At 67.3% G+C, this 57,524-nt stretch carries 47 protein-coding genes (1 of these 47 running past the window's edge); 28 read left to right on the forward strand and 19 right to left on the reverse strand.

Features of this window, described 5'->3' with window-relative positions:
• Positions 1-280: 280 nt before the first annotated feature.
• The 4 genes from HMPREF3121_RS06195 to HMPREF3121_RS06210 are packed head-to-tail and all read left to right on the forward strand — an operon-like array spanning position 281 to position 3,585.
• Positions 281-1,495 (forward strand): alkane 1-monooxygenase, encoded by a 1,215-nt coding sequence (locus tag HMPREF3121_RS06195; protein ID WP_070521217.1) that lies wholly within the window; start codon positions 281-283, stop codon positions 1,493-1,495.
• 53 nt (positions 1,496-1,548) lie between these two features.
• Positions 1,549-1,725, forward strand: a complete 177-nt coding sequence (locus tag HMPREF3121_RS06200; protein ID WP_070521080.1) for a rubredoxin — start codon at positions 1,549-1,551, stop codon at positions 1,723-1,725.
• The gene (locus tag HMPREF3121_RS06205; RefSeq protein ID WP_070521082.1) at positions 1,722-2,855 is read left to right on the forward strand and encodes an FAD-dependent oxidoreductase; all 1,134 of its coding nucleotides are present in this window, start codon (positions 1,722-1,724) and stop codon (positions 2,853-2,855) included. Before HMPREF3121_RS06200 ends, HMPREF3121_RS06205 begins: the two co-directional genes overlap by 4 nt.
• Positions 2,856-2,874: 19 nt before the next feature.
• Positions 2,875-3,585, forward strand: coding sequence for a TetR/AcrR family transcriptional regulator (locus HMPREF3121_RS06210; RefSeq protein ID WP_070521084.1), 711 nt, complete (start codon positions 2,875-2,877; stop codon positions 3,583-3,585).
• A gap of 278 nt (positions 3,586-3,863) precedes the next feature.
• On the opposite strand, the gene HMPREF3121_RS06215 is transcribed toward HMPREF3121_RS06210, so the two are convergent.
• Both HMPREF3121_RS06215 and HMPREF3121_RS06220 read right to left on the reverse strand, forming a co-directional pair.
• The gene (locus tag HMPREF3121_RS06215; protein WP_070521086.1) at positions 3,864-4,610 is read right to left on the reverse strand and encodes a DsbA family oxidoreductase; all 747 of its coding nucleotides are present in this window, start codon (positions 4,608-4,610) and stop codon (positions 3,864-3,866) included.
• Positions 4,611-4,731: 121 nt separating this feature from the next.
• Positions 4,732-5,739: a bile acid:sodium symporter family protein gene (locus HMPREF3121_RS06220; RefSeq protein WP_070521220.1), complete on the reverse strand. Its 1,008-nt coding sequence runs from the start codon at positions 5,737-5,739 to the stop codon at positions 4,732-4,734.
• Between the two features lie 100 nt (positions 5,740-5,839).
• Here HMPREF3121_RS06220 and HMPREF3121_RS06225 point away from each other — a divergent pair, with 100 nt between their 5' ends.
• The 5 genes from HMPREF3121_RS06225 to HMPREF3121_RS06245 all read left to right on the forward strand — a co-directional run bounded on the left by HMPREF3121_RS06225 (position 5,840) and on the right by HMPREF3121_RS06245 (position 13,321).
• Positions 5,840-6,331 carry an HD domain-containing protein gene (locus HMPREF3121_RS06225; RefSeq protein WP_070521088.1) on the forward strand — a complete coding sequence of 164 codons (492 nt, stop codon included), beginning with the start codon at positions 5,840-5,842 and terminating at the stop codon, positions 6,329-6,331.
• 93 nt (positions 6,332-6,424) lie between these two features.
• Positions 6,425-7,966 carry a DUF3375 domain-containing protein gene (locus HMPREF3121_RS06230; protein ID WP_070521090.1) on the forward strand — a complete coding sequence of 514 codons (1,542 nt, stop codon included), beginning with the start codon at positions 6,425-6,427 and terminating at the stop codon, positions 7,964-7,966.
• Entirely contained in the window at positions 7,963-8,694 is a 732-nt protein-coding gene (locus HMPREF3121_RS06235; RefSeq protein ID WP_070521092.1) for a DUF4194 domain-containing protein, read from the forward strand. Before HMPREF3121_RS06230 ends, HMPREF3121_RS06235 begins: the two co-directional genes overlap by 4 nt.
• Entirely contained in the window at positions 8,691-12,047 is a 3,357-nt protein-coding gene (locus HMPREF3121_RS06240; RefSeq protein ID WP_070521095.1) for an ATP-binding protein, read from the forward strand. The genes HMPREF3121_RS06235 and HMPREF3121_RS06240 overlap by 4 nt, the downstream gene beginning before the upstream one ends.
• The gene (locus tag HMPREF3121_RS06245) at positions 12,047-13,321 is read left to right on the forward strand and encodes a Wadjet anti-phage system protein JetD domain-containing protein (protein WP_070521097.1); all 1,275 of its coding nucleotides are present in this window, start codon (positions 12,047-12,049) and stop codon (positions 13,319-13,321) included. The genes HMPREF3121_RS06240 and HMPREF3121_RS06245 overlap by 1 nt, the downstream gene beginning before the upstream one ends.
• 3 nt (positions 13,322-13,324) lie before the next feature.
• On the opposite strand, the gene HMPREF3121_RS06250 is transcribed toward HMPREF3121_RS06245, so the two are convergent.
• On the reverse strand, positions 13,325-14,938 hold the full coding sequence (locus HMPREF3121_RS06250; protein WP_083291350.1) for a SulP family inorganic anion transporter: 1,614 nt from the start codon (positions 14,936-14,938) through the stop codon (positions 13,325-13,327).
• Between the two features lie 191 nt (positions 14,939-15,129).
• On the opposite strand from HMPREF3121_RS06250, the gene HMPREF3121_RS06255 reads away from it, so the two are divergent.
• The 3 genes from HMPREF3121_RS06255 (at position 15,130) to HMPREF3121_RS12710 (ending at position 17,404) form a co-directional block, all read left to right on the forward strand.
• Positions 15,130-15,543 carry a MerR family transcriptional regulator gene (locus HMPREF3121_RS06255; protein WP_239252271.1) on the forward strand — a complete coding sequence of 138 codons (414 nt, stop codon included), beginning with the start codon at positions 15,130-15,132 and terminating at the stop codon, positions 15,541-15,543.
• Positions 15,544-15,602: 59 nt separating this feature from the next.
• Positions 15,603-15,935 (forward strand): cupin domain-containing protein, encoded by a 333-nt coding sequence (locus tag HMPREF3121_RS06260; protein ID WP_070521100.1) that lies wholly within the window; start codon positions 15,603-15,605, stop codon positions 15,933-15,935.
• A gap of 239 nt (positions 15,936-16,174) precedes the next feature.
• The gene (locus HMPREF3121_RS12710; RefSeq protein ID WP_083291352.1) at positions 16,175-17,404 is read left to right on the forward strand and encodes a methyltransferase domain-containing protein; all 1,230 of its coding nucleotides are present in this window, start codon (positions 16,175-16,177) and stop codon (positions 17,402-17,404) included.
• Here HMPREF3121_RS12710 and HMPREF3121_RS06270 read toward each other — a convergent pair.
• On the reverse strand, positions 17,397-17,789 hold the full coding sequence (locus HMPREF3121_RS06270; RefSeq protein ID WP_070521104.1) for a hypothetical protein: 393 nt from the start codon (positions 17,787-17,789) through the stop codon (positions 17,397-17,399). The genes HMPREF3121_RS12710 and HMPREF3121_RS06270 overlap by 8 nt on opposite strands.
• Positions 17,790-18,099: 310 nt before the next feature.
• Here HMPREF3121_RS06270 and HMPREF3121_RS06275 point away from each other — a divergent pair, with 310 nt between their 5' ends.
• The 4 genes from HMPREF3121_RS06275 (at position 18,100) to HMPREF3121_RS06290 (ending at position 24,286) form a co-directional block, all read left to right on the forward strand.
• Positions 18,100-19,734, forward strand: coding sequence for a protein adenylyltransferase SelO (locus tag HMPREF3121_RS06275; RefSeq protein WP_083291354.1), 1,635 nt, complete (start codon positions 18,100-18,102; stop codon positions 19,732-19,734).
• An 83-nt stretch (positions 19,735-19,817) separates the two neighbouring features.
• Entirely contained in the window at positions 19,818-20,327 is a 510-nt protein-coding gene (locus tag HMPREF3121_RS06280) for a helix-turn-helix domain-containing protein (RefSeq protein WP_070521107.1), read from the forward strand.
• Positions 20,328-21,078: 751 nt separating this feature from the next.
• Positions 21,079-22,698, forward strand: a complete 1,620-nt coding sequence (locus HMPREF3121_RS06285) for a Re/Si-specific NAD(P)(+) transhydrogenase subunit alpha (RefSeq protein WP_070521109.1) — start codon at positions 21,079-21,081, stop codon at positions 22,696-22,698.
• 4 nt (positions 22,699-22,702) lie between these two features.
• A complete protein-coding gene (locus HMPREF3121_RS06290; protein WP_083291356.1) occupies positions 22,703-24,286 on the forward strand; it encodes an NAD(P)(+) transhydrogenase (Re/Si-specific) subunit beta in 1,584 nt (527 codons plus the stop codon).
• Positions 24,287-24,476: 190 nt separating this feature from the next.
• Here the strand turns inward: HMPREF3121_RS06290 and HMPREF3121_RS06295 are convergent, their stop codons facing one another.
• Complete coding sequence (locus tag HMPREF3121_RS06295) at positions 24,477-24,692, reverse strand: hypothetical protein (protein WP_141743006.1); 216 nt, start codon at positions 24,690-24,692, stop codon at positions 24,477-24,479.
• A gap of 69 nt (positions 24,693-24,761) precedes the next feature.
• Positions 24,762-26,351 (reverse strand): glycerol-3-phosphate dehydrogenase/oxidase, encoded by a 1,590-nt coding sequence (locus HMPREF3121_RS06300; RefSeq protein WP_070521232.1) that lies wholly within the window; start codon positions 26,349-26,351, stop codon positions 24,762-24,764.
• A gap of 162 nt (positions 26,352-26,513) precedes the next feature.
• On the opposite strand from HMPREF3121_RS06300, the gene HMPREF3121_RS06305 reads away from it, so the two are divergent.
• A complete protein-coding gene (locus HMPREF3121_RS06305) occupies positions 26,514-28,139 on the forward strand; it encodes an FAD-binding oxidoreductase (RefSeq protein ID WP_244979553.1) in 1,626 nt (541 codons plus the stop codon).
• 143 nt (positions 28,140-28,282) lie between these two features.
• Positions 28,283-29,527, forward strand: a complete 1,245-nt coding sequence (locus tag HMPREF3121_RS06310; RefSeq protein ID WP_083291358.1) for a CapA family protein — start codon at positions 28,283-28,285, stop codon at positions 29,525-29,527.
• Positions 29,528-29,543: 16 nt separating this feature from the next.
• Here the strand turns inward: HMPREF3121_RS06310 and HMPREF3121_RS06315 are convergent, their stop codons facing one another.
• Positions 29,544-30,326 carry a hypothetical protein gene (locus HMPREF3121_RS06315; protein WP_141743007.1) on the reverse strand — a complete coding sequence of 261 codons (783 nt, stop codon included), beginning with the start codon at positions 30,324-30,326 and terminating at the stop codon, positions 29,544-29,546.
• Positions 30,327-30,607: 281 nt separating this feature from the next.
• On the opposite strand from HMPREF3121_RS06315, the gene HMPREF3121_RS06320 reads away from it, so the two are divergent.
• Entirely contained in the window at positions 30,608-31,129 is a 522-nt protein-coding gene (locus tag HMPREF3121_RS06320; RefSeq protein ID WP_070521120.1) for a hypothetical protein, read from the forward strand.
• Positions 31,130-31,195: 66 nt separating this feature from the next.
• Here HMPREF3121_RS06320 and HMPREF3121_RS06325 read toward each other — a convergent pair whose 3' ends face one another.
• Positions 31,196-32,491, reverse strand: coding sequence for an O-acetylhomoserine aminocarboxypropyltransferase/cysteine synthase family protein (locus HMPREF3121_RS06325; RefSeq protein WP_210387253.1), 1,296 nt, complete (start codon positions 32,489-32,491; stop codon positions 31,196-31,198).
• Positions 32,492-32,673: 182 nt separating this feature from the next.
• On the opposite strand from HMPREF3121_RS06325, the gene HMPREF3121_RS06330 reads away from it, so the two are divergent.
• A complete protein-coding gene (locus HMPREF3121_RS06330) occupies positions 32,674-33,726 on the forward strand; it encodes an RluA family pseudouridine synthase (protein ID WP_246580176.1) in 1,053 nt (350 codons plus the stop codon).
• A 41-nt stretch (positions 33,727-33,767) separates the two neighbouring features.
• Here the strand turns inward: HMPREF3121_RS06330 and HMPREF3121_RS06335 are convergent, their stop codons facing one another.
• From HMPREF3121_RS06335 to HMPREF3121_RS06345, 3 genes are read right to left on the reverse strand one after another with little or no spacing between them, the layout of a single operon-like run.
• A complete protein-coding gene (locus HMPREF3121_RS06335; RefSeq protein WP_070521123.1) occupies positions 33,768-34,559 on the reverse strand; it encodes an ABC transporter ATP-binding protein in 792 nt (263 codons plus the stop codon).
• Positions 34,559-35,548 carry an ABC transporter permease gene (locus HMPREF3121_RS06340; RefSeq protein ID WP_083291362.1) on the reverse strand — a complete coding sequence of 330 codons (990 nt, stop codon included), beginning with the start codon at positions 35,546-35,548 and terminating at the stop codon, positions 34,559-34,561. Before HMPREF3121_RS06340 ends, HMPREF3121_RS06335 begins: the two co-directional genes overlap by 1 nt.
• Entirely contained in the window at positions 35,545-36,519 is a 975-nt protein-coding gene (locus HMPREF3121_RS06345) for an ABC transporter substrate-binding protein (RefSeq protein ID WP_070521126.1), read from the reverse strand. The genes HMPREF3121_RS06340 and HMPREF3121_RS06345 overlap by 4 nt, the downstream gene beginning before the upstream one ends.
• 226 nt (positions 36,520-36,745) lie before the next feature.
• Here HMPREF3121_RS06345 and HMPREF3121_RS06350 point away from each other — a divergent pair, with 226 nt between their 5' ends.
• Together HMPREF3121_RS06350 and HMPREF3121_RS06355 are read left to right on the forward strand one after the other, a co-directional pair.
• Positions 36,746-38,569 (forward strand): hypothetical protein, encoded by a 1,824-nt coding sequence (locus HMPREF3121_RS06350; RefSeq protein WP_141743008.1) that lies wholly within the window; start codon positions 36,746-36,748, stop codon positions 38,567-38,569.
• Positions 38,570-38,712: 143 nt separating this feature from the next.
• Positions 38,713-40,326 carry a cation:proton antiporter family protein gene (locus HMPREF3121_RS06355; protein WP_070521132.1) on the forward strand — a complete coding sequence of 538 codons (1,614 nt, stop codon included), beginning with the start codon at positions 38,713-38,715 and terminating at the stop codon, positions 40,324-40,326.
• A gap of 250 nt (positions 40,327-40,576) precedes the next feature.
• On the opposite strand, the gene HMPREF3121_RS06360 is transcribed toward HMPREF3121_RS06355, so the two are convergent.
• From HMPREF3121_RS06360 to HMPREF3121_RS06380, 5 genes are all read right to left on the reverse strand, one after another.
• Positions 40,577-42,271: an NAD(P)-binding protein gene (locus HMPREF3121_RS06360; RefSeq protein ID WP_083291364.1), complete on the reverse strand. Its 1,695-nt coding sequence runs from the start codon at positions 42,269-42,271 to the stop codon at positions 40,577-40,579.
• Positions 42,268-43,362 (reverse strand): thiamine pyrophosphate-dependent enzyme, encoded by a 1,095-nt coding sequence (locus HMPREF3121_RS06365; RefSeq protein WP_070521135.1) that lies wholly within the window; start codon positions 43,360-43,362, stop codon positions 42,268-42,270. Before HMPREF3121_RS06365 ends, HMPREF3121_RS06360 begins: the two co-directional genes overlap by 4 nt.
• Positions 43,363-43,479: 117 nt before the next feature.
• The gene (locus HMPREF3121_RS06370; RefSeq protein ID WP_070521137.1) at positions 43,480-44,748 is read right to left on the reverse strand and encodes a thiamine pyrophosphate-binding protein; all 1,269 of its coding nucleotides are present in this window, start codon (positions 44,746-44,748) and stop codon (positions 43,480-43,482) included.
• The gene (locus HMPREF3121_RS06375; RefSeq protein WP_070521140.1) at positions 44,741-45,331 is read right to left on the reverse strand and encodes a 2-oxoacid:acceptor oxidoreductase family protein; all 591 of its coding nucleotides are present in this window, start codon (positions 45,329-45,331) and stop codon (positions 44,741-44,743) included. The genes HMPREF3121_RS06370 and HMPREF3121_RS06375 overlap by 8 nt, the downstream gene beginning before the upstream one ends.
• Before the next feature lie 172 nt (positions 45,332-45,503).
• A complete protein-coding gene (locus HMPREF3121_RS06380) occupies positions 45,504-46,271 on the reverse strand; it encodes a hypothetical protein (RefSeq protein WP_070521143.1) in 768 nt (255 codons plus the stop codon).
• Between the two features lie 49 nt (positions 46,272-46,320).
• On the opposite strand from HMPREF3121_RS06380, the gene HMPREF3121_RS06385 reads away from it, so the two are divergent.
• Together HMPREF3121_RS06385 and HMPREF3121_RS06390 are read left to right on the forward strand one after the other, a co-directional pair.
• Entirely contained in the window at positions 46,321-48,108 is a 1,788-nt protein-coding gene (locus HMPREF3121_RS06385) for a hypothetical protein (protein WP_070521146.1), read from the forward strand.
• A gap of 111 nt (positions 48,109-48,219) precedes the next feature.
• Positions 48,220-48,990, forward strand: a complete 771-nt coding sequence (locus tag HMPREF3121_RS06390; RefSeq protein ID WP_070521148.1) for a hypothetical protein — start codon at positions 48,220-48,222, stop codon at positions 48,988-48,990.
• Positions 48,991-49,009: 19 nt separating this feature from the next.
• Here the strand turns inward: HMPREF3121_RS06390 and HMPREF3121_RS06395 are convergent, their stop codons facing one another.
• The 3 genes from HMPREF3121_RS06395 to HMPREF3121_RS06405 all read right to left on the reverse strand — a co-directional run bounded on the left by HMPREF3121_RS06395 (position 49,010) and on the right by HMPREF3121_RS06405 (position 52,145).
• The gene (locus HMPREF3121_RS06395) at positions 49,010-49,525 is read right to left on the reverse strand and encodes a hypothetical protein (protein ID WP_070521151.1); all 516 of its coding nucleotides are present in this window, start codon (positions 49,523-49,525) and stop codon (positions 49,010-49,012) included.
• A gap of 57 nt (positions 49,526-49,582) precedes the next feature.
• Positions 49,583-50,881 carry an MFS transporter gene (locus HMPREF3121_RS06400; RefSeq protein WP_083291366.1) on the reverse strand — a complete coding sequence of 433 codons (1,299 nt, stop codon included), beginning with the start codon at positions 50,879-50,881 and terminating at the stop codon, positions 49,583-49,585.
• Between the two features lie 118 nt (positions 50,882-50,999).
• Positions 51,000-52,145: an RNase H family protein gene (locus tag HMPREF3121_RS06405; protein WP_168161377.1), complete on the reverse strand. Its 1,146-nt coding sequence runs from the start codon at positions 52,143-52,145 to the stop codon at positions 51,000-51,002.
• Between the two features lie 360 nt (positions 52,146-52,505).
• On the opposite strand from HMPREF3121_RS06405, the gene HMPREF3121_RS06410 reads away from it, so the two are divergent.
• From HMPREF3121_RS06410 to HMPREF3121_RS12610, 4 genes are all read left to right on the forward strand, one after another.
• Positions 52,506-53,213, forward strand: coding sequence for a DUF4352 domain-containing protein (locus tag HMPREF3121_RS06410; RefSeq protein ID WP_083291370.1), 708 nt, complete (start codon positions 52,506-52,508; stop codon positions 53,211-53,213).
• Positions 53,214-53,399: 186 nt separating this feature from the next.
• Entirely contained in the window at positions 53,400-54,362 is a 963-nt protein-coding gene (locus tag HMPREF3121_RS06415) for a GIY-YIG nuclease family protein (RefSeq protein WP_070521158.1), read from the forward strand.
• Positions 54,363-54,539: 177 nt separating this feature from the next.
• On the forward strand, positions 54,540-56,507 hold the full coding sequence (locus HMPREF3121_RS06420; RefSeq protein ID WP_070521160.1) for a type I restriction-modification system subunit M: 1,968 nt from the start codon (positions 54,540-54,542) through the stop codon (positions 56,505-56,507).
• A protein-coding gene (locus HMPREF3121_RS12610; protein ID WP_070521162.1) for a restriction endonuclease subunit S crosses the window boundary here: on the forward strand, positions 56,507-57,524 show its 5' portion. 95 nt of this gene lie beyond the right edge of the window; only the first 1,018 of its 1,113 coding nucleotides appear in the window; the start codon lies at positions 56,507-56,509; the stop codon falls past the right edge of the window. Before HMPREF3121_RS06420 ends, HMPREF3121_RS12610 begins: the two co-directional genes overlap by 1 nt.

Below are 57,524 nucleotides of genomic sequence, written 5' to 3' on the forward strand. Positions count from 1 at the left end.
CGTGCGAAGTCGAGTCGACTTCGCATGCCGTTTTTTGCTTCCACCTGCATGTTCAGGGGCGACTCCTACTTCTTCAGAGCTAACGGCGTTTCGCCGGCAATTCGAAAAAACCGTTGACTTTGTGATCGAAAGCACACATTATGTCGCTATGAGACACCCCGTCTCATAGCGGTCACCGCCGGTATCCGGCCGAGTGCCCGTCGGAGCCATTGAAGGCAGGAGAGAAACCATGACGCACAACCCCGATGTGGTCCGCCGTCGGCGGACCCGCACCGAGGCGATGGGCCTGCGCCGTGTCGCGGCCGACCCCGACGCCGAAGTCATCGTCGACCCGTATTCCTGGACCGACCCGAAGCGCTACCTGTGGCTGCTCGGGCTCATCCCCGCGGCAGCCGTGCTCCTCGCCTGGGGCCTTCGCTCGTTGCTGGGAATCTGGTTCAGCGGCTGGGCCATCGATTGGGTCTGGTGGGGCGGGCCGATCGTCGTCTTCATCGTCATCCCGCTGCTGGACTACTTCATCGGCAACGACGGCTCGAATCCGCCTGATGAAGTCATGGCCAGGCTCGAAGCCGACAAGTACTACCAGTGGACCCTATACGCCTACATTCCGCTGCAGTACGGTTCGCTCATCGCCGCCGCCTACCTGTGGGGTCGCGGCGACCTGAGCATCTTCGACTCCATCGGCCTGGCCATGACCGCCGGAGTCGCCTCCGGCATCGGCATCAACACCGCCCACGAGCTGGGGCACAAGAAGGACCAGCTGGAACGCTGGCTGTCGAAGATCACCCTCGCCCCGACCTGGTACGGCCACTTCTACGTCGAGCACAACCGCGGCCACCACGTCCGCGTCGCCACACCCGAGGACCCGGCGTCGGCGCGCTGGGGCGAGCCGATCTACCTGTTCGTCTTCCGCAGCTTCTGGGGCAGCCTGATCCACTCGATCGAGCTGGAGAAGAAGCGCGCCGCCCGCAAGAAGCGCGGCTTCTGGCACCCGGACAACGACGTCCTCAACGCCTGGGCGATGTCGCTGGTCCTCTACGCGGCGCTGACCGCGGCGTTCGGCTGGATCGTGCTGCCGTACCTCATCCTCCAGGGCGCGACCGGCATCCTCTACCTGGAGTCGGTCAACTACATCGAGCACTACGGTCTGCTGCGCAAGAAGCTCGACAACGGCCGCTACGAGCGCTGCCAGCCGCGCCACTCGTGGAACGCGGACCACATCGTCACGAACGTGTTCCTGTACCACCTGCAGCGCCACTCCGACCACCACGCCAACCCGACGCGCCGCTACCAGACGCTGCGTTCCTTCGACGAGGCCGGCAACCTTCCGTCCGGTTACGCCGCGATGATCGCCGTCGCCATGATCCCGCCGTTCTGGCATGCGGTCATGGACGATCGCGTCATCGCCCACGCCGAGGGCGAAATCGAGCGCATCAACGTCCGCCCGTCGAAGCTGCCGCAGCTGAAGAAGGCCCTGGCCGCCCACGCCGGGTAGCCCCTCTTCCCCACCATTCATCCTCCCCTCCCGATCACCGAAGGAGAACACCCATGGAGTACAAGGTCTACGAATGTCTGCAGTGCGGTTTCGTCTACGACGAGGCCGAGGGTTGGCCCGAGGAAGGTTTCGCCCCGGGCACCCGGTGGGACGACATCCCCGATGATTGGTCCTGCCCCGACTGCGGTGCGGCGAAGGCCGACTTCGAGATGGTCGAGGTCTCTCAGTGACCCACGCCCACGTCGTCGGAGGTGGCCCGGCGGGCTGGGCCGCCGCCCGGCATCTCGCCCGCGCGGGCTGGTCCGTGGACCTTCACGCCGGTGAGCCGCATCATCCATACAACCGGGTGGAGGTGTCGAAGTCCCTGTTGGCCGGCACCGCCGAGGTTGCCGACCATGGGTTGGGGGCCGTACCCGACGGGGTGACGGTGCATGTCGGAGGCCGGATTGTCGTCAAGCGCGGAAAACTCGTCCGGGACTCCGACGGTGCCGAGCTGACCGGCCCCGTGGTCCTCGCCACCGGGGCCGTGCCCCGCTCCATTGCCTCGCTTGACGACGCCCACCTCCTGCGCACCGCCGACGACGCGGTGCGACTGCGGGAGTCGATTCGCGACGGCGACCGCGTGGAGGTCATCGGTGCCGGAGTGCTCGGGATGGAGACGGCGAGTTCCCTGATCGACGCCGGCCACCGGGTGCGCGTGCATGACCTGGCCCCGGAGATCATGGGCCGGATGCTGCCCGTCGACGCGGCGCGCTGGTTGCGCGGCGTCCACGAACGGAGGGGCGTGGAGTTCGCCCTGGGCGGGGCGGCCGAGCCCGATGGGGACGCCGTGGCGGTCGTCGCGATCGGCGTGCGACCGGACACGGAGCTGGCGGAGCAGCTGGGCCTCGACGTCGACGACGGCATCGTGGTCGACCACCTGGGCCGGACCTCCCGAACCGGACTGTATGCCGCCGGCGATTGTTCGACGCTGCGCATCGGCGAGCGCCGTCGCCGCGACGAGGATCTCGCGTCGGCCCGTGCCTCGGGGGTCCGGGCGGCGACGGGCGTGCTGGTCGATGCGGGCGACGTCGACGCGCCCGATCCGATTGATCCGGCACCGCCCCGACGCTGGAGCGTCCAGGCGGGTCTGCGGATCACCACGGTCGGCGACGTCGTCGATGCGGTCGCACCCGGCGCCGGCGTGCAGCGCGAGACCGGCGACCATGGCCAACTGATCGTGGTCGCCGACGACGTCGACGCCGGCACGTACGAGGCGGTCGTGGTTCGCGACGGCATCGTCGTCGGCGCGGCATCCGTCGCGAAGCGCCCCAACCCGAGGGGAGTCGTCGCGCAGGTCGGTCGCCCCTGGCAAGAGTGACCCCACTACCCTGGCGAGGGTGAAGGACGAATCCGAAAAGGTCGACGACGGCCCGGTCGAACCCCGGCGAGAGCCCGGGAAGCCGGGCCGTCGCCGTCGCCTTTCGGCCAGTCGCCGGCGCGAGGACATCCTCGACGCCGCGGCCTCCCTGTATTCCGGCGGGCAGCCGGACGACTACACGATCGACGACGTGGCCAAGAAGGCCGGCGTGTCGCGGGCGACGTTCTACCGCCTGTTCAGCGGCCTCGACGATCTGCGGATGGCGATCATCGGCCGCATCGCCGCGGCATTTCAGAAACGGATGTTCTCCGGTTTCGGGTCGGACAACCAGTGGGAGGAACTCGTCGTGGGCATCCGCGAGTTCCTGCGCATCTGCGACGCGGTCCGCTCCGAAGTGATCGCCCTGCTCGACGGGCATGGACGGGGTTCCATCGCCGAGGGGATGCGCGACGCCATCGCCACGGAAATCGCGCGCCGCGTCCACCCGGTCGAGGAGACTGCCCTGGGGCGGGCGGCCCTGCGGACGTGGGTGGCCGCCGCCGAATACCAGGTCCGCGAATGGCTGCAGGCCCGCGCGGCGGACAAAGACGCCGCCGAACCGGTCGACGCCGTCGCCGAGCGCATGGCGGCGCTGCTGCCGGCGGTCGTCGGGGCCTTCGCGGACACCGCCGACGACGCTTTTCTCGACGAGGTCGCCAGAGTGCTCGCCGAAGGCCGGGGCTCCGCCTAGAAGTCCACCACGGCAGAAGACACCCGACGCCTACTGCGGCAGGCCCCGGCGCCCGAGGCCGCTTGCGACGGGTGCGCGGCCACGTCATGGCTTTCCCGCTTTCCGACGGTTCATCTTTGAGCCGTCACCGCCTTTCGATGGCTCAACTGTTGCAGTTATGGCCCTCAAGTGCAACGAAACGCCATCGATGTTGCACTTATGCCCATTAAGTGCAACGCACCGGCGATGTGGTGACGGTTATGCGGAAAGCTCGCCCACCCCGGAGTGCCCCGTGCGATCTACGTCGAGCAGGAACCGTCCGTGCAATCGGGCCCCTCGGCACCGCCGCCGTCACCGGCCCCGCCATCGGATGCGGTGGCATCGGCCGTCGTCACGCCTTTGCCGGATTCCTCCCACGCGGTGTCCAGCGCCTGCCGGAACACGTCGACGGGCTGGGCACCGTTGACGGCGAACTTGCCGTCGAAGACGAAGAAGGGCACGCCGGAAATGCCCAGCCCCTGGGCCATCGTCATGTCGTGGCGGACGTCGAGGGCGTACTCGTCGGAGGCCAGCATCCCGTCTACGGCATCGCCGGACAGCCCGATCGACTCGCCGATCTCGCGGAGCACGCCGTGGTCGGACACGAGGCGACCGTCGGTGAAGTAGGCCTTCTTCAGCGCCTCATCGGCCTCGTCGTCGAGGTCGTGATCCGAGGCCATCGCGGCCAGGCGGTGGGCGTCGAAGGTGTTGCCGGACCTGGCGTCGCGCCAGTTGAACTCCAGACCGACGGAGGCGAACGTCGCGGCCATCTGATCCTGGGACTCCACCGCGGCCTCCAGCGGCATGCCGTACTTACGGGCGATCATCTCCGGGATCGTCTCGGAGGACTCGGCCTCCGCATTCGGGTCGAGCTGGAACGCCCGCCACAGGACCTCCACCTCGGCGTCGGGGTGCTCGGCGCGGAAACCCTGGAGGGCCTTCTCCAGGTGCCGCTTGCCGATCCAGCAGAACGGGCAGACGACGTCGGACCAGATATCGATGCGCATGACTGGTGCAACCGTCTCGGCCGCCCCGACATTCCCGGGCGGGGTGAACCGACTGCGCCGCGCCCTCCGCTCCCCGCCGTCGGCCGGCGTGCGACCGACGTCCGGTCGGCGTGCGGACGCTCTACGTACGGTCGGCCGATGTGCGGTCGGCCAGCCTGCGCGCACCGGCGGCGAAGATGGCGCCGGCGACGTTGTGCCACACGGCGGCGATGGCACCCGGGATGGCGGCCTCGGCCGAGAAGAACGTGCCGGACATGCCCGACGCCAGGCCGGCGGACTGGGTGGCCACTTCGATGGCGGTGGTGCGGCAGGCCTCCGGCGGGAACGAGAACACCTTCGCGGCGAGGTATCCGAAGATGTAGCCGAACAGGTTGTGCAGGATCACCGCGGCGATGACGAGCAGGCCCACGGTCTTGAGGGTCTCGGCGGATTTGGCCACGGCCGGGAACACCACGGCGCCGATGCCCAGGATCGACAGCCACGGCAGGATCGGCAGGATCTTGTCGATGATCTTGTCGAACAGCACGCGGATGACCAGGCCGCCGACGACGGGGATGAGCACGGTCTTGGCCAGGGTCCAGGCGATGCCGCCGCCGTCGACGGGGGTTTCCTCGCCGGCGAGCAGCAGCATGATGATCGGGGTGACGATCGGCGACAGCAGCGTCGACACAGAGGTCATGGCCACGGACAGGGCGACGTCGCCCTTGGCCAGGTACGCCACGACGTTGGAGGCGGTGCCGCCGGGCACGGAGCCGAGCATGAGCAGGCCGATGGCGAGCATCGGGTTGAGGCCGAGCATCTTCGCCACCGCGACGGCGGCCAGCGGCATGATCACGAACTGGGCGACGACGCCGATGGCGATGGGCCCGGGGCGGCGGGCGACGAGCTTGAGGTCCGGGATCGTCAGCGTCAGGCCCATGCAGAACATGATCACCATCAGGGCGTAGGTGATGTAGTCGCCGATGGGCACGAACGGTTCGGGGACGAAGTAGGCGATGACGGCGCCGACGAGGATGAACGCGGGGAAGGCGACGACCGCGATTGCGGCGGAGCGTTCCTCGGCCTTGTTCTCGACGTGCACCGGAGCGTCATCGTTCGCCCGGCCGTGCGGTGGGGTGTGGTTCATCATCGTCATGCGTCCACCTTATGGGACGTTCGTCCCGCATACTGAAACGTGCAGGTGGTCGCGGACGGTCTCCCGGTCCGCCGCCGCACATACCCTTTGAGACATGACGAACTTCGCCACCCACCCCGACGCCACGATCCGCGCCGCCCACGCACTGGCCGCACGCGCCCACGCCGACGACGTCCGCCCCGGCCCCGGCGGCGCCGACGAGCCCTACCTGCGCCACGTCGAGCGCGTCGCGGAGATGGTCGAGGCGGTCGGCGGCACCCCGGACATGATTGCCGCGGCGCTGCTTCACGACGTCGCCGAGGATCACCCCGAAACCTGGGAATCCGAGCGAGCCGGACTGCCGGCGGACGTCGTCAAGCATGTCGAGGCACTGACGAAGCGGGACGGCGAGGACTACGCGGACTTCGTGGACCGGGCGGCGGCCGATGAACGATCCCGGGCGATCAAGCTCGCCGACGTGCGCGACAACCACGGCGGCCTGGGCAATTTGCCAACCGACACCGACGCCGAACGCGCCCGCGTCGACAAGCTGCGAGCCCGGTACTCCGCCGCGCTGGAACGATTGGAGCGGGACAGCGGCGAATGAGCGGCGGGACCCGGGCAGCGGGTGTTCGAACACTTGGACCGATCACCGTCATTCCGCGGACCTGCGATCCGGATGGTCTGCCATAGTTAACGTATGGCGGTGATCGGCAGTGCTGCGGCGCGTTCCCTTGAGCTGAGGCGGCTCGTGGATGACTCGCGCGTGTTCAGCCTGCTCCGAAGCCATCATGCACCGGTGATCATCGCCGTCATCTCGGAATACTTCCCCGTCGGCACCCAACCCCGCGCAGCCGGTGAGGTGTACGAAGCCCTGTCCGACGACCTCGCGCGGTTGCGGTCACGGGGCATCGACATGCCGCGCAGCGCCCAACAGTATTGCGGTGACTGGGTCGGTTCCGGCTGGCTGATCCGCCGACCGGGCAGCACCTCAACAGGTGAGACTCTCGAACCGAGCGAGGAAGCGCTCATCGCCGTCGACATGGCGTCACGGCTGACGGCGCCACGCCCGGCGGCTACGGCGTCGCGAATCACGTCGTTGACGGAACGGATCCAGTCATTGGCGCGCGACACCGATCCGGATGCTCAGAGCCGCCTGGAAAGTCTGTACGCGCAAAGGGCCGAATTGGAGGCGCGGATCGAAGACGTCGCCGCCGGAGAGTTCACGCTGCCGAGCACGGAGGAGATCTCCGAGCGCATATCCGACATCCTCGACTCGGCCGCCGCCGTGCCCGCGGATTTCGCCAGGGTCCGACAGGATCTCGAGGACTTGAACAGGACTTTGCGGCGGCAGCTGTTGGACCCCGAGGGAACCCGGGGCGATGTTCTGGAGGACATTTTCCGCGGCGTCGACTTGATCGGGGAATCCGAGGCAGGCAGGAGCTTTTCGGGCTTCTATGCGATGCTGCTGGATCCCGAACGCTCCGAATACGTGGATGCGTGGATTCGCCAGGTGCTTGACCGGGACTCATCGAACTCCCTGTCGCCGGAGGTCAAACGCCGGTTGCGACGCCTGTTCCGGGACATGGAGATATCCGGCGCCGAGGTCAGCCAAGTGTTGACGGGATTGTCGCGGTCCCTGCGCCACTATGTCACCTCCGACGAGTTCGCGGAGGACAGGCGAATGCTCGAGCTGCTCCGGCAAGCTCGTGGGGCGGCGGCGGATGCAGCGGAAAAGGGTCAGGCGAAGCCGTTGACCAACTTGTCTACTGCGGTGGAACTGATCGGCATGTCGATCGATTCGGTTTCGCGATTGCGGCTCCGGAATCCCGGTGAGGAGCGGGTCGCCGTGGTTCTGGAGGATTCCCCCACCGCGACCGTGGACACCGCCGAACTTCTCAATAAGGTCCGGGCTAGCGAAATCGACTTCGAAGAACTGCGCAACAACGTCTTGGCGAGCATCAATCGCCACGGAACGCCGACCATCGGCACCGTCCTCGCCGATCACCCAGCGACCCAAGGCCTCGCCAGTATCGTGGGCCTTTTGCACATGGCCATGCGCCACGGCTACCCGGCCGTGGCACTAGACACCAAAACGGAGGTCGATACCGCCGCTGGTGTGGCCCGGGAAATCGTCACCTGGAACGGTGAAGGCGACGAAGGCAAAGCCCGGATTCCCCGGTGGTTTTTCGACGAACGCAGCTTCCACAATCATGGTTCCGAAGGAAGGTCAACGTCATGACCGAACCCGCACACGCGCGGATCGCAGATCCGACGGCAGCCCAAGCGGAGACCCCACTTGGCCCCGACCAGCTCTGGCGAACCGACACGGGCACGTTGTCGGCCGCGTCGCGTCGGGCACTGGTCCGTTTGCTGCAGGGACCACTGGTCAGAGCTGATAAGCAGCCCGAAGTGTGGAAGGCGATTCTCAGCGACGAAACCGAGCTGCGTTCGCGCCTATCGGACGTGTTCCTGGATCTTGTTCTTGACGAAACATCAGGGATCGCCTTCACCCGGATGGTCGACGCCGACGAGAGCGTATCGGTACCAAAGGTGCTTCGCACGGTGCCGCTCAATCACATCGACACGGTCGTCTTGCTGCATCTGCGCACCGAGCTGGCCATGGCGCAACCGGGTGAACGCGTGATCGTGGACAAGGACGAGGTCTTCGACGCTCTCGAGGTGTACCGCGTGGGCAGCGACCGGGACGAAGGGACGTACCGGACCCGATTCGACGCTTCATTCAAACGAATCGGCGGATACAACCTCATCTCGGCGACCGAAACGGAAGGGCGATTCGAGGTGTCCCCCGTACTCAAATCAATCTTCGACCCCGACATCGTCGCCGGCATCCGCGACGAGTACCTGGCCATGTCCGGTGGATCTGGTTCATCCGACGGCGATGGGGCCGGCGGCGATCCGATCGACGTCGACGCCGCGTTCGAGGACCGGGAAGGAACGGAAGAGTGACCACGGCAATCCACCCCGGCCAGTTCCGGCTCAGCCGCGTGCAGCTGATCAACTGGGGCACGTTCGGCGGGTACGTCGACGTCGACGTGCCCCGGCAGGGTTTCCTGATCACGGGCGGTTCGGGCTCCGGAAAATCGACGCTCATCGACGCCATCTCCACCGTCCTGGTCCCACCGCAGAACGTGCACTTCAACGCCGCGGCCCAGCAAACGTCGTCGGGTCGGGGCGGCCGCAGCCTGGTGTCCTACATCCGCGGTGCGTGGCGGCGCGGCACCGACGAAAGCGGTGACATCACCCAGAGTTACCTGCGCCCGAAGGCCACCTGCACCGGCATCTGCCTGACCTATTCCGACGGCGACGACTCCGGCGCCTCCGGCGCCGCCACCGAGGTGTCGCTCGCCGCCCTGTATTACCTCAAGGCCGGTGACAACTCGCAGACCGGCGTCCGCCGTCTCTTCGGCGTCCTCGACGGGCCGGTCGAGCTACGGGACATGTACCCGTACCTGACCTCGGGCATCGATGTCCGCGGCCTGAAGAAGAAGTGGAGCAACGGCAGCTTCACCGACAAGCACACCGTTTTCTCGGGTCGATTCCGCAAGAAACTCGGCATCGCCAACGAGGAGGCGCAGCTGCTGCTCCACCGGACGTTGTCGGCGAAGTCCCTGGGCAGCCTCGATCAGCTTTTCCGCGATTACATGCTGGAAGAGCCGCTGACCTTCAGTTTCGCCGACACCGCCGTCGAGCAATTCGGGGAGCTGCGCGAGGCCTACGACAAAGTCCAGGACATCCGCGCCCAGATCTCCGCATTGGAACCGCTGCCCAAACACGCGGCAGCCCGTCGCGAAGCACTGGTTGGCACCCGTGACGCCGAGCTGATGAGCAACGCCCTGCCCCGCGTGCAAAACCGGATCCACGCTGAACTGCTGCGCGAAGACATCGCGGCGGCGGAAGCGCGCTTGGCTTCGCTGCGGGCTGCGCTGTCGGATCGGGAGTCGGCGAAGAAGCGGGCGGTCGCGGCGCTAAAGGACACCGAACTCCGCCTCGCGCAAATCGACGGCGGCCGGCATGAGTCGCTCATCGCGGAGCTCGGCGACATCCGGGACAACATCGAACGCCGCCGCGCCAAGCTGGAGGGGCTGACCTCTTCCATTCATTCCCTCGGCGGCCAAGCTCCCGCGTCGAACGCGGACTTCAACGACCTGCTCGCGGATGCCGCGCGCCGTCTCGCGGATTTTGACGCGGAGTTCGCGGCCCTGCAAGCGACCGGATATGACCTGAGCACCGACCGGAGGGACGCGCGATCGGCCGTCGCAAAGCTTTCGGAGGAACTGGCGGCCCTGCAAAAACAATCGAACAACATCGGCATGCGTCACATCGCGGTGCGGGAGCGTCTCTGCCGCGAGTTGGGCGCCTCCACGGGTGAGCTGCCGTTCATCGGCGAGTTGCTGCAGGTCCGCGCCACCGAAGCTGAATGGCGGCCCGCGATCGAACGGCTGCTCGGGGGATTCGCCCAGACGCTCGTCGTCCCGGAGTCGCTCAAAGACCGGGCATCGGCATGGATCAACGACAACAACCTGCAGGTCCGTCTAGTCTACCGGGTGGTTCCGCTGGGAGCCGCACCCCGGGTCAAGCGAGTGTCGGCGCGGGCACTTCCCCGCAAACTCGACATCGCCGACGGCCCATACCGGGAATGGGTCACGGCTCAGCTCCACGAGCGCTTCAACTACGAGTGCGTGGATTCGCCACGCGACATGTTCGACCACGACCGGGCCCTGACGCGGCAGGGTTTGGCCAAGCACTCGAAGGACCGGTTCGAAAAGGACGACCGCTCCCCTCTGGGCAACACGCGCAACTACAGGCTCGGTTGGTCGAACGACGAAAAAGTCGAGGCCTTGCGCGCCGATTTGGCCACGGCGAAGAAGGTGCTCCGCACTCGCGAGGAGGTACTGCGCACCCATGACTCGAAGGTGAAGCGACTGCAGGATGATCGCCAGTGCGCCGCCGAGATCCGTGCCGTGGAGTGGTCGGACATCGACGTCGCCGGCGCGGAGAAGGCCGCCGACGACATGGCCGCGCGCATCGCAAGTTGGTCGACAGACAACCCCGACATCGCGAAGATCCAAGTCGAGTACAACCGGGCCAGCCTGCTGGAGAAAAGCGCCAACGAGGAGTACCTCACCGCCCGCGATGCCGTGACGACGGCGGCGAACAGGCACTCCGACATGACGGAGCAGCTGGAACAGCTCGAACGAGAGCAGTCCGACGCCGATGCCCCCGACGACGCCGACGCAGCCCGCGGTGACGCGCTCGTCGAGGAGCTGTTCTCTTCCCTGACCCGCCGCCCCACCGCCGCGGGAATGGAACGGCTCGGGCAGGAGGCCCTCCGCAGCATCCACGAGCTGCAGCACCAGCACCAGCGGAAACTCCAATCCGCCGACAATGCCATCACCAGGGTGCTCGGGGCGTACATCACGCAATGGCCCTCGGAGCGGTCGGATCTCCGAGCGGAGCCGTCGTTCGTCGGGGACGGCGTCAAGCGTCTGGAGACCCTCCGCTCGGACGGTCTCGCCCGTTTCCACAACCGGTTCATGGAACTGATGAACGACCTGTCCGGGCGAAACCTCGGGCAACTGTCGGCCGAGCTTCGTCGCGCCAGGTCGGACATCGAGGACCGCATCCGGCCCGTCAACGATTCGTTGGCCAAGTCGGAGTTCAACCAGGGGCGGTGGCTCCGTATCGACGTGCACGACGCGACGGGCGAGACGGTGCAGAGCTTCCTGAAGGAGCTGGAAGCTGCGGTATCGGGTTCGCTCGCCACCACCCGCGCGGATGGGACCGATGCAGGTGTCGCCGAAGAGCGCTTCGAAAAGATGGCGGCACTGCTCGACCGGCTCGGGTCCGCGGATTCGGCGGACCTGCGCTGGCGCCGGCAGGTGCTGGATACCCGCAAGCACGTCAGCTTCATCGGCGTGGAGTACAACGCCGTCGGCGACGTGGTGGACACGCACCGCGATTCGGCGAGCTTGTCCGGCGGCCAGGCCCAGAAGCTGGTGTTCTTCTGTCTCGCGGCGGCGCTGCGCTACCAGCTCGCCGAACCCGACCAGCCGGTGCCCACCTACGGCAGCGTCATCCTCGACGAAGCCTTCGACCGCGCCGACCCCGAGTACACCAGACGTGCGATGGACGTGTTCACGAGCTTCGGATTCCACATGATTCTGGCCACCCCGTTGAAGCTGATCCAGACGTTGCACCCGTACGTGGGCGGCACGCTCGTCGTCGCATACCAAGAATCGGTGGACGACCGCGGACGCGACGTCGCGTCGACGCACGTGTCGGAAGTGGAGATTTTCTGATGGCCCGCTCGGTACCCGTGGCTCCGTCCGACATCGCGGCTCGCTTGTCCCGCAAGGTGGACCAGCACGCGGGAGCGTGGCTTTTCGACGACCCGTCGGCGTCCGCCGCAGGCGTGTCCGTGCCATTGCATCCGCCGAAGATCCCATCCTCGAGCGCCGACGCGGAAGCCGGGGCCGCGTTCATCCGGTCCTGGCAGGAAACGGAGCTGACGTGGCGGAAGTCCGGGCTCGCCGCGGACGTTGATTGGCGCGAGCGGAATTGGCGCAGTTGGGGCGTACAGACCGTGCCCGAGCGGGTGCAGATCACCGGAGCCGATGCCATATGCGTGGCCGCGGGGCGGGGTTCCGAGTGGCGACGATGGGTTCGCCGCCGCGACGCGCTCATATCGGCCATCATCGGGTCACGGGGGCCTGGCGAGGTCTCCGAGAATTCGCTCAGGTCGGCGATATCGGCGACCTGGAAGCGCTGGGCTCCCCTGGCGGACGGCGAAATTGCCAAGCTGGGCGCCGTCGTCGCATGGTTCCTGGGAAATCCGGACTCTGGCTTGCTGCCACGGGCCGTGGCGGTCCGGGGCGTGGACGGGAAATGGCTGGAACAGCACAATTTCGTGGTCCGGCGGTTGGTGTCGGGAGCACGCGGCGACGAATCCGCAAGCGTCGGCGACCTCGGGTTGGGTCGGCGGCCCGCGACGATCCGCCTCCGGCTGCTCGATCCGGGACTCGGCCCCGGTTGGCCGTCGACGGATGTGGCGGCACCGATCACCGACATCGCCGAATTGTGGTCTGCGGCGGACCGGGGGAACGTCGGCGTCGTCAAGCAAGAACCGGAACGGCCGCGTACCGCGATCATCGTGGAGAACCTGGAGACGTTCCTGTCCCTGCCCCCGGGAGAATTCGGCCCCGGCGCAGTAGCGGTGTGGGGCGCGGGCTACGGGGCCACCGAGCTGGCGCGGCTGCGGTGGCTGCGCGAATGCAGGGTGCTCTATTGGGGCGATCTGGATGCCCACGGATTCGGGATCCTCAATGGGCTGCGGGGTTCCGACGGGAACCTCGATGTGAGGTCCGTGCTCATGGATCGGGCGACTTTCGAGGCATACGCCGACCTTGCCGTGCCGGACCCGACGGCGACGCGAGCCTCTTTCGTGCATCTCACGGCCGCAGAAGCCGACGCGTTGGACGCCCTGGTCGTCGCCGGGGATCAACGGCTGGAACAGGAACGGATCCCCTTGTCGGAGGCCCTTCGAGCCTTAATCGCCGCCATCCCCGGCGATTGACCGCTAGTCCCCCAGCTTCCCGGACAGCCGCTCGAGCCGGTCGAGGCTCGGCCCGTCGAGGCCGACGACGGTGAGCTCCTTGCCCTTGGCCTCGTACTTGGTGCGGATCGCGTCGAGAGTGGCGACGGTCGAGGAATCCCACACATCGGCGTCGGTGAGGTCGAGGATGACGTGGTCGGGGTCGTCGGAGTAGTCGAACTGGTACACCAGGTCGTTGCTGGACGCGAAGAACAATTCACCGCGGACCTTGTAGCGGCGGACGTCGATGTTGCCGTCACCGTTGACATCGGCTTCGTGGACCTTCTCCACGCTGACCATGTGCGCCACGCGGCGGGCGAACATGATCATCGCGGCGACGACGCCGAGGATGACGCCGATGGCCAGGTTGTGCGTGACGACGGTCGACGCGACGGTGACCACCATGACGATCGTCTCGCTCAGCGGCATGATCCGCAGCGTGCGGGGGTGGATCGAATGCCAGTCCATCGTGCCGACGGAGACCATCACCATCACCGCGACCAGGGCGGCCATGGGGATCAGGCCGACGATGTCGCCCAGCGACACGACAAGGATGAGCAGGAACACGCCGGCGAGCAGGGTCGACAGGCGGGTGCGGGCGCCGGCCTCGCGGACGCCGATCATCGTCTGGCCGATCATGGCGCAGCCGCCCATGCCGCCGAAGAATCCGGTGATGGCGTTGGCGACGCCCTGGCCCCAACCCTCGCGGGTCTTGTCGGAGTGAACCTCGGTGATGTCGTCGACGAGTTTGGCGGTCATCAGCGATTCCATCAGCCCGACCAGGGCCATTGCGAAGGCGTACGGAGTGATGATCGTCAGGGTGTCCAGGGTCAGCGGAACGTTCGGGATGAGCAGCTCGGGCCACGATTCCGGCAGCTCGCCTTGATCGGCGACGTCGGGGACGTTCCAGCCGGCGGCGACGACGACGATGGAGATCGCCAGGATGGCGATCAACGGCGCCGGCACAACGGTGGTGACGCGCGGGAAGAACACCATGATGGCGATTCCGACGGCGACGAGCGGGTACACCAGCCACGGCACTCCAACCAGATGCGGGATCTGCGCCATGAAAATGAGGATGGCCAGCGCGTTGACGAAACCGACCATCACCTGCCGCGGAATAAACCGCATAAGCTTGGCCACGCCCAGCAGGCTGAGCACGATCTGGATGATGCCGGCGAGAATGACGGTGGCCAGGAAGTACTCGACGCCGTGTTCGGCGACGACGGGCGCGATGACCAGTGCCACGGCGCCGGTGGCGGCGGAGATCATCGCCGGGCGGCCGCCGGTGAACGCGATGGTCACGGCCATGGTGAACGACGCGAACAGGCCCATGCGCGGGTCAACGCCCGCGAGGATGGAGAATGAGATCGCCTCCGGGATCAGCGCCAACGCCACGACGAGGCCCGCGAGGACCTCCTTGCGCAGCCGGGTCGGCGACCGGAACGCGAACTTGAACGAGTCCACGACCCCCACGGGCGCGTCCGGCTCGGGCCGGCGGTCCGTGCGGTCCGCATGGTCGGCGCGGGGTGTGGCGTCGTTCGGGGTTTCCTGCTTGGCGACGTCGCGGCGTGCGGGGTCGTCGGCGCTGTTCGTCATTGATGGCCTTTCGGGACGGGAAATGGGGTCGGTCCGCCGCGGCAAACCCTCCCCCAACGTGAGAATCGAACCTACCGTAACGGTAGAGTTCGCCGGCGACCAATCGGAGGGCCATTCAGTGCGGTCGGGCAACCCGGGCCGCTGGGTAGCATCGTGGGCGACGTCGGATGAAGTCGGATGAAGGAGGAACGATGCGCGATGTCGGCGACGGCACACCGCTGATGAAGATCGGCGAGGTCGCCGAGCGCACCTCCCTGTCCATCCGCAGTCTCCGCCACTACGACGAGATGGGCCTGGCCAGCCCGTCGGCTTATTCGCCGGGCGGCTTCCGCCTGTACACGGAGGCCGACGTGGAGCGTTTGTTGACGATCCGCCGCATGAAGCCGCTCGGTTTCCCGTTGGAGCGGATGCGCGAGTTCGCCCGTGCGGTGGATGCGCTTCACGACGATCCCGCCGATGCCGAGGCCGCCGCCGTCGTCGATTCCGTTCGCGTCGAAACCGCCGAACGCCTGCGCAAGCTGCGCAAGCACCTGGCCTACGCCGAGGAGTTCGCCGACATCGTCGACGAGGTCAACACCCGGTTCACGGCACCTCCTGCGCCGTAATGGCCGGCCATGACCACACGGGGCGACGCTGGGCAGTCGTTGTCCGGCGAGCTCTTCGAATGAATCCGAATGACAAGGAGTTCAGCGTGCCGGCGGAGATCCGCATAATCCGCGCCGCCGGCACCGAGTCGCCCCTCTCCCCCGGCATGGCACAGCGGACCAGCGCCGGCCTCGGGATCCGCCACTCCGAACTCAACGCCTCCGGTTACCTCGACGGCAAAAAGTTGCGGACCATTCAAGCATGGTTGCCGCCGGACGACCTCGGCGCCGCCCCCTCCCACGACGAGGTCGACCTCAACGATGCCCTCGCCGAGGGCACGCTCGTTCCGGTCGTGTCGGGCACGCCGGGCCTTGCACCGCTGAGCATCCGCACCACCGGCGCCACAAAATGACACCGGATGAAAGCGTCGACCACACGCCGCAGGGCAGGTAGCGCGTCCTTTTTCGGACCGGCCGGGTCGTCGCAAAGTTGCTTTGCGACGGCCCGGTTCGGCGTGTGCGGGCAACCCCCTCGACAATCCAGCCAGGCTAGCCTAGGCTAATTACTTAAAGCGGTATTTTCCATTCGACATAACGGGTCGATGCTGCCGCCGACACCGCAGGCCCGGCCACACGACGAGGGAGACCCACCATGACTGCACGCGACAGAGATTTCGACCAGCTCCAGGGCCACTGGTTGCTGGCCCGACTTGGCAAAAAGGTCCTTCGGCCCGGCGGCCGAAAGATGACGGAGTGGATTCTCGACCGGGCTCGCCTCACCGACGCCCGCGTCGTGGAACTCGCACCGGGACTGGGGATTACGGCGACGGAAATCCTGAATCGCGCACCGGGGGATTACGTCGGCATCGACGAAGACCCCGACGCCGCAAAGACGACCGGCAAGGTCGTTGGCGACAGGGGCCGGGTCATCGAAGGCAAAGCCCAGGAAACGGGGCTCGAGGATAACTCGGCGGACGCCGTCGTGGGCGAGGCGATGCTCACCATGCAGGGCGACAAGGGCAAGGCGGCGATTCTCGACGAGGTTCGTCGGATTCTCGTTCCCGGCGGTCGCTACGCGATCCACGAACTGGCGTTGACCCCCGACGATCTGGACGCGGCGACGAAGGATGAGATCCGCATCGCGATGTCCAAGGCCATCCGGGTCAACGCCCGACCACTCACCGTCGCGGAGTGGCGAAACCTCCTCGAAGAACACGGATTCGAGGTCGAGCGCATCCGCACTGCGGAGATGGGACTGCTCAAACCCTCCCAGATGCTCAAAGACGAAGGGATCTTCGGAGTTGCCCGCATCGCAGGCAACCTGATCAAGCATCCTGCAGCGCGTAAGCGTGTTCTCGGCATGCGCAGCGTTTTCGTCGAGAACGACGATGTCCTCGCCTCGATCGGCATCGTGGCCCGCTTGCGCGACACCGCCGACGCCGCCGATGCGACGGCCGCCGATTCCAACGCTCCCGCACCCGGGAGCGAAGCATCGTCCGGCGCCCGGCACCGGCCCAAGATCGAGTTCCTCGACGACGACCAGCAAGCTGAATTGACCGCCGATCCGGAGGCTCTGAGCTTTCATGACGTCGTCGCCGCCGCCCCGCCCGCCAAGGACGGCGACGGCCCGTCGGTGAAACGGCTACAGACGGCCGAAGGGGTAAACATCATCGCCATGCGTTTCCGTTCCGGCCAGACCTTGCCCGATCATCGTGCCGCACACCCGATCATGGTGCAATGCCTCGAGGGCCAGGTGCGCTTCACCGTCGGCGACCGCTCCGAAGTCCTGACACCGGGATTCGTCGCCCACCTGCCGGCCATGGTCCCGCACCGGGTCGACGCGGACGAGGACTCCGTGTTCTTGCTGGCGATGCTCACGTAGCCCCGGCCCCGTTTTCGCGGTTGCGGAAATCCACGTACTCCCGGCTGCCCACCTCGTCCGATTCCCCCTCGTCGACGGCCAATGCAACATAGTCCCGCAGCCGCTCTTCGGCGCCCTTGAGCTCGGCCAGGAATTCATCGAACCTCGTCTCCGACACCCCATCGACCATCGGCAGGTCGGGAACTCCCTCCATGGTCGCGAGCACATTGGCGGTGTCGCCCCACATTTCTTCGACATACGACCGGGCGATCTCACCGTCCTCGGCGAAATCGTCGACAAGCCCGACACGCGCCGCCACCAGCGTCTCCGCTTCCGAAAGGCGCGCCCGGTCGACATGCGGCCCGCAGCCGACGAAGTAACCGACCGTCGGGGAATCCTGCGTCAACGACCCCGCCCTGCTCGGCGACCACCCCGAACGCGACCTGCAGGTGCAGCTCCATGTTCCGGGTGTCGTCATCGGCATCCGCCCATGCGAACAGCCGCTTGACCTGCTGCATCATATGAAGGTCCATGGACGGCCCCTCGCTTTCGTTCTCCGGCTCAGCACCGACACCACGGCCGATTCCGCGGTTGCGCCCGGAGCCTATGCGACGCGCCGGACCGCTCCTACCCTTGCTCAAACGGTCGTTCGAGAAGCCCGTCGACGTGCCCGCCGCGCACCGCACATCACCCCTCGTCGCCCGTAGACTCGACCCATGCCTCAGACGAACGAGCCGACCACCGCCGCCACCCCGCCCGTCCGCCTGACAACCGACTTCGCCGACACGATGCCGGAGATGGCCATCGCCTGGGCTGCACAGGAGTCCCCCGCACCGGAGATCGTCGTGCTCAACGATGACCTGGCCCGCGAACTGGGCCTCGACGCGGAATGGCTGCGCACCCCCGCAGGCGTCGAATTTCTGCTGGGCCGCACCGGCGTCGCCGACGGCGACGCAACCGCCGACGGCACCACGCCCAACTCGACGGCCGGCAACTCCCCCACCTCGGCCCCCTACTCCCCTTCCGCGCCGTACCGCCCGGTCGCGCAGGCGTACTCGGGCCACCAATTCGGTCATTTCGTCCCCATCCTCGGCGACGGCCGCGCGCTGCTGCTTGGCGAGATCACCGACCGCAACGGCAATCTCCGCGACATTCACCTGAAGGGCTCCGGCCCGACGCCCTTCGCCCGGCGCGGCGACGGACTGGCCGCACTGGGCCCGATGCTGCGCGAATACCTGGTCGCCGAGGCGATGCACGCACTGGGCATTCCCACGACCCGGGCGCTGGCGGTCATCGCAACGGGTGGCCGCGTCCAGCGGGAACGGGTACTTCCGGGCGCAGTGCTGGTGCGCGTCGCGTCGAGCCACCTGCGGGTCGGCTCTTTCCAGTTCGCGCGAGCCCACGGCGGCGACGACGTCGTCAAGCGTCTCGTCGACCATGCCGCCGTCCGCCACTACCCCCACCTGCTCGATCTGCCGGAGGCCGACCGTCCGCTCGCCTTGTTCGATGCCGTCGCCGACGCCCAGGCCGACCTCGTCGCGGCATGGCTGGGCGCTGGCTTCGTGCACGGGGTGATGAACACCGACAACGTCACCATCTCCGGCGAGACCATCGACTACGGGCCCTGCGCCTTCCTCGACGCCCACGATCCGCGCGCGGTGTTCAGCTCCATCGACGGTCAGGGCATCTACGCCTTCGGGGCTCAACCCCGCGTGCTCGAATGGGATTTGGCGCGGTTCACCGAAACCCTCGCCCCGCTTTACGACGCCGACCCCGACCGCGCACTGGCCCTCGCCCGCGAACACCTGGCCGGGTTCAGGGGGCTGATGGACGGCCGCATCCGCGATGTATGGCGGGCGAAATTGGGGCTGGCCGATGGAGCCGACCGGGCCGACGCCGTGGCCGTCGACGCCGTCGTCGAGGAATGGCTGGCAATGCTTGGCGACGACGCACCCGACCACACGCTCGTCCACCGCGCGCTGACGCTCGTCGCCGCAGCCGACGGGCGGGACGGCGACTCCCCCGACACCGTCGAGGACGCGCTGCTCGCCCACTTCTCCGACTACGACCGCGCACGGGAATGGCTCGCCGCATGGCGCGAACTCTCGCCCGACGCCGAGTCGATGCGACGGTCGAACCCGATCTACATCCCCCGCAACCACCTGGTCGAAGAAGCGCTGGCCGCCGCAGGGGCCGCCGACGCCACCCAACCCCGCGACATGGGCCCCTTTCACGCGCTGCTCGCGCGCATCACCGCCCCCTACGTCACCAGCGACAATCCCGACGACGAACGCTACGAACGCCCCGCGCCCGCAGAGTTCGGCGACTACACGACGTACTGCGGGACGTAGCTGCAAGGTGTTTCATCCCCTACCCGACTGCGCCAAGCTGGGGCCAAATTCGAACGAAACGAACGCCGGGAAGAGGATTCGCCATGACCATTGCAAATAACACCTTTTTCCCGACCAACGATGAAGCCATCGCACCGGTTGTCGACTTCGTCGACGCGTTCCAGCGCAAGCACTCACGAGAACCCGATGCCCAGTGCTTCCTCTCCGGGCCGGGAAAGAACGAGCACGTCGCACTACCGCGGGACCTGTACGAAATCCTCGCGCAAGCGGCACGTGCCCTCATGAGCGGGCAAGCGGTGATCATTCACCCCAACAACACCACCATCACCACTCAAGAGGCCGCTGACCTGCTCGGAGTGTCGCGCCCCACCGTGGTCCGGCTCATCGATGCCGGAAAGCTGCCGGCAGAAAAGATCAACCGCCATCGTCGACTTCTCCTCGGCGACGTCCTGGAGTACCACCGCGAACTCCAGGAGAAGCAGCGAAGGTTCATCGCCGACACCACCGACGATGGCCCAGCGCCGTCCGCCGAGGATTTCCGCACCGTTCGCCGGAAGCTCGCTCGGGCACGGGAGAATCGGTCCCTCGACTGAGGAACGCGCCGGCGCGATCGTCACCGACAACATCAAGGATTTCCCGGGGGATCTCCTTCCGCCCAATATCGACGTCATCACACCGGCCGCGTTCATCGCGGACTCCGTCGGAATCGACTGCTCCGTGGCACGCGCAGCCCTCATCGAAATGTTGAACCGACGACGGAATCCCCCGATGTCCTTCCACGCGCTTCTCGCGACACTCGAGGAGCGCTACCAGCTTCATGAAGCCTGCGAACTACTTCGATCCGCCGACGCCGAGACCTGACCCCTCGGAGTAGATGGCGCGCCGAAGCGCAACCGGAACACCACCCCCGGCTACTACACCCGCTCCCGGAGACGAAGCGGGAACGGCAGCCCCCCTGCGCGCCGGACGGCCCATCGCCCCACCCCACCGCCGTTATCCACCCCTCACGGCGGCACGCGGGCACGGCGACGTCGCCAAGCAATCGAATGATTCCAGAACCATTTTCGGCGAAACCCGCACGGAACATACGGTCTTCATCTTTTAATAAACAGACCGAAGAAGGCGGAGCATCTGCCATCGGCGCCCGGACCACCCGCACCGGCACGGCCCCGACGCCCCACGCACACACCGCAGACGGCGGCGGGAACGGCCCTCGGACGCCATGATGCCCACCGGCCACACACGATATTACACCCAAAACGAAGCATGCGTCACCCCCGCTTCCCACATCGTGTCCCGCCGACCGCCCGAATTCATGTCCCGCAAGCCATCCAGGAGTCCACAATGCGAATCGGAATCCCCATTGAACCGGATGCCCGGCAGCCGCTCGTCGCGGCGACGCCGGACACGGTCGCCAAGCTGATCAAGCTCGGCTACGACGTCGACGTCCAGGCCGGGGCCGGCGACGACGCCGCCTACCCCGACGATCTCTACGAGGCCGCCGGCGCCCGACTCGTCGGCGAGGACGTGTGGCGAGCGGACATCATCACCACCCTCGACACCCCGCCCGCCGAATACCGCGCGCTGATGAAGCCCGGCGCGATGCTCATCTCGCGCCTCGCCCCGGGCCGCAACCCCGACCTCGTCGAAGAGCTCGCCGCCTCGCACGTCACCGCCCTGGCCATGGACGCCGTGCCGCGCCTGTCGCGCGCCCAGTCCATGGACGTGCTGTCGTCGATGGCCAACATCGCCGGCTACCGCGCCGTCGTCGAGGCAGCCAACGCCTTCGGCCGCCTGTTCACCGGCCAGGTCACCGCCGCGGGCAAGGTCCCGCCGGCCACCGTCTACGTCATCGGCGCCGGCGTTGGCGGCCTCGCCGCGATCGGCACCGCCAACTCCATGGGCGCCATCGTCAAGGCCACCGACCTGCGTCCCGAAGCCGGCGAGCAGGTCGAATCCATGGGCGCGGAGTTCATCCCGATTCCCGTCGCCTCCGAGAAGTCCTCCGACGGCTACGCCAAGGAGATGACCGACGACCAGGCCACCGCCGCCGCGAAGCTCTACGCCGAGCAGTCGGCCGCCGCCGACATCGTCATCACCACGGCGAACATCCCCGGCCGCAAGTCACCGCTGCTGCTCACCGCCGACGACGTCCGCGCCATGCGCCCGGGCAGCGTCATCGTCGACATGGCCGCGGCCAACGGCGGCAACTGCGAGCTCACCGTGCCCGGCGAAGTCACCGTCACCGACAACGGCGTCACCATCATCGGCCACACCGACCTCGCCGGCCGCCTGCCCGGCCAGGCGTCGCAGCTCTACGGCCAGAACATCGTCAACCTGTTCAAGCTGATCACCCCGGAAAAGGACGGCGCCCCGGTCCTCGACCTCGACGACGAGATCGTCCGCGGCATCACCGTCACCCTCAACGGCACCTGCGCCAGCAAGGGCGGCGACACCGGCAACGTGGAAGCCGGGACCACCGGCGCCGCCACCGACACCTCGATCCTGTGGCCCCCGCCGCCGGTTCAGGTCTCCGCCACCCCGGCAGCCGCCGCGCAGGAGAAGCTCGCCGCCGAGGCCACCGCCGAAGCCCCCGAGAAGGTCGCCTTCATGGGCGGCGCCGGGGCGAAGATCGGCCTCGCCTTGGTCGTCGCCCTCGGCGTCCTGGTCATCCTGGCCAGCCCCGCCAGCGTCAGCGCCAACTACATGGTGCTCACCCTGGCGATCGTCCTCGGCTTCTACGTCATCTCCTCGGTCACCCCGCGCCTGCACACGCCGCTGATGTCCGAGACCAACGCCATCTCCGGCATCGTGCTCGTCGGCGCGATCCTGGTGGTCGGTTCGAGCAACGTCATCGTCAGTTCCCTGGCCTTCCTGGCCATCATGCTGTCGTCGATCAACATCTTCGGCGGCTTCACCATCACCGACCGCATGCTCGGCATGTTCCGCAAGGAGGAGGCGTAAAACCATGGCCACCATCACCGACATCACCACCGTGGCCGCCGACGCGGCCGCAACCGGCGGCACCGACGCGCTGCTGGACTGGACCAACCGTCTGTCCACCCTCGGCTACATCGCCGCGGCGCTGCTGTTCATCCTGTCCCTGGCCGCGCTGTCCAAGCCGGAGACCGCCCGCCGCGGCAACACGCTGGGAATGACCGGCATGGCCGTCGCCGTGATCCTCGCCATCGTGCAGGCCGTCGCGACCTCCATCCGCGACACCGAGGGCGACTACCAGCGTCCGCTGACCATCGTCATCCTCATCGGCCTGGCCATGGCGCTGGGCGGCATGTTCGGCACCTGGCGCGCCCGTTCCGTCGAGATGACCGGCCTGCCGCAGCTGATCGCCTACTTCAACGGCTTCGTCGGCCTGGCCGCCGTGTTCATCGGCTACAACTCCTTCATCACCGAAGACGAGCTCACCGGCAACGCCATGGCGTTCCACTTGGGCGAGGTCTACCTGGGCGTCTTCATCGGCGCGGTGACCTTCTCCGGTTCCATCGTCGCCGGCTTGAAGCTGGCCGAAAAGATCAAGGGCGCTCCGGTGCTGCTGCCGGCGCGCAACGTGCTCAACGTCCTGATCCTGCTGATCTCCGTGGCACTGATGGTCACGTTCATCATCGTCGGCGAGGGCTCCCCCGCCTGGATCGCGCTGGGCGTCATGACCGCCCTGGCCCTGTTCCTGGGCTGGCACCTGGTCATCGCCATCGGCGGCGGCGACATGCCCGTCGTCGTGTCGATCATGAACTCCTACTCCGGCTGGGCCGCGGCGTTCACCGGCCTGATGCTGTCCAACCCGCTGCTGATCATCACCGGCGCCCTGGTCGGCTCGTCGGGCGCGTACCTGAGCTACATCATGTGCCAGGCGATGAACCGCTCCTTCCTCAACGTCCTGCTGGGCGGCTTCGGCACCGACGCCAGTGCAGTCGCCGGCGGCGGCGAGGCCGGCACCCACACCGAGGTGTCCGTGTCCGAGGCCGCGGAGCTGCTGAAGATGGCCAACACGGTCATGATCACCCCGGGCTACGGCATGGCCGTCTCCCAGGCGCAGTACCCGGTGGCGGAGCTGACCCGCACCCTGCGCGAAGCGGGCAAGGAAGTCACCTTCGGCATCCACCCGGTCGCCGGCCGCCTGCCGGGCCACATGAACGTGCTCCTCGCCGAGGCGAAGGTCCCCTACGACCTGGTCCTGGAGATGGACGAGGTCAACGACGACTTCGGCGACGTCGACGTCGTGCTGGTCATCGGCGCCAACGACACGGTCAACCCGATCGCCAAGGAACCCGGTTCCCCCATCGCCGGCATGCCGGTGTTGCAGGTCTGGGAGGCCGAGAAGGTCATCGTGTTCAAGCGTTCCATGGGCTCCGGTTACGCGGGCGTGCAAAACCCGCTGTTCTTCAACGACAACACGGACATGCTGCTTGGCGACGCCAAGTCGTCGGTGGAGAGCATCATCTCCGAGCTGAAGTCCACTCCGGCGGGTGACGCCGCGGGATCCGCCCGCGACGCCTCCGGCGCTCAGCAAGTGCCGGCGTCCGTGCACCGCAAGTAACGCACGACGACGGCGGGACACCCGCGCACTCCGGGACACCGCATACTCCGGGACACCGCGAATTCCGGGAAAGAAGCCCGGGCGCCTCATCGGCGTCCGGGCTTCGGCGTTGTCGCAGGTTCGAGATTTCGGCGTTCCCGGCGCGTCCGGACAGGCGGACCTCCCCCTACCCCCCTTCCCGACTGAGGCGTTACTTCGCGCCCGGGACGCCCGCGGCGATGTTCGCGGCGCGCAGACCGTTGTCGCGGGTCAGGGGCGACATTCGTTCCGCCGGAGTGGGCCGGACCTCATGCTTCCGCGAGACCTCCTGCTTCCGCGAGGACATCAGCGTGCGGATGATCCGCGCCGCCACCGCGGGCTTTTCGACGAGCAGCCAATTTATCGCCCGGTTCCGCAGGTCGTTCACCGCCGCCGCGATCTTTCCCCGTCGACCGCGTCCCGTCGTGGTGTCGGCCCGTTTCCGTCCGGCCATCACTCACCCATCCCCCGTCACGGCGATGCCATGCAGCGCGAGGACTTCACGGGCGAACGGCGCCGCGGCGACGCGGTCGGCGGCGACCAGGCCGATGCGGGTGCGGCGGTCGAGGATGTCGCCGACGTTCATCGCGCCCTCATGGGTGACGGCGTATTCGAATTCCGCGCGGGTGACGTCGAGACCGGCGACCTTCCCCGACGGGTCCGGCACCGTCGCGACGGCGACGACCTTCGGGGCCTCGTGACCGTATCGGGCGACGAGCGATTCCGGCAGCGCGGCCAACTCCGCCTCGCGCACGCCCCAACTGCCGCGATGGCCCGGCGCGCCGACCAACGGCAGCTCCATCGTCCGACATTCCCCTGCGTGCATCCCCCGGTCGGCGACGACGACGTCGACGGTCTCCTGGGCCATGAGCCGGTATTCGGTGAATTTGCCGCCGACGATGGAGATCAGCCCGTCGCCGGACGTCACCGTCGCATGCCGGCGCGACAGGTCAGCCGTCGATCCGGCGTCGTCGCCGTCGGGCACCAGCAGCGGCCGCAGTCCGGTGAACGCGCCGCGCACGTCGGCCCGCGTCACCTTGGTCTCCAGGGCACGGTTGATGTTGTCCAGCAGGAATTCGACGTCGGACTCCGGCGTCGGCGGGACGTCCGGCACCTCGCCCGGGGTGTCCTCATCGGTCAGACCCAGGTACACGCGTCCCAACTGCGCGGGCAGGAGGAACAGATAGCGGCTGATCGATCCGGGCAGCGGCACGGTCAGCGATCCGGTGGGGTTGCCGAAGGTCTCCGCATCGAAGACCAGGTGCGTGCCGCGCGAGGGCCGGATGCGGATGTCGTCGTCGAGGCTCCCGGCCCACACGCCCGTGGCGTTGACCACCGCGCGAGCCGACAGCCGGAACCGGTCGCCGGCCAATTCGTCGACGAGCATCGCCCCGCTCCCGGTGGCGTCGACGGCGCGGCACCGGGTGATCACGCGGGCGCCGTTGTCCGCCGCAGTCCGGGCGATGGCGGTGACCATGCGGGCGTCGTCGATGATCTGCCCGTCGTAGTTCACCCACGCTCCCCGCAGGCCGTCGCGAAGCACCGTGGGCACCATCTCCAGCGTCGCCGCCCGGCCCCGGTAGCGCGAGCGCGGCAGCACCGTCGACGGCGTGCGGGCGGTCATCCTCAGCAGGTCTCCCGCGGCGTAGCCGAGCCGCACGGCCGCCTTCTGCAAGAGGGTGGTGTCGTCGGCAAGCGGCGTGACCTGCGGCAGCGCGCGGATCAAGTGCGGTGCGATGTGGCGCATCAGGCGGCCGCGCTCCACCGCCGAGTCACGGGCGATGCCGAACTCCATCTTGGTCAGGTACCGCAGGCCCCCGTGGGCGAGTTTGGAGGACCAGCGCGACGTGCCGAATCCAAGGTCGTGCTTTTCGACGAGAACGACGTCCAGGCCACGGGTCGCCGCGTCGAGTGCGACGCCGACGCCGGTGATGCCGCCTCCGACGACGATGAGATCGACGGGCCCATCCGCGGCCTTCAGCTCCCCCAGCCAAGCGGCGCGGCGCGCGGCGTCGAGGGCGGTGCCATCGTCGTGCACGGCGTCCATCGGCTCCACGATCCCTTCGTTGCGCCGGGGCCCGCGCCCCATCGCGTCACCTCCCCAGAATGGCCATTTCATTGACCTTTTGTCAACGTTTGTCACGACGGTGTCTCGTATGATTCGCCCGCCGCATTCCGGCGCACGGGGCATGTGCGTAACATTCCGGCCATGAGCAGCCGGGAAAGCATCGGAGTCCCCCGCCCGCCGATGGAGTTCAACCTCTGGGGCACCGCGGACGAGGCCAAGCCGCTGTCTCGTGGCGTGCGCACGCTGCTCACCAAGGCCTTCGGCGTCGACAAGCCCCTGCCCCGCATTCCCGAAGGCGACGTCGCCATCACCGAATCACGGCTGGCCCCCGATGACATCGCCGCGCTGGCGGACATCGTCGGCGCAGACCGGGTAACCACGGACTTCACCCAGAAGCTGCGGCGCGCCCGCGGCAAGTCCTACCCCGACCTCATCGGCTGGCGCCTCGGCGGAACCCATGACGTGCCCGATGCCGTCGTCGCCCCCGCCACCGACGACGAGGTGCTGGACATCCTGCGCTGGTGCAGCCGCGAAAAGGTCGCGGTGGTGCCCTTCGGCGGTGGCACCAGCGTGGTCGGCGGCGTCGACCCCGTGCGCGGGACGATGCGGGCGGTGATCAGCCTGGACCTCGTGCTTTTCGACGACGTCACCGACGTCGACGCCGAATCCGGCCTGGCCACCCTCGGTGCGGGATTGACCGGTCCGGCCGCCGAGTTTCTCCTGGCCGACCACGGCCTGCAGCTCGGCCACTACCCGCAGTCCTTCCCCTACGCCACCATCGGCGGTTACGCGGCGACGAGGTCGTCGGGGCAGTCGTCGGCGGGCTACGGGCGGTTCGACGACATGGTGCGGTCGTTCACCGTCGTCACGCCCTCCGGGATCCTCGAAGTCGGGGCGGCATCGCCGGCCACCGCCGCGGGACCGGACCTGCGCGAGCTGTTCCTCGGCTCGGAGGGAATCTTCGGCGTCATCACCCGCGTCCGTCTGCGCGTCCACCCGATCCCCGAGGTCAAGCGCTACGAGGCGTTTTCCTTCCCCTCCTTCGACGCCGGCGTCGCCGGTGTGCGCGCGGTGACGCAGGCCGGCGCCGGGCCCACCGTGATCAGGCTTTCCGACGAAATCGAATCCAGCCTGAACCTCACTTCCGACGAGGCGATCGGCGATGCGTCGCAGGCGCCGGAAGGCTGCCTGTGCTTGACGATGTTCGAGGGCACCGCCGACCACGCCGCCTCGCGCCACGCGGAAACGAGGGCGCTGCTCATCGCCGCCGGAGGCACCCCCGTGGGAGAGGCGCCCGTGCGTTCGTGGGAGCAGGGGCGCTTCGGCACGCCCGTGCTGCGCGATGCGCTGCTGGACAACGGCGCCCTGTGCGAGACGCTGGAAACCGCCACCGACTGGTCCAACGTCGCCCGCCTGAAGAAGGCCGTCACCCGCGCCCTGGCGGACGCGCTGCGGGAAACGGGCACGATGACGCTGACCATGTGCCACGTCTCCCACGTCTACCGCGACGGCTGCTCGCTGTATTTCACCGTCCTCGCCGCCCGGGGCGACGACCCCGACGCGCAGTGGCGGGCCGCCAAAGACGCCGCATGCCGCGCGATCGTCGCCAACGGCGGGACCATCACGCACCACCATTCGGTCGGCGTGGACCACGCGCCCTATCTGCGCGACGAGATCGGAGACCTCGGCATCGCGGTATTGCGAGCGGCGAAACGCGAACTCGACCCCGCCGGGATCATGAACCCCGGCAAACTGCTGGAGGCGTAGCGACGCGCGGCACCGTGGAGGCTCGGCAAGGCGCAGCACCGGCCACTAACGGGGTAGCACCCCCGATACGCTGGACTTTCGGGGGTACCCGGGCATCCCGCCAGAAGTTGCGCACCCTTAAGGTTTCATAAGATCATCGAACAATGCGTTCCGCCCTCATCTCCCCCATCTCCCAGAAGACCCGGGTGTCCGGTCGCTCCGCGTGGCGCCGCGCCCGCACCGTCATCGCCGCAGGTTCCGTCGGTCTGCTCGCCGCGCTGAGCGCCTGCTCCACCGGTGGCGACACCGACCCCAACGCCGACACCAAGGTCGACGCCACCGCCGACGGCGCGCCGCTGCCCGCCGAAGTCACCGTGAACCTCACCGGCGACCTGCTGTGGCACCCGGCCGTCTACGAGTCCGGCATGATGCCCGACGGTTCGTACGATTACAGCCAGACCTTCGCGGGCGTGCGCCCCGAGGTCGAGGCCGCCGACCTGGCCATCTGTCACGAAGAGGTGCCGTTCGCCCCGTACGAGGGGCCGTTCTCCGGCTACCCGAGCTTCGCGGCTCCGCCGCAGATCGCCGCGCAGGTCAAGGAGACCGGCTGGGACATGTGCACCACCGCGTCGAACCACTCCATCGACGCCGGCACCGAGGGGCTCGTGCACACCCTCAACGTGATGGATGAGGCGGGCATCGTGCACGCCGGGTCCGCCCGCAGCCAGGAGGAGTTCGACGCCCCGCGCATGTTCGAAACCGCCGAGGGCGTGAAGATCGCCGTCGTCGCCGGCACCTACGGCCTCAACGGCCTGATCCCCGAGTTCGATTACCTGGTCCCGGACCTGGATCCGGACACCTTGCTCAAGCGCGCCAGGGACGCCCGCGAGGCCGGCGCCGACATCGTCATGGTGGCCATGCACGCCGGTGACGAAGGCGTCACCGAGCCGAACGCCCAGCAGCAGGAGCTGGCGGAGCTCCTCACCCAGTCCGATGACGTCGACATCGTCTACGGCCACCACGCGCATGCGGTGCAGCCGATCGAGAAGGTCAACGGCAAGTGGGTGATCTACGGCCTGGGCAATCTGGTCGCCCAGCAGCTGTCGACGAACATCCCGGCGTTCGAGGGCCTGATGGTCGACGTCACTTTCGTGCCGAAGGAGGGCGCCAACTCGGCGACCGAGGGCCCGGCATGGGAGGTCGGCACGGTCACGTTCACCCCGACGGTCATCTCTCCCCCGGGCATCCACCCGGTGACGGTGACCCCGATTTCGCGGGCCATCGAGAACACGCGCGCCGAGTTCGGCGAGGACGCCGACATCTCCGGGCTCGAGGCCGCCCGCGAGCGCACCCTCGCCGCCGTGTACTCGCGCGGCGCCGAGGGCGAGGCCGACCTGGTCGAGGGCTGATCTCCTGGGGCGCGGTCTACAGCGGGGCCCGGACCTCGATGCCCCGGCCCTCATGCCCGCAGACGGTCTTCGCCTGCAGCTCCTCGGCCCGGGCGACGGTCGGCGAGCTGCAGCTCCACCCGTCGAAGTCGACGATCATGGCGTTGCCGGTGCCTTCCGACGGCATACGCTCGTCGTACTCGTCGAGCACCTCCATCGCTTCCTTGCAGGTGATTTCGCCCTTGACGACGTCGGCGAGGCGGTGGCCCTCCATCGCGCCGCACAGCGTCGGGGCCTGCACCAGGACGTCGGTGCCGATCGTGTACCCGGTGCCCGGCTGGCCTTCGGCGCTGGCCTGGAGCTCGGCGGGGTCGAGGATGGGCCCCTCGGTGGTGATGTCGCGGTCGGAGCCCTCGATCTGGAACGCGGCCCCGTCGGAGACGCACGCCAGCGTCGAGTCGTCGGGCTTGGCGCACTTGACCACGCCGAAGTTCACCCACTGGCCGGTTTCCAGCTCGGTCTTCGCCGGCGGCACCCCCTCGGCGATGACGTAGGCGACGCCGGCCGCGCCGATCGCGACCGCCCCGGGTCGCCCGGACAACGGCGGCATGTCCACGTCGGGCACGTCATCGGCGGCGGTGCCGATGCATGTGACCAGCGGCGCGTTGACGAAGCACTCCCCCGTCGTCCCGTCGACGACGTACGTCAGCGACTGGAAGCTGTGCTCGCGGAACATGCCCGGATCGACCTGCTGCAGCGAGTCGAAGTCGACGTCGATGGCCTGGTCGTGTTCATCCCCGGCGGTTTCCGTCACGGTCACCGTCGACTGCCTTTCGCTTTGCGACGATCCCGCCTCAGGCGACGGAGCAGCCGCCTCGCCGGTGCCGCCGGTCCCGCATGAGGCGAGGAAAAGGCCGGCGGTGCCGAGCAACGCGACGATGGACGAACGGAGTGGGCGCAATGTCGTTTTCATGTCAATAGTTTGACACGATGACGGCGCGGTGGCTGGTCAGAGGCGTTTTCGGGGGTGCATAATCAAACGATGACCGGCACCGGCCGTCGGCACGCACGGTCGCCCCTCAGCTACGTCGGAAGGCACCCATGAACAAGAAGCTCCCCCTCGGTCTGCTCGCCGCGGCGTTGTTGGCCCTCCCGGCCTGTTCCAGCGACGGCGCGCCGGCGGAGACCGTCACCGAAACCACCATCATCGAAAGCCCCGACAAGCCGAACCCGACGCGCGGCGATTCCTCCGACGACGAGCAGCCGGCTTCTTCTTCCGCCGCCGCCACGTCCACCACCACGACCCGGGCCGGGCACATGGGCTACACGGGCGCGCCGACCGGTGACCCGACGCCGATCAACAAGACCATCGCCCGCTGCGCGAAGTCCTCGGAAGGCCTCTACGAGCAGGGCACCACCTGGTTCACCGACGGCACGTCCGGGTGGACGCAGTACTGCTCCGACAATTTCCACGACGGCCCGCCGCCGACGTACGAGCCGCGCGAGCCGTACACGCCGCCCGCCGAGAACACCCCGTCACCGTGGGTGCAGGGGCAGATCGACTGGGCGAACTGCCTGGAGTCGGGCAAGTCCGAGGAGCAGTGCCGGGCGGAACTCAACTAACCGTCACCGCCCGTCGGCGCCGCTCGTCGTCAAGCATGAAGCTCGACGCACGGATGGCGCCGTGCCCTACTCCGCGGCCTTCGCCAGCGCCTGCTCGATGTCGGCGATGAGGTCGTCGGCGTTTTCCAGGCCGACGGAAATGCGCACCAGGCCCGGGGTGATGCCGACGGATTCGAGCTGATCGTCGGGCACCTGGCGGTGGGTGGTCGACGCCGGGTGCAGCACGCAGGAGCGGGCGTCGGCGACGTGGACCTGGCGGGAGATGACTTCGAGGGCGTCCATGAACTTCACGCCGGCTTCGCGGCCGCCCTTGACGTCGATGGTGAGCACGCCGGACGCTCCGTCCAGGTACTTTTCGGCCAGGTCGTGGTACGGCGACGACGGCAGGCCCGGGTAGCGGACTTCGTTGAGGACGTCGTCGCGGGTGAGCAGGTGCTCGGCGACCTTCCGGGCGTTTTCGCAGTGGCGGCGCATGCGCACGTCCAGGCTTTCGAGGGACACGTTGAGCATGAACGCCGAGTGTGCGGCCGGGTAGGCGCCGAAGTCGCGCTGCAGCTGCATGCGGGCCTTGATCACGAAGGGTGCGGCGGCGTAGTCCCTGGTGTAGACGACGCCGTGGTACGACTCGTCGGGCTCGGTGAAGTCCGGGAATTTGCCGTTGGCGTAGTCGAAGGTGCCGGCGTCGACGATCATGCCGCCGACCTGCACGGCGTGGCCGTCGAGGTACTTCGACGTCGAGTGCACGACGACGTCGGCGCCCCATTCGATCGGCTTGCACAGCACGGGGGTGGCGAAGGTGGAGTCGACGATGAGCGGCACGCCCTGGCCGTGGGCGATGCGGGCGAACTTTTCCACGTCGAGGACGCTCATGGCGGGGTTGGCGATGATCTCGCCGAACAGGGCCTTGGTGTTGGGTTTGAAGGCCGCGGCGATTTCCTCTTCGGAGGCGTCCTGGTCGACGTAGATGACCTCGATGCCGAAGCGCTTGAGGGTGGTGGAGAACAGGTTCGAGGTGCCGCCGTAGATCTCGGAGGATGCGACGAAGGAGTCGCCGGCGGAGCACAGGTTCATGATCGCCATGGCGGTGGCGGCTTGGCCGGAGGTGGTGGCCATTGCGGCGACGCCGCCTTCGAGGTCGGCGATCTTGGCTTCGACGGCCATGACGGTCGGGTTGGCGAAGCGCGAGTAGATCAGGGCGTGGGTGGGTTCGTCGAAGACGGCGGCGATGTCGTCGGAGGAGTCGAAGGTGTAGGTGGTCGACTGGACGATCGGCACCTGGCGGGGGTCCTTGTTGCCCGGCACGTATCCGGAGTGGATGAGTTTGGTTTCGTCGTGCAGTTTCTTCGCGTCCTGCTCGGTCATCGGGGTGCCTTTCGGTTGAGGTTTTCGGAAGATAGCGTTTTCCATTCAATCACCATTTCCGCTTGACGACGCTCATCTCCCGGCATCGGGCGAATTGGCCCGGTTCGCGCACGTCCCGTTATGGTCGGGGTTTCTGGCGGGGGTGTTTTTCCGGCCCCTCATCGACGGCTTTTCGTGGAGTGGTGAGCACAATCGGCGGTAATTCGGGGCAGCGGCGTAGCCGGCACGGGCGGGGATCGCCGAAGCGCGGTGGCCGGGGGCGTGGGTCCTCGGCGGGCGGGTTTGCCCGCCGCAATGAACCGGCCGGGCGCACGTTCGAGGCACGGACGATCACCATCCCCGAGGCCCACGATGGCCGCCGCCTGGACAAGTACATCCGCTCCCAGCTCAAGGGGGTGCCGGCGACCCTGCTGTTCCGCCTGATGCGGGAGGGCAAAATCCGCGTCAACGGCGCGAAGGTCAAACAGAATCACCGCGTCCGGGGCGGCGACGAATTGACGTTGCCGGACATCGTCGTGGCGGATTCCCCGGCGCCCGTGCGGGTTCCGGCCGGACTCGTCGCCGCCGTCGAAGGCGCGATCGTCCACGAAGACGGTGAACTCATCGTCGTCGACAAGCCCGCGGGTCTTGCCGTGCATCGGGGCACGGACGTGCCGGCCGGGGTCATCGAGGCCCTGCGGCAGTCGCGGCCCGACCTGCCCGACCTGGAGCTGGCCCACCGCCTGGACCGCGAGACCTCCGGCCTGGTGATGGTCGCCAAAACCCCGCCGATGCTGCGGTACCTGCAGGAGCTGCTCCGCGACCGGGAGCACGAGATCGACCGGCGGTATCTCGCCGTCGTCGAGGGCGCCTGGCCCGATCAACTGACCGTCAGCACCACGGCTCTGCGCCGCACGAAGCAGGCGACCATCGCGGTGCCGGACGGGCGCGGCGGGCAGCGAGCCGAAACCCGGTTCCGCATCGTGGAGCGCCGCGGCCGGCGGGCCACAGTCGTCGAAGCGCGGCTGATCACCGGCCGCAAGCACCAGATCCGCGTGCACTGCGCCGACGCCGGGCACCCCATCGGCGGCGATTCCCGATACGGTTCGCCCGGCTTCAACCGGCTAGTTCGCGACAAGGGCATCCGGTCGATGATGCTCCACGCCCATTCGCTGTCCGTCCCGCTTCCCGACGGCGACGTCCTCCACGTCACCGTCCCGCCGCCGGCGGAGTGGGAGCGGTTCCAGGCGGCGTGACCCCGCGGTTTGAGGGGATGAGGTTGGGGTGCGGTTCTCCTCTACCCCAGGAACGCCTTGTCGGAGAGCGTGGCGCCCTTGATCTTCACGAACTCCTGCAGCAGATCATGCACGGTCAACTTCGCCTTCGTCTCGGCCGAAGCCTCGTAGACGATGCGCCCCTCGTGCATCATGACCAGCCGGTTGCCCAGCCGGATCGCCTGCTCCATGTTGTGGGTGACCATCAGCGTGGTCAGCCCGCCCTCCTCGACGATCTGATGCGTCAGCTCCGTGACCAAGGCCGCTCGCTGCGGATCCAGGGCCGCGGTGTGCTCATCGAGAAGCATGATCTTCGGATGCGTGAACCCGGCCATCAACAGCGACAACGCCTGCCGCTGACCACCTGAAAGCAACCCGACCTTCGTGGTCAGGCGATCTTCCAGGCCCAACTGCAGGGAGCGCAGCTGCTCGACGAAGATCTCGCGACGCGCCTTGGTCAGTCCCATGCCCAACCCCCGGCGCTTGCCGCGCAGGTACGCCAGCGACAGGTTCTCCTCGATGGTCAGGCTCGGCGCCGTGCCGGCCAGCGGATCCTGGAACACCCGGCCGATGTACTTGGCGCGCTTGTAATCCGGCATCCCGGCCACCGACACGCCGTCGATGGCGATCTCGCCGGAATCGATGCCCAGCCGCCCCGACACCGTGTTGAGCAGCGTCGACTTGCCCGCGCCGTTGGAGCCGATGATGGTGACGAAATCACCCTCCGCCAACTCCAGCGACACGTCGACCAACGCGCGACGCTCATTGGCCGTGTTCGGGAAAAACGTCTTGGAGACGTTGCCGATCTTCAGCATCACGCCTTCACCTTCCCCTCGTCCGAACCGGCGGCGGCAGCCGGGGCCGCGGCCGCGAGATCATTCCCGCCGGCACCACCGGAGGCCGAGCGACGGCCACCGCGGCCGCCGCGGTTGACGCGCGTTCCGGCCAAGGCGCCGCCGAAGATCCCGCGCCACCGCGGCAGCAGCAGCGCCAGCACCACCAGCGCGGCGGTGATGAACTTCATGTCATTCGGGTTCAGGCCGACCTCGAGTGCGGCGAAGATGATCAGTCGGTACACCACCGCACCGACCACCACGGCCACCACCGACAACCACAGGAACCGCTCGCCGAGCAGCGCCTGGCCCATGATCACCGACGCCAGGCCGATGAGGATCAGACCCACGCCCATCGAGTTGTCGGCGAAACCCTGGTACTGCGCGAACACCGCACCGGCCGCACCGACCAGGCCGTTGGACAGCGCCAGGGTGAACATCTTCGTGCCGTCGGTGGACACGCCGAAGGAACGGATCATCGGACCATTGTCGCCGGTGGCGCGCACCGCCAGGCCGTAATCCGTGTTGAGGAACCACACGATCAGCAACGCGACCACGGCGACGATGACGGCGAAAATGCCCACCGACGCCCACGTGCCCATCAGACGGGCGTCGCGAAGCGGAGTGAAGATGGTGTCCGCGCGCAACAACGGCACGTTCGACGACCCCATGATCCGCAAATTGACCGACCACAGGCCGATCTGCGTCAGGATGCCCGCCAACAGACCGTCGATGCGGCCCTTGGTGTGCAGCAGGCCGGTGACCAGACCCGCGGCGAAGCCCGTCGCAAAGCCCGCGACGATGGCCAGGAAAGGATTCCAACCGGCGAGGATCGCGACGGCCGCGGTGGCGCCGCCGGTGGTGAAGGAACCGTCGACCGTCAGGTCCGCGAAGTTGAGGACGCGGAACGTGAGGAACACGCCCAGCGCCATCACCCCGTAGATGAGGCCGAATTCGACGGCGGAAATCATACGGTTTCGGCCTCGTTCAGGATCGACTCGGGGATTTCGACGCCCTGGCGCTGCGCGGCGTCCTCGTTGACCACGTACTTGTACTCGTTGGCCTTCTCCACCGGCATGGTGGCCGGGTCCTCGCCATCGCGCAGGATGCGCAGCGCCATCTCACCGGTCTGGCGGCCCAGCTCCTCGTAGTTGATGCCCAGGGCGATGGCGGCGCCGCCCTCGACGGTGCCCTCCTCCGCCGCGATGACCGGGGTCTCGGTGGCCTCGGCGGCCTGGACCAGCGACGCGATGCCCGAGACGACCAGGTTGTCGGTGGGCACGTAGAACGCGTCGACGTCGCCGATGGCCTGGACCGCCTGCGGAATCTCGGTGACGTTGGTGACGGTCTGGGTCACGATCTCCAGCCCCAGCGGCTCGGCGACCTTCTTGGCCTCTTCGACCTGCACCTTCGAGTTGACCTCGCCGGAGGCGTAGACGATGCCGATCTTCTTCGCGTCCGGCAGCAACTCCTGGATCATCTCGAACTGCTGGTCGATCGGCGCGATGTCGGAGGTGCCGGTGACGTTGGCACCCGGCGCGTCGAGCGAGTCGACCAGTTCCGCCTCGACCGGGTCGGTGACGGCGGTGAACAGCACCGGGGTGTCCTGCACGTTCTGGGCGGTGGCCTGCGCGGCCGGGGTGGCCACCGACAGGACCAGATCCAGGTTCTTCGACGCGAACTGCTGGGCGATGGTCAGGGCCGTGGACTGCTCGCCGTTGGCGTTCTGCTCGTCGTATTCGACCTCCACGCCCGCGTCCTCGAACGCTTCCTTGAAGCCCTCCGTGGCGGAGTCGAGGGCCGGGTGCTGGACCAGCTGGTTGATGCCGATCTTGTAGGTCTCGTCACCCGAGGCGCCGTTGTCGTCGGACGAGCAACCGGTCAGGGCGAGGATGCCGGCGGAGATGGCCGCGGCGATCTTCGTCTTGCGGGACGTGAACATGGGGGTCCTCCTTTTGTTCCTTAAGGGACAGTAAAAACTTATCCGCAGGACCCTGAATCCTGAAGAAGGATGCCGATTCGGGTTGGTTTTCGCCTGCTGCGGGTGCACCCGACCGCCCTCGAACGCCCGTTTTTCGCGGGGATCGCCGATCCGCGGCTTCCGTTATTCTTTTCGCCGCGGCCGACCACCGGCCGACGACCGACGAACGACCGAGGGGATGCGACGCATGGCCGAGCAGTATCGCGCTCAATGGAACCACTCCGACGAGGACGTGACGCGGCGCGTGGCCGCCGCCGCCGCCGACTGGATCCGCGGCAAGTACGGGCAGGAGCTTCCCGCCGACGGTGAGCCCTACACGCGGGAGTTCATGGCCCCCGGTCACGGTGCCGATGCGAAGGGCACGGAGTGTTTCACCATGCTCGACGTCACCGCCCCGGTCGCGCGTGACGACGACGGCGGTGACGACGACGCAAGCGGTGAGGGCGGGTCCGACGGCGGGGACGGTGCCGACGGATCCGGCGATGGTTCAGCCGGTCGCACGGTCGCCTTCCGCCTGACCGAAACGAAACCGGATGGCGCGTTCTGGTCGACGGAGATCATCGCCACGGCCCACCCCGACGGGGGCCCCGCCGACTACTACTGTTCGGTGTCCACCGAGCAGACCCAGTCAGCCGTGCCCATCAGCATCGCCGCACCCCGCGTGGCCACGGCGCTGCTCGAGAAGTCCACGTCGGCGAATTGGCCGCTCGACCCGACCTCGATGCGCGTCGACGACGCCATCGCCGGCGTGTACGCCGACGCCCTGGCCAGTCGCGACCGGTCGATTCCGTTCATCGTTCTGCGCCCGGCCGACGAATCCGACGAGGAGCACCGGGAGGTCACGGCCACCGCCGACGCCATCGCGCGACGCCTGGCCGGGCTGTGCGCGGTCCAGGTCATCGGCGCCGACGTGGAGGCGGGGCTGTCGGAGCGCTTCACTCCGGGCGGTTACTTCGTTCCGGCGGGCCACGTACGCATCTTCCACCCCTCCACCAACGGCGGCGACCTGGCCACCCGCACCAACCCCATGCGGCGACTGCGGTCGTCGAAGGTGCTCATGGAGTGGGTGACCATGCAGGTCGCGCCACGCAGCGTCGTTCGGCAACCGCCCGCGGCCATCGCCCGCTACCTGCGGTCGGATCGCGCATTGCGCACCGTCGGCGGTAGCGCGGGCGGCGACGCGGCGGAAACCATCGCCGCCCTGGAAAAGGCGAACAAGCGCCTGGCCGGCACCATCAGCGATTTGGAACGCGACAACGGCGCCCTCTTCGACGCGCTTAGCGAAACCTCCCTGGAGTACGGGGTGTTGGACGAGGAATTCACGGCGCTCGACGCCGACGCCGCCCGTCGCAAAGCCCTGGTGCAGTCCCTGGAATCGGCGCTGAGCTTCGCGCTGTCTGCCGACCCCACGCTCGAACGCGACCTGCGCGGCAAAGGACTGTGGCCCTGGCCGGACGGCGACGAAGCAATCGACGACGACGTGGCCACCATCGTCGAAGCCATGAGCCAGGACGCCAACAGCACGTCGGCCGACTGCTTCGAACATGCCCGCGAGCTGCTCGGCCGATGGCTGTCCATCCCCGACGACGCCGCCCAACAACTCGAGGCCCTCGACGCCAGCCCCAACGCGTCGGTGTGGGCCGCGAAGGCATGGCGGGCGTTCGTCGCCCTGGCCGCCTACGCGGAAGCCAAGGCCGCCGACGCCGAATCGAAGGTCGCCGGATTCTGGGAATGGTGCGACTCCGGGGCCCCGCTGCACTGGCCCGCGACGAAGAAGACCCTGGCCATGAAGGAATCCGAAGGCACCATGAACAACCGCCGCTTCGCCGCCACGCGCACGTTCCCCACCGAAGAAGGCGGCACGCAGGTCATGGAGGCCCACATCAAAATCGCCGAGGGCGGCGGCAACAACATCCCGCGCCTGTACTTCGCCTACGACGACGACCTGGGCAAGGTCCGCGTCGGGTTCTTCGGGCCGCACCGCCTCGTGCCGAATCCGTCGGCAAGCTAACCGGCGACGGCCGCCGCGGTCGCAGAACAACGGGCGGCTAACCGTGCTGCTGCGGCCTCACCCCCGAAAGACGCACCCCCGAAAGGACCGTCGGCGCAGGGGCGTGGGTATGCCGTGGCCCACTGACGGTAGCTTCATTGAACATGGAGTCGATCTACCTCACGGCGTTGCTCTTCGCCATCGTCGGCGGCCTGGGCGCGACGATCCTGCGTCTGCCGCCGCTCATCGGATTCCTCGGCGCGGGCTTCGCCATCAACGCCGTCGGCATCGACCAGATCCCGTTCATCAACGTGCTCGCGGAGCTGGGCGTGACGGTGCTGCTGTTCACGATCGGCCTGAAGCTCAATCCGCGGGACATGGTGCAGCCGCGGGTGGTCGGCACGGCGGCGGGCCACGCGGTGACGAACACGGTGGTCTTCGCCGGGGTGTTCGCCCTGCTGGGGCTGCTTCCGGTGGCGTCGCTGGCCGGGCTGGATTTCACCGGGCTGGTGTACGTGGGCATCGCGGCGTCGTTCTCGTCGACGGTGTTCGTGATGTCGCAGCTCGACGACGCCAACCGCGGCCAGTCGACGATCGGCCGCATCGCGTTGGGCGTGCTGGTGCTGCAGGACATCATCGCGGTGGGTGTTCTGGTGTTCTCCACCGGTTCGGTGCCGGCCCCGTGGGCGCTGGCGCTTCCGCTGCTGCTTCTGCTGCGTCCGCTGGTCACCCGCATGCCGGACCGGATGTTCCGCGCGGAGCTGCTGGTGCTCACCGGCGTCGGCATCGCGGTGGCGGCGTACTCGCTGTTCGAGCTGGCGAACGTGTCGGGTTCGCTGGGGTCGCTGGTGGCGGGCATCATGCTGTCGGGCCACCCGGTTGCAGACCGCCTGTCCGAGGCCCTGATTTCGGTGCGCGAGCTGCTGCTGGTGGCGTTTTTCGTCGAGATCGGACTGGGCGGCCTGCCGGGCGTGGGCGGTTTCCTCATCGCCGGCGTGCTCACGGTGCTGCTGGTGGTGAAGGCCGCGATTTTCGTGGCGCTGCTGCGCCGCATGGGGCTGTCCGACCGCACGAGCATTCTGACGGGCATGACGCTGGCGAATTATTCGGAGTTCGGTCTCATCGTCGTCGGGGTGGGCGTGGCCAACGGGGCGTTGGCGGCGTCGTGGACGCCGATCATGGCCATCGCGGTGGTGCTGAGCTTCGTGGCCAGCTCCGCCGCGGCGGCAAACGAGGACCGCATCGTGCCGTTGGTCAAGCGGTGGGTGCCGCCGACGCCGGAATCGCGTCTGATTCCCGATGAGCGTCCCGTGCGCGTGCGCCACGCCGACGTCCTGGTGTTGGGCATGGGGCGCGTCGGCGAGGGCGTGTACCGCAGGCTTTCCGACGCCTACGGCAAGCGCGTTTACGGCATCGAATTCGACGAAGGTCGGATCGAGGAGCTGCGTCGCCGCGGTGACAAGATCATCGCCGGGGACGTCACGGACCCCGAGTTGTGGCGCCGCATCGAGCTCGACTGCACCCCGGAACTGTTCGTTCTGGCGTTGCCGAATCACCGAGACAGCCTGGAGATGGCCGCCGCCATCCGCGAGCGGCATCCCGACGCGGTGATCGCGGGTACGGCGTTGGTTCGCGAGCACTGTGATCTGCTTGTCGACGGCGGCGCGGATGTGGCCGTCTACCTCTACGAGGGGGCGGGCGAGGAATTGGCCGATCAGGCGATGTCGAAGGTGCTCGCCGCGGCGGCCGGTGGAGGTGCGCGGGAGGCGCAGGCCTAGGTGTTGTGTCCCGGCAGGTCGACGCTCGCCCGCTCTCCCCTGCCCCACCTAAACCACGGGGTCACCTACCCCACCTAAACCACGGGGGCCAAACCACGGGGTCGCTCGATTTTCGGCCCTAAACCACGGGGTCACCACCGACCCCGTGGTTTGGACCCCGTGGTTTGGAAAATGAGGGGCGCGATCGCCCGTCTAGATCACCCCAGGCACCGTCAAATCGGCTGGGGCCCCATCCGATCTCCTCGCCCGTCTAGATCTCCTCGGGCACCATCGAGATGGCGCCGCACGGACATTCCTCCGCGCAGACGCCGCAGCCCTTGCAGTAGTCGTACTTGAACTCGTAGCGGCCGGGCTCGAATTTGATCACGGCGTTGTCGGGGCACACGCCGAAGCAGTTGTCGCAGCCGAAGCAGTTGCCGCAGCTCATGCAGCGGCGGGCTTCGAACAGGGCGGAGTCTTCGTCGAGGCCTTGGACGACTTCGTCGAACGTCGAGGCGCGGCGGGCGCCTTCCAGCTTCGCGCGCACCTGGTGAGGGGCGTCGGAGTAGTACCAGGTTTCCATGCGGTCGAGGGTGGCGTCGCCGTGTTTGGCGGGCGGCCGGTGGTCGGTGCCGCTCAACCAGGCGTCGATGTGGCGGGCGGCCTTTTTGCCGTGGCCGATGGCGACGGTGACGTTTTTTTCGCTGGGCACCATGTCGCCGCCGGCGAAGACTCCGGGGCGGCCGGTCATCATGTGGTCGTCGACGGCGACGACGCCGCGTTCGACGACGATGCCGTCGACGCCGTCGAACAGGGTCAGGTCGGATTCCTGGCCGAGCGCCATGATCACCGAGTCGGCGGCGAGTTGTTCGTATTCGCCGGTGGGCTGGGGGAAGCCGTCGTCGTCGAGGACCATTTTCTCGATGGTGATGGCGCCTTCGTCGACGTGGCCGACGGTGGACAGCCATCGCATGGTGATGCCCTCCTCCTCGGCTTCCATGACTTCGGATTCGTGGGCGGGCATTTGGCCGCGGGTGCGGCGGTAGACGATGACGGATTCTTCGGCGCCGAGGCGGCGGGCGGTGCGTGCGGCGTCGATGGCGGTGTTGCCGCCTCCGTAGACCACGACGCGGCGGCCCAGCAGCGGGGTTTGTCGCTTTTCGACGTCGCGCAACACGTCGACGGCGTCGAGTACGTGGGCGGCTTCGCCGGCGGGGACTCCGATGTTGCGGGCCAAGCCGGCGCCGACGGCGGTGAACACCGCGTCGAATTCTTCCAGCGCGGCGTCGAGGTCGTCGACGCGCACGCCCTGTTCGAAGGTGACGCCGAGGTCGCGGATGCGGTTGATTTCGGCGTCGAGGATGTTCCTGGGCAGGCGGTACGACGGGATGCCGTAGCGCATCATGCCGCCGGGTTCGTCGCCGAGGTCGCGGACGGTGACGGCGTGGCCGCCCAGCGCCAGGTGGTAGGCGGCGGACAGGCCGGACGGCCCGGAGCCGATGACGAGGACCTTCTTGCCGGACGGTGCGACGGCGACCGTCGGCGCCCAGCCTTCTTCGATGGCCTTGTCACCCAGGAAGCGTTCGATGGCGTTGATGCCCACGGCTTCGTCGACTTCGGCGCGGTTGCAGGCGGTTTGGCAGGAGTGGTAGCAGACTCGGCCCATCACCGCTGGCAGCGGGTTGTTGCGCATGATTTCGCGCCAGGCGTCTTCGTAGCGGCCGTCTTCGGCATGCGACAGCCACAGTTGGATGTTCTCGCCGGCCGGGCAGGCCTTGTTGCACGGCGGGAGCAGGTCGACGTAGACGGGTCGCTCGGTGCGCCACGAGCCGGTTTCGTTGGCCAGCGACGATCCCACCGGCAGCGACACTGCGAACGGCAGCGTCGTTTTGGTCGAACCGCCCCGGTCTCCGGCCTTTCCGCCGGACGCGTTGGTCGACTGGCCGTCGGTTGGTTGGTCGGTCATCGTTGCTCGGTTCCTTCCGTGTCGTCGGCCATGAGGTCGACGGTGGCGTCGTCGACCAGGTCGTAGCGGCGGATGTTGCGGTCGGCGCCGGCTTGCAGGCGTTCGATGACGCCCGCATCGGCGCCCGGCTTGAACAGGTGGGCGAAGCGGCGCTGGAGTTTGAGGTATTCGGTCACCGGTACGCGGCGGCGGATTTTGGACACCGACGTCACTTCGCCGTATTCGGCTTCGAACACCGGGAAGATGCCGGACTGGGTGGCCAGTCGGGCGAGCTTGATGGTGTGATTCGACGCCGAGCCCCAGCCGAGCGGGCAGGGCACGAGCACGTGGATGTAGCGGGCGCCGCGGAATTCCATGGCGCGGGCGACCTTGTATTCGAGGTCGCGCAGGTCGGCGACGGTGGCGGTGGCGACGTAGGGGATTTCGTGGGCCATGGCGATGCGCGGCAGGAATTTGCCCTGGCCGAACGTGTTGCCCGGCGCGGCGCCGACGGGTTGGGTGGTGGCGGTGCGGGCGGCCGGGGGCGTGGCGCCGGAGCGTTGCACGCCGGTGTTCATGTAGGCTTCGTTGTCGTAGCATATGTAGAGCACGTCGTCGTTGCGCTCGAACATGCCGGACAGGGGGCCGAAGCCGATGTCGACGGTACCGCCGTCGCCGCCTTGGGCGACGACGCGGACGTCGTCGCGGCCCTTGGCCTTCAGCGCGGCCTGGATGCCGGTGGCCACTGCGGGCGCGTTGCCGAACAGGGAGTGGATCCACGGCAGGTTCCAGGAGGTCTCCGGGTAGGGGGTGGAGAACACTTCGAGGCAGCCGGTGGCGTTGGCGGCGATGATCTTGTTGTTTGCGGCGGCCATGGCCGCGTCGAGGGCGTAGCGGGCGCCGAGTGCTTCGCCGCAGCCCTGGCAGGCGCGGTGGCCGGAGGTCAGGGAGTTGAAGCGGTCGGCGTCGGATTGCACGGAGCGCAGGTCGTCGTCGACGAGCCGGTTGCCCACGGCGAACGAGCCGACCTGGTAGAACTTCGCGGCGTCGCGGGCGGGGATGTCGGTGCCGCGGTACCTGGGGGCGGGCAGCAGCACGGTGGGGCTGTCCATTCGTGCTCCCCCGTCGTCGGCGCCGCGGGGTCGTGCTCCCCCGAGTCGTGCGTCCCCGGATCGCGGGGCCCCGGGGCGCGTGTCTTGGGGTCGGCCGGCGGTGGTGTCGTCCATGGGTCAGGCCTCCTCGGCAAAGTGCCCGGTGCGGGCGCGTTCGGCGTGGTCGCGCAGCAGGTTTTCGGGGATCGCGCCCGAGCGCCGCGTCAGGGTTTCGCGTCGCAATTCGCGGTCGACGAGTTCGCGGTCGAGGTCGAGGAACGTGGTGTCTTCGACGTCGTCGACGACGGCCTTGTCCAGGTAGGCGTGCAGCGATGCCTTGGTGATGTCACGTCCGCCCAGGCCGGCGATGAGTTCGTGGCAGATGAACCGTCGGCCGCGCATGGCGGCTCGGCAGTGGGAGGAGACGATGCCGCCGATGCCGACGGAGAACGCCTTTTCCAGCACGATGAAGCGCGTGGCTCCCGACAGGGCTTCGCGGACGGCGGCGGAGGGGAAGGGCCGGAAGCTGACCAGGGACAGCACGCCGATTTTCTCCCCTGCTTCACGACGCTCGTCGACGACGTCGCGCAGCGTTCCGGTGACTGAGCCCAAACAGACGATGACGGTCTCGGCGTCGTCGGTGCGGTACTCGTGGAGCAGGCCGCCGGAGTCGCGGCCGAAGACGTCGGCGAATTCCTTTTGGACGCGCGGGATGACGTCGAGGGCTTCGAGCTGCTTGTGGTGGGCGAGGTAGCGGACTTCGGTGAACGCCTCGGGGCCGACCATCGCGCCGATGGAGATGGGATGGTCGGGGTCGAGGATCTGACGGGGGCTGTAGTCGGGCAGGAACGCGGCTACGTCGTCGCGTTCGGGCACGTCGACCTGCTCCATGGCGTGGGTGAGCACGAAACCGTCCATGCACACCATGACGGGCAGGGAGAGTTCTTCGGCGATCTTGAAGGCCTGGACGTGCAGGTCGGCGGCCTCCTGGTTGTCGATGGCGTAGAGCTGCAGCCAGCCGGAGTCGCGTTGGCTCATCGAGTCGGTCTGGTCGTTCCAGATGTTGATGGGCGAGCCGATGGCGCGGTTGGCCACGGTCATGACGATCGGCAGTCCCAGGCCCGAGGCGTTGTAGACGGCCTCGACCATGAACAGCAGACCCTGGGAGGCGGTTGCGGTGTAGGCGCGGGCGCCGGCGGCGGAGGCGCCGATCGACGCCGACATCGCGGAGAATTCGCTTTCGACGTTGACGTATTCGCAGCCGGGCAGGTCACCCGATTTCACCAGCGCCGACAGCGCCTCGACGATGTGGGTCTGCGGCGAGATGGGGTACGCGCAGATCACCTCCGGCCGGCACGCGGCGACGGCTTTGGCCACCGCCTGACTGCCCTCGATCTGCTCAAGCATTCTGCTTCTCCTTCGCGGCGCGCTTCTTGTCCATGACGACGTCGTAGGCGGCCCGGGCTGCGGCGACGTTCTTCTCCCCCACCGGCCCGGGGAAACGCTGGACGATGACCTCCGCCACCGAGTCCATGCGGATCAGGCCGGTCAGCGCGGCCATTCCGCCGAGCAGCACGGCGTTGGGCACGGTGCGCCCGGTGTGTTCGCGGGCGATGTCGGTGGCCGGCAGCGTCATGAAGTGCCCCGGCGGCTGTTGTTCCTGCAGCGACGTCAGGCCGAGTTCGGCGGTGCGCTTGGTGGAGTTGATGAGCACGTACCCGTCGGTGGTCAACCCGGCGAAGGGGTCGAGCACCGTCAGCAACGTGGGGTCCTGGACGATGACCAGGTCCGGGTGCAGCACCGGTTCGCGGGTGCGGATCTGCCGGTCGCTGATGCGGCAGTACGCCACCACCGGCGCCCCCGTGCGCTCCGATCCGAAGGAGGGGAACGCCTGCGCGTGGCGCCCCTCCGAAAATGCCGCCTTGGCGATGAGGTCGGACGCGGTGACGACGCCCTGTCCGCCCCTTCCGTGGATTCGCACCTCGACCATGGTTTCCACAGTAATCACCGGTGGCACGGCCCGCCTCCCGGCCGACTCGTCCCAGGGCATGGAACGCGTCACTCCCCTGCGCCCGACGGCGCCCCTACGTCCGACGACCGCCCCGACGCCCGACGATCACCGGCTTCCGTCGCCCCCCACGGGAGCAGCGTAACCGACGGAGTCAGTCTCCGAGGCGCCAGAAATTCGTGGTCGCGGTGAGCACCACCCGGCCGTCGATGACGCTGCCGGGCTCCGGCGCCGGATCCGTCGCGGCGGGCAGCGCCACGACCATCGGCACCGCGGAGTCGACGATGGCCCGGTAATACGGGTTGCCCGTCAATTCGTTGGTCACCGTCTCCACGTCGCGGCAGATTCCGCGGAACAGGGCCGACGAGTTGGCTTCGTCGGCCGTCGCCGAACCGTCGTACAGCGCGAACAACCACGGACAGATCAGGAATCGCGGACCGTTCAGCGGATCGGCGTCGTCCCGGCCCGCCGTGGCCGACCAGTCGTCGATCGAGGCGAAGACGTTGACGTCGACGGCGATCGCCCCCAGATGCAGCTGCTCGACATGCGCCGGTTCACCGACCTCCCGCAGCGGGTACACGGGGTACATGTGCGGGTCGTCGACCATCGCCAGGAGGCGGAGCGCCAGTTGGTCGGCGTCGTCAAGCACGTCCACGTGCGCCATGCCCGGCGCCACCTGAAAAACGTCGGCGGCCACCGTGGCGTGGTCGGCGCCCGGAACCGACGCGGTCAGCGAAAAGTCGGACCGACCGTCGCCGAGGCCGAAATTCGCCACCGTGAATCCCGAGGGATCCGGGTACGCCAGCAGCGGATCATGGTCGGGGTGGTTGCGCAGGAATCGCGTGGGGGCGTTTTCCAGCGCGTCGTCGGTCTCCGCGGGCGTCGCCGCAAAGCCGACGGCCTCAAACAGGCGTTCGTCCATGGCTTTCCTCCCGGGAACGGTGATCCGCCCATGCTGCCACGATGGGACCATGACGTCGAACCCCGGAAACCATGGCAGCGTCGATTTTTCCTCGCAACCCGTCCGCCACCTGCAAACGCTGGTCGATTGGATCGGCCTGCCGCGGTTGCGGCGCGGCGCGGATCTCGCCGACCAGGTGACGTTCGGTCCCCCGGGGCCGGGAATGTACGAGGCGGAGGTCGCGGGGCACCGGGTGTCCTACGACGGGATGATGTTCCCGGGCGCGGCGCGGTGCGATTGCGGAGCGACCATCTACTCCCCGTACTGCGAGCATCTGTGCGCGGTGGCGCTGGTGGTGTTCGGCCGGGGTGCGCTGCCGGAGGAGGCGGCGGCGGGATTTCCCGGGGTCGTGCGCGGTTACCCGGACGACTCCCGCTACGGCGACGGTTCGGCCAACGCCTGGCTGTGCGCCCACGGCGAGGACGTGGAGCTGGATCCGTGGCTCGACGGCGAGGAGTTCCCGTGGCCGGCGGCGTCGATGTCCGACGCGCAATGCCGCGATGTCGCCGCCGCCTCGCTTGCGGAGCTGCGGGCGACGGGCCCGGGCGCCGATGCGCTCCGGGAGTCCGTTGCTTCGGTGTGCGCCGCCGCTGATCGAATCGGTGACGCCGGGCGTCCGGACATGGCGGTGCGGCTGCTGCAGGACGCGGTGCCGCCGGCCCGCGACGCGGTGCGTCGGTTGCTTGACGACGCCCCCGTCCCGGCCGAACCGGACCCTTTCGGCGGTGATTGGGAGCGGGCGGAGATCAGCAGGTTGGGGGATCCCCTGCTCGATCGCATCGTCGCCGCATGTCCCCCGCGAAACGGTGCGATGCTCGCGTGGATCGAGGACGTCATCGATGGTGAGGCCGACGATGAGGAAACGATCCTGATGCGGCACATCCGGGTGCTTCTCGACGACGACCAGTTGGCGGAATTGCTCGACTGGTTGACCGCGCGGCGTGGCGTCGGCGGAAACCTCAAGGAGTGGGGGCGTCGTTTGTCGCTCGCCGGTTTCCTCGGCGACGAGGTCGGCTATGCGCGGATCATTTCGGAGGCGCCGGACGGCGCCCAGGCGGCCGTGATGGTCTACTACCGCGGCCGACCGCCGACGGCGGCGTCGGTGGCGACGACGGCCCGGTTTCTGGATCGGGGCCTGGTGTCCCTCGACCGGGATGACCGGCAGGCGATCGATGCCGGATCCGTCGTCGAATGGCTGGCCGGTGCGGACCGCGACGATGCCCGGGACCTGGTGCGGCGCATCGCCGTGGAGTGTTTCGACGTCGATGTGCTCTGGCGGTCTATGGAGGTGTTCTCGGAGGCTTTCGGCCACGGCGATGCGGCTCGGGCGCATGCGTTCGAATTGGCGGGGTTGCGGTCGGACGGAACGTCGGTCGACTCGGCTCCGAAAGACCAGCTGGCGGCGGCGGTCATCGAATCCCATTTCCGCGAACCGGATCCGACGGTGGAGCTGATCGATTTCGACGCGGCCGTCGAGGTGGAATCCCGCACGACCCTCGACGCGGCCGAGCACTTTCTCGACCGGTTCCCGTCGACGGCCGCGACGGCGGCGATGGCCGCCTGTTACCGGGCGCAGCAGGCGTGGAGATCCCCTCCGAACACGCCGGGCGTCGACTACTTTCCCGCCGATATCGTGGCGTGCATCGAGATGGTCGCCCGCGCCGAAGAGGCCCGGGGAACTCCGCGGAGGTTCTGGGGATTTCTCATGGCGTTGCACGACAAACACCCGATCGGAGGTTTCCACCGATCCCGTCTGGCGCTGAGGGGCCTGTGGCCGGGACAGTCCGAGCCCTGGTAGCACGCGGCGCCGCCGGAAGGATTCGACTAAGTTCGGCGCACGAGCACGCCACTGCAGCACGCCACGGCGGAGCGCCTCTGCGGTACGCCATGGCCGATCGGAGGAACCGCCATGACCGACGAACGCAGTTTGTGGGAGCAGGCCACCGAGTCGAGCTACTTCGCCGCCCGCAAGGAAGAGCGACCCGATCCCCCGCCCGAGCCACTACCCGAGACCCTGCCCGAGCCGCGCCCGGGCGAGCCGACGTGGCGGCCGGGGGCGGCCGCTCCCGCTCCAGCTCCCCGGGCCGTCCCCGATTTCCTCGACCTGAACGAGCTGGCCTTCGATCAGATTTCGCGCAGGGAGATGGACGTCTTCGACGCGGACGGGCAGCTGGTGGCCCGCATCCGCCGGGCCCGGCACCGTGAGGAACGCGCGTTTCTCTCTCCGCGGGTGCTGGTCGTGGAGGACGAGGCCGGCCGGGAATTCCTGCACATCCGCGACCTGCGGGGCATGGGCGGCGCGAGCTTCGACGCCTTCCTGCCCGGCGAGGAGGAGCGGTTGGTCTACATCGTCGGAATGTGGAAGCTGTTCCGGATGGGCCTTTCCATCCAATTGCACGCGGAGGGCGTCGAACCGGCCGGCTTGCTCGCCGACGGGGACCGGAGTTGCCGGTTCGTCGAGATCTTCCCCGACGTCGGTCAGCCGGACAAGGGAGGCGACCCGGTCCCGCCGGTGGCGTCGTTGAGCCGGGAACGCATGGGCTTCTTCAACAGCCTCAGTTCCCTCTACCGCTTTCGCCTGCGCATGGATTCCCGGTTGAGCCGCGAGGTGCGGCTGGCGATGGTCGCGGCGGCGTACGTCGTCGGGGCGGTGAGCTTCGAGGAAAACTCACGCACGTGACTGCCCCGCCATTTCGCCGCTAGGCAACCTCGGCGTCGGGGATGAGCTCGGTGAACTCGGCGACGTTGTCGTCGGGGACCCAGATGTAGACCCCGGCTTGGCCGTTGTCGATGTATAGGAGGGTGCGGCCGGGGATGGTGCCGAAGTCTTCGAGAACGCGGTCGAAAACCTCGATGTTCAGCCAGTCGCTTTCCTGCGTGAACTCGATTCGCACGTCGCGGCCGTCGAGGCGGTAGGTCAGCCACGAGGTGCCGCCGTCGAAATCGACGTGCGAGGCGACGTCGGTGACGCGGTCCTCTTTGCCCGTGGCGCGGGCCCATTCGTGGACCCATTCGCTGTAGGCGTCGTCGGCTTCGATCATTTCGGCGTCATAGGCGAGCACGTGCGAAAACGCCGGGCCACCGTTGTAATGCTCCGCCGTGAGGATGGAGCGTGCCCGGTCCTCCCCCGCGCGGATGGCGGCGGGGTTCCGCAGTTCCAGGCCGAGTCGTTGCAGTGTCGCGATGATTTCCTGCTGAATAGTGTCCTGCGTCATATCCGGAATCGTACCGGCGGACACCACGGCCGCCACTCGTTGTGTTCGGGCGAGGGATCAGGGTCGGCCGGACGCGGGGCGGCCCCTGGCGGCGAGTTCGTCGTCGATGGTGGTGGTCGCGGCGGCGCGTACGCCGATGACGCCCATGAGCACCGCACTGGCGACGAGCGCGATGAGAATCTCCCGCCACTGCCCCGTCGCGCCGTAGGCCGCCCCGACCAGGATGGGCCCCGCCCCGGCCATCAGATACCCGTAGGGCTGGACGAATCCGGACAGTTTCGCCGTGATCACGTGCGAGCGGCTGCGCGCCGGGATGAGGGCGATCGCCGTGGGGAAGCAAAATCCGCCGACACCGAGGAGGAAGGCCCATAGGAGGGGCAGGTGGGCGTCGTCAAGCAACAATCCCAAGTACCCGCCTGCGGTGGCGACGGCGAACACGACGACGAACGGGGTCAGGCTGCGCGCGCGGGCGATGAGCGACGGCATGACCAGCCCGCCGATGACGTTGAGGCCGCCGACCAGCGCCAACGCGATCGTGCCGGTCGCCGCGGAGGCGCCGTTGTCGCGGTAGATCTGCGGCAGCCAGCCCATCTGGACGTAGGCGTTCATCGACTGCAGGCCGAAGAACACCAGCAGGAACAGCGCCGTCGGCGAGCGCCACATGGACACCTCGAGGGCCGGGTCGCGGTCGGCGGTGGCCTGGCCGGGGCGGGGTGCGTCGTTGCCGAGCTTTACGACGACCACCGCCCACACCACGACCTGCACCGCCGCCGGCACCGCCCACACGGCCAGCGCCCACTGCCATGCGTGGTCGCCGGAGAATGCCAGCGCGCTCAAGGGGCCGAGGGCGCCGGACAGGCCGAGCAGGGCGCCGTAGGCCGTCATCAAGGCCACGACGTGCCGGCCGCCGTGTCGTTTGATCCACGCCGGCAGCAGGACGTTGGCCACCGCGATGCCCGCGACGACGAAGCCGGTGAGCACGATGAACACCGACATCGCGCCCACCCAGGGCCGCGCCGCCAGTCCCGTGAACGTCAGCGCGGCGCCCAGCGCGATGGTTCGCGTCAGGCCCAGCCGCATTGCCACGGGCACCGCCCCCAGGCCCATCAGCGCGAACAGGAATCCGGGCATCGCCGTGATCAGCCCCGCCTGCGACGCACCGGCCCCGAATGCGGCGAGGGTTTCCTCCAGCACCGGGCCCACCGACGAAATGCCGGCGCGCAAGTTGACCGCCACCGCGATGACGGCGGCGAACAGCAGCGGGGTCGACAGCAGGGCTGCCGTGACGGGGCTCTTCGGGGTGGGGCGCGCCGAGTCGGAGCGCTTGGGGGTGGGGCGCTTGGATGTGGAGGCCATCCGACCATTAGGCGCCCGGGTTCGGGGTCACGTCAACTCGGGGCGGCATGCGACGGGCCGGGCCGGGCAGGTCCACGTCACAGGTTTACGTCGATGTCTTTGTCGGGAAGTCGGCGGCTCAGGCGGCCGCCGCCGGGGCGCCCGCCGAGTCGTCGGCAAAGCCATCGGCGATGATTCGCACCTCACGGTCGGCGATGACCTCGGCGGTGAGGCGGCAGTCGGTGCATCGGCGGCGGTGGACGGCGAGCCGGTCGGCGAGTTCGTTGAGCGGATCACCCGCATGGCCGCGCACCCACTTCAGCTGGATGCCGTGGTCGCGGATGTGGGCGCGCGTCTGATTCAGCTGCGCCAGTCGCTTGCCGGTGGCCCACTGCGGCAGCCACTTACCAGTCAGAGCGCCGAGAGCCTTCCGCGAGTCGGAGAGGATGACAACCTTTCGGCCCGGCTCGCGGGAGACGACGTCGTCGATGGCGGACTTGATGGCGAGGAATTCGGCTTCCGCGACCGCGCCGACGTCGACCATGCGGGTGGCGTAGCGGCCCTCGGTGGTGACCCAGGCGATGCCGGCGGCTCCCCTGCGGCCGCGGGAAGCGTCGGTGGCGATGCGCAGAGGTTCCCGGTTGCGTGCTTCTTCGGCTTCGAAGCGGCCGACGCGCTCCTTTTCGTCCTCCAGCTGCCCGTCGACGAAGCGATAGACGCTGCGGCGGGCCCCATCCACCACCCCGAGGTTCCCGGAGAACCGTTCCAGCCCGAAGGGCAGCGTGCCGACCGCCGCGGCCACCGTCACGTCAGGGATATCCACCACGACGCGGCCATGCACCGCCTGGATCGCCGTCAAGTGACCGGCCAATTCCACGGCGATGCGCGACCTCGCGTCGATGGCCCGTCGGCTCAGCGCCGTGTTCCTGGCGTTGGCGAGTTTCTGCCGTTCCTCCGGCGTCACCCATGCCGCCGGCTGGGCCGGGTGTTCGTGGCGGTCGCACTCGATCCGGGTCAGCACCCAATCCTGCAGTCCCGGATGGCTGATGCGGAGCTCGCCGCGCACGAGGGCGGCAGTGGCGGTCGTTGCTGAGGCCACGTGGATCGTGGCGAGCACGGCTTCGGCGCCAGACTCCGTGGTCGGACGAGGCATCGCCGTGACATCGGTATCCCTGAGGGGAACCAGCTGGGGGTTGATGCGCCGGCGCATCATGGCGGGAGACGGCTCCCGCAATGCCGTGGTGGAGCGAGCGGACTGCGAAACCGGGGCAATTGACGTGGTCATGGGGATCTCCTTTCGTTGATGCCCGCACCGTATCCGGGCGCCCGGAAAACCCGGCCGGGCCACATCGAACGGGTTATCGACGCACGTATCGGCGGCGATGGGTAGGGTGTTCGCTCTATAGAATTCGGAGCCGTTCCACGAAGCGCCGAATGCTCCACCCGAAATGCTGCGCGTTTGCGCAACGGTGTTCGACCCCGCGAGCAACACATCCACAGGCCTATCTATCATTCTGATTTGGCCGCAAAGACAGGCAGCCAATCGGCGCCCGTACTGCATCGGCCGTAGCTTCGCTCCCTCGATCTGGAAGGGATGCGTTCCTTGCGACGTCCATGACGATCGCCTGAGCCAGAAAGTCCGCGCATGTCCTCTCCCTTTAACGCAGGCCCGTCCCCATACGGCAATGCTCACCTGATTCCCGTAAACAAGCCCCGCAGCAAAACCCCGTTGATCCTCGGCATCATCCTCGCCGTCGTTGGCGTTGTCGTCGCTTTTACACTCGGGTTCTTCACCGGCGCCTCGTCGGTTACCGCAACGACGGGCAGCGATGCCGCCGGTGAAGCCGAAACGGCATCGATCTTCGATGTGGAGGAAGATCCGGATTCGCGGTCCATGGGTTCCGTAGATGTCGCCGGCGGCAAGGGGGATGCCGTTGACTCCGATGGAATCCGCTTGACCGTCACGAATGTCGAGGAAGGCCCGTCGATCGACTACCTGGAAGACGGGGTGAAGGCGGAGTTCGCCGCTACCGAAACGCTCGATGCCATTGAGGGCGGCAAGCTGGTCACGGTGACCACGGAGGTCGAGAACACCGGCACCGAAGCGTGGGATCTCACCTGTGGGTTCTCGATCCAGTCGGAACTCGTCGATGACCAGGGGCGCCACTTCCAACCGATCGACAGCCTGTATCGGATCCCCGGCAATCCTGATTGCAGTGAGCAAACGAACCCGGGATTCACCAAGACGATGAAGTGGGCATTCGAGGTTCCCGAGACCGCCAAGGGTTTCAAGCTCGGGTTCGCCGACCCGACGATCAACTACGACAAGCTGACGTACGTGGAGCTTGACTGATTTCCCAGTCCCCCATGACTGCGAACGAGGCCAGCACCCGCTTTACGCAGGTGCCGGGTTTCGGCCTTCTCAGATAACACCAGCTCAAGTAGCATGCTTCACGAACTCCTCCGCTCGTGGCCGCCGGACATGCCATAGGCTCGAAACCGTTTGCAATGCCCGCACGACAGCAGCAATGGAGACCTAATGACCGGCAAGCAAGTGCGCCTCTTCCTCGTCGATGGAACCGTCGGGGGCTTGATGACGGCGGAGATCCTCAATTGGACCGGGCACATGCTCCGGGGCCGCCGAAGCGAACTGGGCGAAATCAAACGCCGGGAAGAAGCCAAGCGGACTGGCGTCTACATCCTCTTCGGGACCGACGAAGAAGACCAGCCTGCGGCATACATCGGCGAGGGGGACTTCGTCGCAAACCGCCTCGACCAACACAACATCCACAAGGACTTCTGGAAGGACGTCGTCATCATCACGTCCAAGGACATGAACCTGACCAAAGCCCATGTCCGTTATCTGGAATCGGAACTGATCAGGCTTGCCCAGAACATCGGACGGTTCAAGCTGCTCAATGGCAATGCTCCGACTGGTGGAGCGGCTTTGCCCGAAGCCGATGAATCCGACATGAAATACTTCATCAGCCAGATCCAGATCCTGATGCCCGTTCTCGGCTTCGACATTTTCCGTGGCCGCCCGAAAGCGGCAGCCACAAAGCCCGACTCGGCGTCCACAGCCGTAAAGTCGGCCACCCCCACGGTTGAGGTGGAATCCACCGAGGTTACCGCGTCTCCGGACAGTCCCGTGTTCCATATGACGACACGTGACGGTTGCGACGCGAAGGCTCAGCTCATCGACGGTGAGTTCACCATGCTTGAGGGTTCAATCATCAACGGGATGATGAAAGACAACCCAGCTATGGCGGATACAACTCGAAAGCAGTTCAATGCACGGCAACCGCTTCATGCGAAGGTCGTCGCCATCAGTACTCCTGGTCCTCGCCCGCATCTGGTTACGCTCCAGAAAGATTTCGTGTTCACGTCCGCGTCAGCTGCCGCTGCCGTGGTGTACGGCCGAGCCAGCGCCAACGGCCGAACCACGTGGCAGACCGCATCGAGGGAAACCTTCGGTGACTGGGAGCGGCGCCAATCCGAGTGAAGAGGACGCCCGTATGCGCTCCCCTCCCACCCACGCCACGCCCTAACGGCCATGCGCCAATGACGACGCCCGCACGTCGCCCCGAACACGGTCCGACCGCTGGATAGGCTTAAGTAAGAACGGTGCGACAATCGACCTTCGATCGCACAACCGCATGCCAACAGCAAGGAGAATCACGTGGCCCCGTCCCAGGAGCAGATCGACCACGCTCGCAAAACTACGTATGCGGCGGTGTGGGACACGGCAGACAAGTATCTGCGGTCGGTGGTTGAGCCGGAGGAATACGGCGATTACATCATCCCGTTCGTCGTGCTGCGCCGGCTCGAGTGCATCCTGGCCGATTCGAAGGCCGAGGTGCTGGAGTTCATCGACGCCAACATCAAGGGCGGCACGGTCGACGTTGCCCCGGCCATCATGGATCTGCGCATCCGCACGTCATTCGGCCTGCGCTTCTACAACACGTCCCCACTTGACCTGGGCACGATCGGCGGCACGGATGATTCGGTGGCGGAGTCGCTGAAGGCGTATGTTGCGGCGTTTTCCTCCTCGATCGCCGATATTTGGGATTCGTTCAAGTTCAACGACAAGGTCGCCACGCTCGCCCGCGCGGGCCGTCTCTACGGGGTCGTCAATCATTTCGCGAACATCGACTTGCACCCGGACCGGATGCCGGACACGGCGATGGGTGATTTGTTCGAGGACGTCATGTACCGGGCGTTCAACACGAAGGGCAAGGGCGCGGGTGCGTTCTATACCCCGCGTGATGCCATCGAGCTGATGGTCAGCATTTTGTTGTCGTCGGACGATGAAGGCCTGCAGGGGGCGGCCCCGTCTCGCACGATCTACGATCCTGCGGCGGGCACTGGCGGCATGCTCCTGGTTGCGCGCCGCGCGTTGGAGGAGCTGAACTCGAACATGCAGGTGTCGCTGCATGGCCAGGAGTTGATGGATTTCTCCTACGGCATCGGCAAGGCCGACTTGCTCATTCAGGGCGGCAATCCGGATTCCATCCGGCACGGGAACACGTTGACCGACGACAGGTACGCGGGCCAAACATTCGACTATGTCCTGACCAACCCGCCGTACGGCTCCGACTGGTCGGCCGACTACGAGTCGGTCGTCGAGGAGGCCGCGGTCGAGGGTTCGCGGTTCTCCCATGGCCTGCCGGCGAAGTCGGATGGGCAGATGCTGTTTCTGTCGCATGTGGCCCATAAGCTCACGCCGGCCCACGGGGAAACGGGTGGTGGTCGCGCCGGCGTGGTCATGAATGGGTCCCCGTTGTTCACGGGTGCGCCTGGGTCCGGGCCGGATTCGATTCGTCGGTGGTTGCTTGACGACGACCTCGTCGACGCCATCATCGCCCTGCCCACGGACATGTTCTATGGCACGAACATCGCCACGTACATCTGGATTCTCGACACGAACAAGGAGCCGCGGCGCCGCGGCAAGATTCAGCTCATCGATGCCACCGACATGTGGGAGCCGATGCGCAAGGGCATGGGCTTCAAGCGTCGTGAACTGTCGCCGGACAATCGCCGCGACATCACTCGCGCCTATGACGCCTTCGAGGATTCGGACATCTCCCGCATCCTCACCGCCGACGACCTGGGTTTTCGTGATGTGCCGGTTTACCGCCAGCGCCGCCTGGCTGTGCAGGTCACCGATGCCGCAGTTGAATCCGCACTGTCCCATAAGGCGGCGAAGCCGGAGCATGAAGCAGTTATCCGTGCCGTGAATGGCACCGAGTACAACGACCTGCCGAACACCCTCAAGTTCGAGGCGACGAAAGCCAAGCTCAAGATGCCTGTGGGGCTCATCGACGCGATCATGGCGGCCGTGGGCGTCGATGATCCGGACGCCCCACCGTCGGTCGACCGCAAGGGCAACCCGGTGTTCGTCCCCGGCTCTGACATGGTCGAACGCATCCCGCTGACCGAGGACGTCGACGAGCACATGTCCCGCGAAGTGCTGCCGTTTGCCCCGGAGGCGATTTGGGACCGTGCCAAAGAGAAGATCGGCTACGAGATCCCCTTCACCCGCATCTTCTACGTGCCCGAACCCGTCCGGTCACTGGAGGAAATCGACGCCGACGTCGCGAAAGTCATGGACGAACTGGCGGCGATGTTCAAGGAGGTGCGGGAGTGATGACCGTCAAACTTGGATATCTGGTCCGCTTCCGAAATGGACAGGACGCAAAGAACGTCGAAGACCCGAATGGCGAGTATCCGATAATCGGTTCCGGCGGCGCGTTTTCTCGTGCCAACGAATTCCTTCACGATGGCGAGTCACTCCTCTTCGGAAGGAAGGGCACCATCGACCGACCACTCCATGTCAACGGTAAGTTCTGGACGGTTGACACCATGTACTACACAGAAATTGGACCGGAAGCATCAGGACGCTACCTCTATTACTGGGCAACGACCATTCCTTTTGACAAGATTTCGACGCAAACAGCACTGCCCAGCATGACCTCGTTCAAGTTGTCTCAGCTCGAGGTTCCACTTCCAGACCTCCCTACTCAGCACCGCATCGCCGACTACCTGGACCGCGAGACCGCGCAGATTGACGCGATGGCCGAAGCGCTCGATGGGCTCGTGGCGCGGCTTGAGGAGCGGCGACGGGGGCTGTTCAAAACTGCCACGGGAGACACGAGGCAGGCTTCACTTGCAGTTATTTCGAGAATCACTCTCGGAAAAATGCTCGACGGAAACAAGAACAAGGGAATACCGACGCCGTATATACGCGCCGCAAACGTAGAGAGGACGGGAAAAATCGACACAGACGACCTGAAGCTAATGAAGGTCACTCCCGCGGAAAACGCAACGTATAGCCTGCGCGCCGACGACATCATAATGGTAGAGGGTGGCGACGCCGGTCGCGTCGGTTACGTTAATCAAGATCTTCCGGGGATCGCATTTCAGAAGACAGTGATGCGCATTAGATGCCACACTAAATATTCATTTCCGAGATATGCCTATTACGCTCTCGATGACGCACATAAATCAGGTCGTATAAGTCTGGACTACAGCCTCTCGACGATCCCCCATTTCCCTGCCGAAAAAGCGGCAAGGTTGGAGATTCCCCTCCCTCCCCTCGACGAGCAGCGCCGCATCGCCGACCACCTCGACGCGGAGACCGCGAAGATTGACGCGATGATCGCCA

The sequence above is a fragment of the Corynebacterium sp. HMSC11E11 genome (assembly GCF_001807025.1).
In the GTDB taxonomy this organism is placed as follows: Bacteria; Actinomycetota; Actinomycetes; order Mycobacteriales; family Mycobacteriaceae; genus Corynebacterium; species Corynebacterium freneyi.

Excerpts from the sequence above, each read along its gene's own strand:
- HMPREF3121_RS06195 (WP_070521217.1), top strand. The coding sequence starts at position 281 with ATGGGCCTGCGCCGTGTCGCGGCCGACCCCGACGCCGAAGTCATCGTC.
- HMPREF3121_RS06200 (WP_070521080.1), top strand. The coding sequence starts at position 1,549 with ATGGAGTACAAGGTCTACGAATGTCTGCAGTGCGGTTTCGTCTACGAC.
- HMPREF3121_RS06215 (WP_070521086.1), bottom strand. The coding sequence starts at position 4,610 with ATGCGCATCGATATCTGGTCCGACGTCGTCTGCCCGTTCTGCTGGATC.
- HMPREF3121_RS06220 (WP_070521220.1), bottom strand. The coding sequence starts at position 5,739 with ATGATGAACCACACCCCACCGCACGGCCGGGCGAACGATGACGCTCCG.
- HMPREF3121_RS06225 (WP_070521088.1), top strand. The coding sequence starts at position 5,840 with ATGACGAACTTCGCCACCCACCCCGACGCCACGATCCGCGCCGCCCAC.
- HMPREF3121_RS06230 (WP_070521090.1), top strand. The coding sequence starts at position 6,425 with ATGGCGGTGATCGGCAGTGCTGCGGCGCGTTCCCTTGAGCTGAGGCGG.
- HMPREF3121_RS06235 (WP_070521092.1), top strand. The coding sequence starts at position 7,963 with ATGACCGAACCCGCACACGCGCGGATCGCAGATCCGACGGCAGCCCAA.
- HMPREF3121_RS06245 (WP_070521097.1), top strand. The coding sequence starts at position 12,047 with ATGGCCCGCTCGGTACCCGTGGCTCCGTCCGACATCGCGGCTCGCTTG.
- HMPREF3121_RS06250 (WP_083291350.1), bottom strand. The coding sequence starts at position 14,938 with ATGACGAACAGCGCCGACGACCCCGCACGCCGCGACGTCGCCAAGCAG.
- HMPREF3121_RS06255 (WP_239252271.1), top strand. The coding sequence starts at position 15,130 with ATGCGCGATGTCGGCGACGGCACACCGCTGATGAAGATCGGCGAGGTC.
- HMPREF3121_RS06260 (WP_070521100.1), top strand. The coding sequence starts at position 15,603 with ATGAATCCGAATGACAAGGAGTTCAGCGTGCCGGCGGAGATCCGCATA.
- HMPREF3121_RS12710 (WP_083291352.1), top strand. The coding sequence starts at position 16,175 with ATGACTGCACGCGACAGAGATTTCGACCAGCTCCAGGGCCACTGGTTG.
- HMPREF3121_RS06275 (WP_083291354.1), top strand. The coding sequence starts at position 18,100 with ATGCCTCAGACGAACGAGCCGACCACCGCCGCCACCCCGCCCGTCCGC.
- HMPREF3121_RS06280 (WP_070521107.1), top strand. The coding sequence starts at position 19,818 with ATGACCATTGCAAATAACACCTTTTTCCCGACCAACGATGAAGCCATC.
- HMPREF3121_RS06285 (WP_070521109.1), top strand. The coding sequence starts at position 21,079 with ATGCGAATCGGAATCCCCATTGAACCGGATGCCCGGCAGCCGCTCGTC.
- HMPREF3121_RS06290 (WP_083291356.1), top strand. The coding sequence starts at position 22,703 with ATGGCCACCATCACCGACATCACCACCGTGGCCGCCGACGCGGCCGCA.
- HMPREF3121_RS06300 (WP_070521232.1), bottom strand. The coding sequence starts at position 26,351 with ATGGACGCCGTGCACGACGATGGCACCGCCCTCGACGCCGCGCGCCGC.
- HMPREF3121_RS06305 (WP_244979553.1), top strand. The coding sequence starts at position 26,514 with ATGAGCAGCCGGGAAAGCATCGGAGTCCCCCGCCCGCCGATGGAGTTC.
- HMPREF3121_RS06310 (WP_083291358.1), top strand. The coding sequence starts at position 28,283 with ATGCGTTCCGCCCTCATCTCCCCCATCTCCCAGAAGACCCGGGTGTCC.
- HMPREF3121_RS06320 (WP_070521120.1), top strand. The coding sequence starts at position 30,608 with ATGAACAAGAAGCTCCCCCTCGGTCTGCTCGCCGCGGCGTTGTTGGCC.
- HMPREF3121_RS06325 (WP_210387253.1), bottom strand. The coding sequence starts at position 32,491 with ATGACCGAGCAGGACGCGAAGAAACTGCACGACGAAACCAAACTCATC.
- HMPREF3121_RS06335 (WP_070521123.1), bottom strand. The coding sequence starts at position 34,559 with ATGCTGAAGATCGGCAACGTCTCCAAGACGTTTTTCCCGAACACGGCC.
- HMPREF3121_RS06340 (WP_083291362.1), bottom strand. The coding sequence starts at position 35,548 with ATGATTTCCGCCGTCGAATTCGGCCTCATCTACGGGGTGATGGCGCTG.
- HMPREF3121_RS06345 (WP_070521126.1), bottom strand. The coding sequence starts at position 36,519 with ATGTTCACGTCCCGCAAGACGAAGATCGCCGCGGCCATCTCCGCCGGC.
- HMPREF3121_RS06350 (WP_141743008.1), top strand. The coding sequence starts at position 36,746 with ATGGCCGAGCAGTATCGCGCTCAATGGAACCACTCCGACGAGGACGTG.
- HMPREF3121_RS06355 (WP_070521132.1), top strand. The coding sequence starts at position 38,713 with ATGGAGTCGATCTACCTCACGGCGTTGCTCTTCGCCATCGTCGGCGGC.
- HMPREF3121_RS06360 (WP_083291364.1), bottom strand. The coding sequence starts at position 42,271 with ATGACCGACCAACCAACCGACGGCCAGTCGACCAACGCGTCCGGCGGA.
- HMPREF3121_RS06365 (WP_070521135.1), bottom strand. The coding sequence starts at position 43,362 with ATGGACAGCCCCACCGTGCTGCTGCCCGCCCCCAGGTACCGCGGCACC.
- HMPREF3121_RS06370 (WP_070521137.1), bottom strand. The coding sequence starts at position 44,748 with ATGCTTGAGCAGATCGAGGGCAGTCAGGCGGTGGCCAAAGCCGTCGCC.
- HMPREF3121_RS06375 (WP_070521140.1), bottom strand. The coding sequence starts at position 45,331 with ATGGTCGAGGTGCGAATCCACGGAAGGGGCGGACAGGGCGTCGTCACC.
- HMPREF3121_RS06380 (WP_070521143.1), bottom strand. The coding sequence starts at position 46,271 with ATGGACGAACGCCTGTTTGAGGCCGTCGGCTTTGCGGCGACGCCCGCG.
- HMPREF3121_RS06385 (WP_070521146.1), top strand. The coding sequence starts at position 46,321 with ATGACGTCGAACCCCGGAAACCATGGCAGCGTCGATTTTTCCTCGCAA.
- HMPREF3121_RS06390 (WP_070521148.1), top strand. The coding sequence starts at position 48,220 with ATGACCGACGAACGCAGTTTGTGGGAGCAGGCCACCGAGTCGAGCTAC.
- HMPREF3121_RS06395 (WP_070521151.1), bottom strand. The coding sequence starts at position 49,525 with ATGACGCAGGACACTATTCAGCAGGAAATCATCGCGACACTGCAACGA.
- HMPREF3121_RS06400 (WP_083291366.1), bottom strand. The coding sequence starts at position 50,881 with ATGGCCTCCACATCCAAGCGCCCCACCCCCAAGCGCTCCGACTCGGCG.
- HMPREF3121_RS06405 (WP_168161377.1), bottom strand. The coding sequence starts at position 52,145 with ATGACCACGTCAATTGCCCCGGTTTCGCAGTCCGCTCGCTCCACCACG.
- HMPREF3121_RS06410 (WP_083291370.1), top strand. The coding sequence starts at position 52,506 with ATGTCCTCTCCCTTTAACGCAGGCCCGTCCCCATACGGCAATGCTCAC.
- HMPREF3121_RS06415 (WP_070521158.1), top strand. The coding sequence starts at position 53,400 with ATGACCGGCAAGCAAGTGCGCCTCTTCCTCGTCGATGGAACCGTCGGG.